This is a genomic window from Pseudomonas petrae (assembly GCF_021728295.1).
GTDB lineage: Bacteria > Pseudomonadota > Gammaproteobacteria > Pseudomonadales > Pseudomonadaceae > Aquipseudomonas > Aquipseudomonas petrae.
In genome coordinates this window covers 230,163-287,833 of the sequence record NZ_JAKJXE010000008.1, presented here as the reverse complement: position 1 = coordinate 287,833, position 57,671 = coordinate 230,163, and the positions used below count along the sequence as shown (strand labels likewise).

General features: G+C 61.8%; 46 protein-coding genes. 22 read left to right on the top strand and 24 right to left on the bottom strand.

Annotated elements, in window-relative coordinates:
* Nucleotides 1-331: 331 nt before the first annotated feature.
* The 4 genes from L4G42_RS16230 to gnd all read right to left on the bottom strand — a co-directional run bounded on the left by L4G42_RS16230 (nucleotide 332) and on the right by gnd (nucleotide 5,547).
* Nucleotides 332-2,134, bottom strand: a complete 1,803-nt coding sequence (locus L4G42_RS16230) for a glycoside hydrolase family 15 protein (RefSeq protein WP_237253204.1) — start codon at nucleotides 2,132-2,134, stop codon at nucleotides 332-334.
* A gap of 97 nt (nucleotides 2,135-2,231) precedes the next feature.
* A complete protein-coding gene (locus L4G42_RS16225) occupies nucleotides 2,232-3,050 on the bottom strand; it encodes an HAD family hydrolase (RefSeq protein WP_237253203.1) in 819 nt (272 codons plus the stop codon).
* Nucleotides 3,047-4,570, bottom strand: a complete 1,524-nt coding sequence (gene zwf / locus L4G42_RS16220) for a glucose-6-phosphate dehydrogenase (RefSeq protein ID WP_237253202.1) — start codon at nucleotides 4,568-4,570, stop codon at nucleotides 3,047-3,049. The genes L4G42_RS16225 and zwf overlap by 4 nt, the downstream gene beginning before the upstream one ends.
* A complete protein-coding gene (gnd, locus tag L4G42_RS16215) occupies nucleotides 4,570-5,547 on the bottom strand; it encodes a phosphogluconate dehydrogenase (NAD(+)-dependent, decarboxylating) (protein ID WP_237253201.1) in 978 nt (325 codons plus the stop codon). The genes zwf and gnd overlap by 1 nt, the downstream gene beginning before the upstream one ends.
* A gap of 322 nt (nucleotides 5,548-5,869) precedes the next feature.
* Here gnd and L4G42_RS16210 point away from each other — a divergent pair, with 322 nt between their 5' ends.
* Both L4G42_RS16210 and L4G42_RS16205 read left to right on the top strand, forming a co-directional pair.
* Nucleotides 5,870-6,043, top strand: coding sequence for a DUF6026 family protein (locus L4G42_RS16210; protein WP_237253200.1), 174 nt, complete (start codon nucleotides 5,870-5,872; stop codon nucleotides 6,041-6,043).
* A gap of 336 nt (nucleotides 6,044-6,379) precedes the next feature.
* Complete coding sequence (locus L4G42_RS16205; RefSeq protein ID WP_237253199.1) at nucleotides 6,380-8,125, top strand: phosphoethanolamine transferase CptA; 1,746 nt, start codon at nucleotides 6,380-6,382, stop codon at nucleotides 8,123-8,125.
* An 86-nt stretch (nucleotides 8,126-8,211) separates the two neighbouring features.
* Here the strand turns inward: L4G42_RS16205 and L4G42_RS16200 are convergent, their stop codons facing one another.
* Together L4G42_RS16200 and L4G42_RS16195 are read right to left on the bottom strand one after the other, a co-directional pair.
* Nucleotides 8,212-9,768, bottom strand: coding sequence for a TerC family protein (locus tag L4G42_RS16200; RefSeq protein WP_237259500.1), 1,557 nt, complete (start codon nucleotides 9,766-9,768; stop codon nucleotides 8,212-8,214).
* Nucleotides 9,769-10,441: 673 nt separating this feature from the next.
* On the bottom strand, nucleotides 10,442-10,933 hold the full coding sequence (locus L4G42_RS16195) for a GNAT family N-acetyltransferase (protein ID WP_237253197.1): 492 nt from the start codon (nucleotides 10,931-10,933) through the stop codon (nucleotides 10,442-10,444).
* 604 nt (nucleotides 10,934-11,537) lie between these two features.
* On the opposite strand from L4G42_RS16195, the gene glgA reads away from it, so the two are divergent.
* From glgA to L4G42_RS16155, 8 genes are all read left to right on the top strand, one after another.
* Entirely contained in the window at nucleotides 11,538-13,124 is a 1,587-nt protein-coding gene (gene glgA / locus L4G42_RS16190) for a glycogen synthase GlgA (protein ID WP_237253196.1), read from the top strand.
* 24 nt (nucleotides 13,125-13,148) lie between these two features.
* Nucleotides 13,149-14,975: a malto-oligosyltrehalose trehalohydrolase gene (treZ, locus tag L4G42_RS16185; RefSeq protein WP_237260943.1), complete on the top strand. Its 1,827-nt coding sequence runs from the start codon at nucleotides 13,149-13,151 to the stop codon at nucleotides 14,973-14,975.
* Nucleotides 14,965-17,046, top strand: a complete 2,082-nt coding sequence (gene malQ / locus L4G42_RS16180) for a 4-alpha-glucanotransferase (RefSeq protein ID WP_237260941.1) — start codon at nucleotides 14,965-14,967, stop codon at nucleotides 17,044-17,046. Before treZ ends, malQ begins: the two co-directional genes overlap by 11 nt.
* Complete coding sequence (locus L4G42_RS16175) at nucleotides 17,043-19,829, top strand: malto-oligosyltrehalose synthase (protein WP_237253193.1); 2,787 nt, start codon at nucleotides 17,043-17,045, stop codon at nucleotides 19,827-19,829. The genes malQ and L4G42_RS16175 overlap by 4 nt, the downstream gene beginning before the upstream one ends.
* Before the next feature lie 16 nt (nucleotides 19,830-19,845).
* Nucleotides 19,846-20,298 carry a DUF2934 domain-containing protein gene (locus L4G42_RS16170; protein WP_237253192.1) on the top strand — a complete coding sequence of 151 codons (453 nt, stop codon included), beginning with the start codon at nucleotides 19,846-19,848 and terminating at the stop codon, nucleotides 20,296-20,298.
* Nucleotides 20,299-20,472: 174 nt separating this feature from the next.
* The gene (gene glgX, locus L4G42_RS16165; protein WP_237253191.1) at nucleotides 20,473-22,659 is read left to right on the top strand and encodes a glycogen debranching protein GlgX; all 2,187 of its coding nucleotides are present in this window, start codon (nucleotides 20,473-20,475) and stop codon (nucleotides 22,657-22,659) included.
* A 663-nt stretch (nucleotides 22,660-23,322) separates the two neighbouring features.
* Nucleotides 23,323-23,652: a hypothetical protein gene (locus L4G42_RS16160; protein WP_074885710.1), complete on the top strand. Its 330-nt coding sequence runs from the start codon at nucleotides 23,323-23,325 to the stop codon at nucleotides 23,650-23,652.
* Between the two features lie 256 nt (nucleotides 23,653-23,908).
* Nucleotides 23,909-24,214: a DUF6482 family protein gene (locus L4G42_RS16155; protein ID WP_237253189.1), complete on the top strand. Its 306-nt coding sequence runs from the start codon at nucleotides 23,909-23,911 to the stop codon at nucleotides 24,212-24,214.
* Nucleotides 24,215-25,909: 1,695 nt separating this feature from the next.
* On the opposite strand, the gene adhP is transcribed toward L4G42_RS16155, so the two are convergent.
* From adhP to L4G42_RS16140, 3 genes are all read right to left on the bottom strand, one after another.
* Nucleotides 25,910-26,941, bottom strand: coding sequence for an alcohol dehydrogenase AdhP (adhP, locus tag L4G42_RS16150; RefSeq protein ID WP_237259498.1), 1,032 nt, complete (start codon nucleotides 26,939-26,941; stop codon nucleotides 25,910-25,912).
* A gap of 165 nt (nucleotides 26,942-27,106) precedes the next feature.
* Complete coding sequence (locus L4G42_RS16145) at nucleotides 27,107-29,608, bottom strand: phosphoketolase family protein (RefSeq protein WP_237259497.1); 2,502 nt, start codon at nucleotides 29,606-29,608, stop codon at nucleotides 27,107-27,109.
* Between the two features lie 58 nt (nucleotides 29,609-29,666).
* Complete coding sequence (locus L4G42_RS16140) at nucleotides 29,667-30,869, bottom strand: acetate/propionate family kinase (protein ID WP_237253186.1); 1,203 nt, start codon at nucleotides 30,867-30,869, stop codon at nucleotides 29,667-29,669.
* A 207-nt stretch (nucleotides 30,870-31,076) separates the two neighbouring features.
* Between L4G42_RS16140 and L4G42_RS16135 the strand changes: the two genes are divergently transcribed.
* Both L4G42_RS16135 and L4G42_RS16130 read left to right on the top strand, forming a co-directional pair.
* Nucleotides 31,077-31,829: a helix-turn-helix domain-containing protein gene (locus L4G42_RS16135; RefSeq protein WP_237253185.1), complete on the top strand. Its 753-nt coding sequence runs from the start codon at nucleotides 31,077-31,079 to the stop codon at nucleotides 31,827-31,829.
* A 13-nt stretch (nucleotides 31,830-31,842) separates the two neighbouring features.
* A complete protein-coding gene (locus tag L4G42_RS16130; RefSeq protein WP_237253184.1) occupies nucleotides 31,843-32,274 on the top strand; it encodes a potassium channel family protein in 432 nt (143 codons plus the stop codon).
* 324 nt (nucleotides 32,275-32,598) lie between these two features.
* On the opposite strand, the gene L4G42_RS16125 is transcribed toward L4G42_RS16130, so the two are convergent.
* The 4 genes from L4G42_RS16125 to L4G42_RS16110 all read right to left on the bottom strand — a co-directional run bounded on the left by L4G42_RS16125 (nucleotide 32,599) and on the right by L4G42_RS16110 (nucleotide 36,062).
* Entirely contained in the window at nucleotides 32,599-33,384 is a 786-nt protein-coding gene (locus L4G42_RS16125; RefSeq protein ID WP_237253183.1) for a sulfite exporter TauE/SafE family protein, read from the bottom strand.
* Between the two features lie 146 nt (nucleotides 33,385-33,530).
* Nucleotides 33,531-34,034, bottom strand: coding sequence for a cupin domain-containing protein (locus L4G42_RS16120; protein ID WP_237253182.1), 504 nt, complete (start codon nucleotides 34,032-34,034; stop codon nucleotides 33,531-33,533).
* An 81-nt stretch (nucleotides 34,035-34,115) separates the two neighbouring features.
* On the bottom strand, nucleotides 34,116-34,880 hold the full coding sequence (gene tam, locus L4G42_RS16115) for a trans-aconitate 2-methyltransferase (RefSeq protein ID WP_237253181.1): 765 nt from the start codon (nucleotides 34,878-34,880) through the stop codon (nucleotides 34,116-34,118).
* Nucleotides 34,881-34,976: 96 nt separating this feature from the next.
* Nucleotides 34,977-36,062, bottom strand: coding sequence for a glycoside hydrolase family 3 N-terminal domain-containing protein (locus L4G42_RS16110; RefSeq protein WP_237253180.1), 1,086 nt, complete (start codon nucleotides 36,060-36,062; stop codon nucleotides 34,977-34,979).
* A gap of 301 nt (nucleotides 36,063-36,363) precedes the next feature.
* Here L4G42_RS16110 and L4G42_RS16105 point away from each other — a divergent pair, with 301 nt between their 5' ends.
* The 4 genes from L4G42_RS16105 to L4G42_RS16090 all read left to right on the top strand — a co-directional run bounded on the left by L4G42_RS16105 (nucleotide 36,364) and on the right by L4G42_RS16090 (nucleotide 39,818).
* Nucleotides 36,364-36,711, top strand: coding sequence for a hypothetical protein (locus L4G42_RS16105; protein WP_237253179.1), 348 nt, complete (start codon nucleotides 36,364-36,366; stop codon nucleotides 36,709-36,711).
* A gap of 218 nt (nucleotides 36,712-36,929) precedes the next feature.
* Complete coding sequence (locus L4G42_RS16100; RefSeq protein ID WP_237253178.1) at nucleotides 36,930-37,493, top strand: type 1 glutamine amidotransferase domain-containing protein; 564 nt, start codon at nucleotides 36,930-36,932, stop codon at nucleotides 37,491-37,493.
* A 198-nt stretch (nucleotides 37,494-37,691) separates the two neighbouring features.
* Entirely contained in the window at nucleotides 37,692-38,357 is a 666-nt protein-coding gene (locus L4G42_RS16095) for a glycosyltransferase family 2 protein (RefSeq protein WP_237253177.1), read from the top strand.
* Nucleotides 38,358-38,543: 186 nt separating this feature from the next.
* A complete protein-coding gene (locus L4G42_RS16090) occupies nucleotides 38,544-39,818 on the top strand; it encodes an Nramp family divalent metal transporter (protein WP_237259526.1) in 1,275 nt (424 codons plus the stop codon).
* Nucleotides 39,819-40,678: 860 nt separating this feature from the next.
* Here L4G42_RS16090 and L4G42_RS16085 read toward each other — a convergent pair.
* Together L4G42_RS16085 and L4G42_RS16080 are read right to left on the bottom strand one after the other, a co-directional pair.
* Nucleotides 40,679-41,179 carry a copper chaperone PCu(A)C gene (locus L4G42_RS16085; protein WP_237253176.1) on the bottom strand — a complete coding sequence of 167 codons (501 nt, stop codon included), beginning with the start codon at nucleotides 41,177-41,179 and terminating at the stop codon, nucleotides 40,679-40,681.
* The gene (locus tag L4G42_RS16080; protein WP_237253175.1) at nucleotides 41,179-41,787 is read right to left on the bottom strand and encodes an SCO family protein; all 609 of its coding nucleotides are present in this window, start codon (nucleotides 41,785-41,787) and stop codon (nucleotides 41,179-41,181) included. Before L4G42_RS16080 ends, L4G42_RS16085 begins: the two co-directional genes overlap by 1 nt.
* A gap of 440 nt (nucleotides 41,788-42,227) precedes the next feature.
* On the opposite strand from L4G42_RS16080, the gene L4G42_RS16075 reads away from it, so the two are divergent.
* The 3 genes from L4G42_RS16075 to L4G42_RS16065 are packed head-to-tail and all read left to right on the top strand — an operon-like array spanning nucleotide 42,228 to nucleotide 44,628.
* Complete coding sequence (locus tag L4G42_RS16075; protein WP_237253174.1) at nucleotides 42,228-43,274, top strand: acyl-CoA dehydrogenase family protein; 1,047 nt, start codon at nucleotides 42,228-42,230, stop codon at nucleotides 43,272-43,274.
* Nucleotides 43,271-44,032, top strand: a complete 762-nt coding sequence (locus L4G42_RS16070; RefSeq protein WP_237253173.1) for a PIG-L deacetylase family protein — start codon at nucleotides 43,271-43,273, stop codon at nucleotides 44,030-44,032. Before L4G42_RS16075 ends, L4G42_RS16070 begins: the two co-directional genes overlap by 4 nt.
* Nucleotides 44,029-44,628 carry a methyltransferase domain-containing protein gene (locus L4G42_RS16065; RefSeq protein WP_237253172.1) on the top strand — a complete coding sequence of 200 codons (600 nt, stop codon included), beginning with the start codon at nucleotides 44,029-44,031 and terminating at the stop codon, nucleotides 44,626-44,628. The genes L4G42_RS16070 and L4G42_RS16065 overlap by 4 nt, the downstream gene beginning before the upstream one ends.
* Before the next feature lie 8 nt (nucleotides 44,629-44,636).
* Here the strand turns inward: L4G42_RS16065 and L4G42_RS16060 are convergent, their stop codons facing one another.
* Together L4G42_RS16060 and L4G42_RS16055 are read right to left on the bottom strand one after the other, a co-directional pair.
* Nucleotides 44,637-45,368 carry a GNAT family N-acetyltransferase gene (locus L4G42_RS16060; protein ID WP_237253171.1) on the bottom strand — a complete coding sequence of 244 codons (732 nt, stop codon included), beginning with the start codon at nucleotides 45,366-45,368 and terminating at the stop codon, nucleotides 44,637-44,639.
* 82 nt (nucleotides 45,369-45,450) lie between these two features.
* Nucleotides 45,451-45,798: a hypothetical protein gene (locus L4G42_RS16055; RefSeq protein WP_237260939.1), complete on the bottom strand. Its 348-nt coding sequence runs from the start codon at nucleotides 45,796-45,798 to the stop codon at nucleotides 45,451-45,453.
* A gap of 476 nt (nucleotides 45,799-46,274) precedes the next feature.
* Between L4G42_RS16055 and L4G42_RS16050 the strand changes: the two genes are divergently transcribed.
* Complete coding sequence (locus tag L4G42_RS16050; protein ID WP_237253169.1) at nucleotides 46,275-48,683, top strand: glucose/quinate/shikimate family membrane-bound PQQ-dependent dehydrogenase; 2,409 nt, start codon at nucleotides 46,275-46,277, stop codon at nucleotides 48,681-48,683.
* Nucleotides 48,684-48,782: 99 nt separating this feature from the next.
* Here L4G42_RS16050 and L4G42_RS16045 read toward each other — a convergent pair whose 3' ends face one another.
* The gene (locus tag L4G42_RS16045) at nucleotides 48,783-50,396 is read right to left on the bottom strand and encodes a methyl-accepting chemotaxis protein (protein ID WP_237259496.1); all 1,614 of its coding nucleotides are present in this window, start codon (nucleotides 50,394-50,396) and stop codon (nucleotides 48,783-48,785) included.
* On the opposite strand from L4G42_RS16045, the gene L4G42_RS16040 reads away from it, so the two are divergent.
* Nucleotides 50,347-50,544: a hypothetical protein gene (locus L4G42_RS16040; protein WP_237253235.1), complete on the top strand. Its 198-nt coding sequence runs from the start codon at nucleotides 50,347-50,349 to the stop codon at nucleotides 50,542-50,544. The genes L4G42_RS16045 and L4G42_RS16040 overlap by 50 nt on opposite strands.
* Before the next feature lie 112 nt (nucleotides 50,545-50,656).
* Here the strand turns inward: L4G42_RS16040 and L4G42_RS16035 are convergent, their stop codons facing one another.
* Nucleotides 50,657-50,905: a hypothetical protein gene (locus tag L4G42_RS16035; protein ID WP_237253167.1), complete on the bottom strand. Its 249-nt coding sequence runs from the start codon at nucleotides 50,903-50,905 to the stop codon at nucleotides 50,657-50,659.
* 320 nt (nucleotides 50,906-51,225) lie between these two features.
* Here L4G42_RS16035 and L4G42_RS16030 point away from each other — a divergent pair, with 320 nt between their 5' ends.
* Nucleotides 51,226-51,771 carry a sterol desaturase family protein gene (locus tag L4G42_RS16030; RefSeq protein ID WP_237253232.1) on the top strand — a complete coding sequence of 182 codons (546 nt, stop codon included), beginning with the start codon at nucleotides 51,226-51,228 and terminating at the stop codon, nucleotides 51,769-51,771.
* Here L4G42_RS16030 and crtB read toward each other — a convergent pair.
* Genes crtB through fni form a run of 5 tightly spaced genes read right to left on the bottom strand, consistent with a single transcriptional unit; the run spans nucleotide 51,653 to nucleotide 57,614 of the window.
* The gene (gene crtB, locus L4G42_RS16025; protein WP_237253166.1) at nucleotides 51,653-52,642 is read right to left on the bottom strand and encodes a 15-cis-phytoene synthase CrtB; all 990 of its coding nucleotides are present in this window, start codon (nucleotides 52,640-52,642) and stop codon (nucleotides 51,653-51,655) included. The genes L4G42_RS16030 and crtB overlap by 119 nt on opposite strands.
* On the bottom strand, nucleotides 52,639-54,129 hold the full coding sequence (locus tag L4G42_RS16020; protein WP_237253165.1) for a phytoene desaturase: 1,491 nt from the start codon (nucleotides 54,127-54,129) through the stop codon (nucleotides 52,639-52,641). Before L4G42_RS16020 ends, crtB begins: the two co-directional genes overlap by 4 nt.
* A 1-nt stretch (nucleotide 54,130) precedes the next feature.
* A complete protein-coding gene (gene crtY, locus L4G42_RS16015) occupies nucleotides 54,131-55,291 on the bottom strand; it encodes a lycopene beta-cyclase CrtY (RefSeq protein ID WP_237253164.1) in 1,161 nt (386 codons plus the stop codon).
* Nucleotides 55,288-56,562 (bottom strand): glycosyltransferase, encoded by a 1,275-nt coding sequence (locus L4G42_RS16010; RefSeq protein ID WP_237253163.1) that lies wholly within the window; start codon nucleotides 56,560-56,562, stop codon nucleotides 55,288-55,290. Before L4G42_RS16010 ends, crtY begins: the two co-directional genes overlap by 4 nt.
* Complete coding sequence (gene fni / locus L4G42_RS16005) at nucleotides 56,559-57,614, bottom strand: type 2 isopentenyl-diphosphate Delta-isomerase (protein ID WP_237253162.1); 1,056 nt, start codon at nucleotides 57,612-57,614, stop codon at nucleotides 56,559-56,561. Before fni ends, L4G42_RS16010 begins: the two co-directional genes overlap by 4 nt.
* Nucleotides 57,615-57,671: the final 57 nt, after the last annotated feature.

Below are 57,671 nucleotides of genomic sequence, written 5' to 3'. Positions count from 1 at the left end.
AAGCCGATCAAAGGCTTCCCGGCTGAAGCCGGTCCTACAGGCTGTTCGCGGTGTTTTTAGTGGGACAGGCTTTAGCCGGGAAGAGGCTGGCGTGAGCACATTCAATCTCGCGGCATAACGCAAACCGACCCCTCATTTGATCGTGCCCACGCTCCGCGTGGGTATGCATCCCCGGACGCTCCGCGTCCATACCGGACTGAACTGACTGCACGCGGTGTTCTAGTGGGACCGGCTTCAGCCGGGAAGAGGCCCGTGTGAGCACCTCCATTCTCGCGCCATAACGCAATACCAATCCCCCATCACCGACATCGGCTAGCGCCCTGCCCCACTATTACCGAGCAGCCGCGCGGCTTTTTACGGGGCAGATGACGCGGTGCAGGTTCAGCGCTGTGTTGATGATGCCAATGTGGCTGAACGCCTGGGGGAAGTTGCCGAGCATGCGGTTTTGCTGAGGGTCGTATTGTTCGGCGAGGAGGCCGACGTCGTTGCACAGACCGCACAGGCGTTCGAAGAGGATTTGGGCTTCTTCGTCGCGGCCTTGCAGCACGTAGACGTCGGCGAGCCAGAACGAACACACCAGGAATGTCCCTTCGCTGCCCGATACGCCATCGGTGCTGCGTTCGCTGTCGTAGCGCAGCAGCAGGCCGTCTTTCATCAGCGACTGTTCAATCCGTGTAACGGTGCCGGTGACGCGCGGGTCGTCGACGGGGAGGAAGCCGGTGAGCGCAATCTGCAAGAGGCTGGCGTCCAGTTCCTGGCCGCCATAGGTCTGCACGAAGCTGCCCAGTGCTGCGTCGTAACCGTTAGCGCAGACGTCGGCGTGAATCTGGTCGGCGACTTCCCGGTAATGCCGTCCCCGCTCGCGGTCTTCCGCGTCACCGCTCTTGGCCAACACCCCCGCATTGCGGTCGAATGACACCCACGCCATGACTTTGGAATGGGTGAAATGCCGTGGCGCCGAACGGATTTCCCAGATGCCGGCGTCCGGCTGATGCCAGACGTTTTCCAGAAACGGCATGATCACTTTCTGGATTTCTGTGCTACGCGGCAGCGCCGGCAAACCGTTTTTAAGCGCCTGGGTCATGGCGTCGGCGACTTCGCCGTACACGTCCAGCTGCACCTGACCGGCCGCACCATTGCCGACCCGCACGGGACGCGAGTGCTCGTAGCCGGCCAGCCATGGCAACTCATACTCCAGCAAGCGCCGCTCGCCCGCCAGGCCGTACATGATCTGCACCTGATCAGGGTTGCCGGCGATGGAACGCAGCAGCCAGTTGCGCCACGCGGTCGCTTCTTCGAAGTAGCCCAGGTTCATGAACGCGAGCAGGGTCATGGTCGCATCGCGCAACCAGCAGAAGCGGTAATCCCAGTTGCGCTCGCCGCCCAACTGCTCGGGCAGCGACGTGGTCACCGCCGCGACGATCCCGCCGGTCGGCGCATAGGTCATGGCCTTGAGGGTAATCAGCGAACGCTTGACCTGATCCGTCCAGGGGCCGACATCCGGACAGCGTCCGGAAAAGTCACGCCAGAACGTTTCCGTCTGCTGCAGCGCCACTTCCACGTCGAACCCTGCACGCACCGGCTCGTGGGAGACCTGCCAGGACAGCGCGAAACCCAGCCGTTGACCGACTTCAACGCTGAACAGGCTCTCGGTGTGATGGTCCATCGGGTGCAGTTCGGCAGGCGTGCGCAGCACCAGCATGTCTGGGCCGGCAACCGCGGTCATGGTGTGCGGATCGCGCTTCTCGACCCACGGCACGGTGCTGCCGTAGTCAAAGCGGATCGCCAGATCCATCGAGAAATCGACGCGCCCTTCCACGCCGACGACGATGCGCACCACGCTGCTGTCGATCTCCATGGGCATGAAGTCGATGACCAGCGCCTGTCCGGTGTCGGTGGTGAAGAGGGTTTCGAGAATCAGTGTGCCGTCGCGATAACGGCGGCGCGATTGAGCACTGCCGTCAACCGGGGCCAGCTTCCAGCGCCCGTTGTTGCTGTCGCCGAGTAGCGCGGCGAAACAGGCCGGCGCATCAAAGCGCGGGAAACACAACCAGTCCAGCGACCCGTCGCGGGCCACCAGCGCTGCGGTCCGGCAGTTGCCGAGCAGCGCGTAATCTTCGATCAATACAGCCATCGGGCGGTTATCCCTCTTGGTTAGCACTTTAATCTTGTTGTGCGCCGCGCCCTTGAGTAGCTGTACCCATGAGTAGCAGCGCAACCGCCGCCCCGAATCAACGGGGCAGGATGTAGCGCTCGATGGCCCTGGCCAGCCCGTCATCGGCATTGCTGTCGGTGACGTAGTTGGCTTGGGTTTTGACGCCCACCTCGGCCTGCCCCATCGCAATCGACAGCCCGGCGCGGAGGAACATCGCCACGTCGTTGCCTGCATCGCCAATCGCTGCGGTGTGAGCCAGCGGCACGCCCAACGCATCGGCCAGCGTCTCGAGGGCAGTGCCCTTGTTGGCGTCCAGCGCGGTAACGTCCAGGTAATAGGATTGTGAACGCGCTGCCAACGCAGACTCGGCGATCAGCGGGTTGAGCTTGGCCTCGAGGCGCTTGAGCAGCTCGAAGTCCTTGCTCGCCGCGACGATCTTGTCGATGCGGTCCAGGTAGTCGTCGAAGCTGTCGACCTGAACGAAGTCGTAGCCCAGGGTGTTGCGCTCATGCTCGACGTAATCCCCTTCGGGATTGAGCAGCAGCCACTGGTCATCGGCAAAGACCCAGACCGCCACCGCCTCGCTGGCGAACAGCTCAAGGCTGGTGCGCGCCGCTGCGGCCTCAATGCGGTGGGCCTTCAACAGGCTGCCGTCAGGGTTGATGATGTTGGCGCCGTTGAACGCCACGGTCGGCAGCTTGATGCCCAGGGCTTCGATCTGCTGACGCATGGCACGCGGCGGACGGCTGCTGGCGACCGAGAAATAAATACCGGCCTCCTGCAGCTTGCGCACGGCGTCGATGTTGGCCTGGCTCAGGCTGTGATCGGGGTGCAGCAGCGTGCCGTCAATGTCGGACAACATGAACTGGATGAGGGACTGCGAAACGTCACTCATCCCAGGCGCTGCCATGTGCGGCCGTCTCGCGCCAGCAACTCATCGGCCGCCGACGGCCCATCTTCGCCTGCGTGGTACAGCTCCACTTGCGGATCCTTGGCCCAGGCATCGATGAACGGCTGCACCGCACGCCAGCCGTTTTCGATGTTGTCGGCACGCTGGAACAGGGTCTGGTCGCCGGTCAGGCAGTCGTAGATCAGGGTTTCGTACCCCGTCGACGGCTGCATCTCGAAGAAGTCCTTGTAGGCGAAACCCATCTCGATGGTCTGCATGTCCAGGGTCGGGCCGGGCTTCTTGGCTTGCAGATCGAACCACATGCCTTCGTCGGGCTGAATCTGGATCTTCAGAAAGTTCGGCGCGGGGCGGTCGACATCGGTGTCACGGAACTGCGCATACGGCGCGGGCTTGAAGCAGATGGCGATCTCGGTGTCGCGCACGCTCATGCGCTTGCCGGTGCGCAGGTAGAACGGCACGCCCATCCAGCGCCAGTTATCGATCATCACTTTGAGGGCGACGTAGGTCTCCGTGTTGCTCTCGGGATCGACGCGGTCTTCCTCGCGGTATCCGGTGACGGGCTTGCCGTCGATGCTGCTTTCGGAATACTGACCGCGCACCGAATTGGCCAGCGCTTCCATTTCCGACCAGGGCCGGATTGCGCCGACCACCTTGGCCTTTTCGCCACGAACGGCATCGGCGCCGAATGCAGCGGGCGGCTCCATCGCCACCATTGCCAGCAGCTGGAACAGGTGATTGGGCACCATGTCCCGCAGCGCGCCGGTGGTTTCATAGAAACTGCCACGGGTTTCGACGCCCACGGTTTCGGCCGCGGTGATCTGCACGTGATCGATGTAGTGGTTGTTCCAGAACGACTCGAACAGACCGTTGGAGAAGCGGCTGACCAGAATGTTCTGCACCGTTTCCTTGCCCAGGTAATGGTCGATCCGGTAGATCTGTTTCTCGCTCATGACCTTCAGCAAGCAGTTGTTCAACGCCACAGCACTGGGCAGGTCGTGGCCGAACGGCTTCTCGATCACCACGCGACGGAAGCTCTCGTCATCTTCGCCCATCAGCCCGGAAGAGCCCAGACGCTGCGTCACTTCGCTGAAGAAACGCGGCGCGGTCGCCAGGTAGAACACAGCGTTGCGGGTGCCCGTGCTCTTGATCTTCGCGTCGATGTCCGCGTACGTGGAATCGTCGAGAAAATCACCGGTGATGTAGGTAATGCGCTTCGACAGGCTGCCCCACAACGCCGGGTCCAGAGGCTCTTCGCCGCCCTGAGCGACCTTGCTGGCCGCCTCCTGACGAATGAAATCCTCGAGCTTTTTGGCGAAATCGGCATCGCTGACGGTGTTGTGGTCAACGCCGACGATGTGCAGGTCCTCGCCCACCAACCCGTCGCGAAACAGGTTGTAGAGGGCCGGCATCAGCAGCCGCTTGACCAGATCACCATGGGCGCCGAAGAGGAACAGCGTGGTCGCCGGAGCGACCGGCGCATTCTGCTTGCTGCGGGATAAGCCCATTATTTTGGTTCCTTATGACCACCGAATCCGAAACGCATGGCGGACAGCATCTTGTCGCCGTACGTGCTTTGTTGACGGGAGCGGAAGCGGGCGAACAGTGAAGTGGACAGTACCGGAACCGGCACCGCCTGCTCCATGGCAGCTTCGATGGTCCAGCGGCCTTCACCGCTGTCGGCCACGGAGCCGGAATAGGCGTTGAGCTGTGGGTCGGTGGCCAGCGCGTCGGCGGTCAGGTCCAGCAGCCAGGAGGACACCACGCTGCCGCGACGCCAGACTTCGGCGATGTCGCCCAGGTTCAGGTCGAAGCGCTGTTCAACCGGGAGGTTTTCCGAATTCTTGGTCTTGAGGATGTCGAAGCCTTCGGCGAAGGCCTGCATCATGCCGTACTCAATGCCGTTGTGGATCATCTTGACGAAATGGCCTGCGCCCGGCGGGCCGGCGTGGATGTAACCGTGCTCGGCACGCGGATCGGCGTCTTTGGAACGGTCCTTGGTGCGCGGAATTTCGCCGATCCCTGGGGCCAGGGTCTTGAAGATCGGGTCGAGGCGAGTGACAACGTCGGTTTCGCCGCCGATCATCATGCAGTAGCCGCGTTCCAGACCCCAGACGCCGCCGGAGGTGCCGACATCGACGTAGTGCAGGTTTTTGTCTTTCAACGCCAGGGAGCGACGTATGTCGTCCTTATAGAAGGTGTTGCCGCCGTCGATGATCACGTCGTCGTCATCGAGCAGCGTGGCCAGCTCGCTGATGGTGTCTTCGGTTGGAGCGCCAGCAGGCAACATCACCCAGACGGCTCGCGGTTTTTCCAGTGCCGAAACCAGTGACGCGAGGTCATGGGCTGGCGTCGAACCTTCGTTGGCGAGCACGGTACGAGACTTCTCATCGCGATCATAGACCACAGTCGTGTGGCCATTGAGCATCAGTCGACGTGCGATGTTGCCGCCCATGCGGCCTAGTCCAACAATCCCGAGTTGCATGTAGAGGTGCTCCTTAATCAAATTCAGAGGTGCCTCAGTTTATAGCCCAGTGCCGCATAGTGGGTTAGTCCGGGGAGGCAAACTATGGTTTCCCGGTGAAAAAAGTTTCATGTGCAGAGGCGCAGAGGTCTGCAAGACTGCCCTATGACGTGTGTTTTCGCGATCAAGAAACGTTCGCGACAATTAAAAATAAAAAAGTTCCTTTTTTTCGCAAAAGAAATCAGAATTCCGGCCGATAGAGGTAGTGAGCAGGACATGCCAAGTAGCAGGCGTCCATGCTTGAACCTTATGAAGTTGAATCCCGCCATTTGCGAGGTGTGCAATGGGCACTGTATTACCAGCCAACGCTCCACAAACGCTGTACGTCACAATCCGTCGTGACGAGCTGCGCCAGCTCAGGGAAGAACGCGCCGTGTTGCAGAAGAAAGTCGCTCAGCTGACTTCGATGATGCAACACGCCCAGCTCATCGGCAGCGGTAACGCCCTGCACGCCTGACCGCGACGTCCCCTCGCTACACCCCGCCAAGGCAAGCCCGATCTGCAGGCTTGCCGGCGCATCGTTTGATCCCTCGCATGAATGTGCATCGCCCGATGCCTGGCACCGGTTTCGACCCTCCGTCGGACCCGACGCTGACTGTTACGTTCCCCGCTCTGCTCTATCGTCCGCGTCCGTAGCTGCTTTCTGCTGTTTCGCAACACTCTCCCGACAAAATTTTCACTCGGTTGAAAACATAATCCCGACCCTCAACACATTGATTGCTGGCCAATTGCTGGCATTTGAATTAATTCGGGCGGTGTTCTGTCGCCTGAACGGTCTATAGCGGAGCGCTTGATGGCAACAATGAAACGGAGCACTGCGACTCCGAAAGGGTTCGACTGGGCGGGCGTGATCTGGCTGTTCGTGTTTTTCTGGTACTTCTCCGGCATCACTCAACTGCTTATCCAGCTGACCGGCATCACCGGTTTTGCCGGCTTCCGTCAGGCGTTCGTCATCAGCGGTATCTGGCTCGCGCCCATGCTGATGTTCCCGCAAAAGACCCGCGTCATGGCGGCCGTGATCGGCGTGATTCTGTGGGCCTGCTCCATGGCGAGCCTGGGTTACTTCTTCATCTATCAGCAAGAGTTTTCCCAGAGCGTCATCTTCATCATGTTCGAATCGAACATCTCTGAAGCCGGCGAATACATGACCCAGTACTTCGCGTGGTGGATCGTGCTGGCGTTCATCGCCCACACCGCTTTCGCGATTTTCCTGTGGACACGCCTGCGTCCGGTGTACATGCCGCGCCCTCGCGCCTACGCCGTTTCGGCAGCACTGTTGATCGGCATCATCGGTTACCCGCTGGCCAAGCAGTTCGCCCGCTATGACGACACCGCCTCGGCCCTCGAAGCGTTCGAGTCCCGCATCGAGCCGGCGGTGCCATGGCAGATGATCGTTGCCTATCACCGCTACACCCAGCAACTGAACGGCATGCAGGACATGCTGACCAGCAGCAACAACATCGCTCCGCTGAAAAACCTCAAGGACCAGCAGGCCAACCTGCCAACCACCCTGGTGCTGGTGATCGGCGAGTCGACCAACCGCGGACGCATGCACCTTTACGGCTACCCGCGCCAGACGACGCCGAACCTGGACGCCATGAAGGACCAGTTGCAGGTGTTCAACAACGTCATCACGCCACGGCCTTACACCATCGAGGCCCTGCAGCAGGTGTTGACCTTCGCGGACGAGGAAAACCCGGACCTTTACCTGAAAACGCCGTCGATCGTCAGCGTGATGAAACAGGCAGGCTACAAGACCTTCTGGATCACCAACCAGCAGACGATGACCAAGCGCAACACGATGCTGACCACCTTCTCCGAGCAGGCTGACGATCAGGTTTACCTGAACAACAACCGCAACCAGAACGCTCGACAGTACGACGGCGACGTGATCGCGCCGTTTACCAAAGCGCTGACGGATGCCGCGCCGCGCAAGTTGATCGTGGTTCACCTGCTCGGTACGCATATGGCTTATCAGTACCGTTTCCCGGAGGAGTTCGCGAAATTCAGCGGACGTGACGGCGTGCCGGCGGACATCGATGACAGCAAGCTGGAGTTTTACAACAGCTATGACAACGCGGTGCTGTACAACGATTTCGTGGTCTCCAGCCTGATCAAGGAATACGGCAAGGCTGACCCGAACGGCTTCCTGCTGTACCTTTCCGACCACGGCGAAGACGTCTATGACTCGCCAGGCCGTAACACTCTGGGCCGCAACGAGAACAAGCCGACCATGCCGATGTACACCGTGCCGTTCATTGCTTACGCCTCGCCAAAATGGCGCCAGACCCATGACTGGAATTTCGAGAGCATCCACGGCCGTCCTTACACCAGTTCGAGCCTGATCCACACCTGGGCACAACTGGCAGGGCTGAGCTTTGATGAACTCGACACCACGAAGAGCCTGGTCAGCCTGGACTTCAAGGCGCGTCCGCGGATGATCGGCGATCCCTATGCGCCAAAAGGCCTGAGTGATTTTGCCCACATGGAGAAAGCCGCCAGCCAGCCCGGCGCCACGCCCGAGGTAGTGCAAAAGTAATAGAGGCGAAGTAACGTTCGTTCCAAATGAAAAGGCCTGCGCAATGCAGGCCTTTTTTTGCCGGGATGGGTGTGCGTCAGAGACGGTTATGTTGAGGGCGTCTGGCGCAACAGCACGCGAGTTACCCGCCGCTCCTGCACTTGCACGACCTTCATGTGCCAACCCTCCCACTGCAGCTCATCGCCGATCACCGGCAATCGATCCAGCAGACTCACCACCAGTCCGGCCAGGGTCTGATAATCACCGGTCGCGCGCGCCTTGAAGCCGATGCGTTCGCGCAGGTGACTCAGGTTCATGGCGGCATTGACCAGCACGCCCTCGCCCTCCTCGATCAAGTCAGGGCCCTCGATTTCGCTGGCGTCCGGCAGCTCGCCGGCGATGGATTCGAGGATGTCGGTCATGGTCAGGATGCCGGCGAAATCGCCGAATTCGTTGATCACGAACGCAATGTGCGTGGACTGCGCGCGCATCTGTTCCAGGGCGTTGAGGATCGAGAAGGTTTCCAGCAGATTGAGCGTCGGTCGGGCCAGGTGCTCAATGTTCGGCTCGGCGCCGGAGAGCCAGGCGTTGAGCATTTCCTTCTTGTGCACAAAGCCCAGGGGCTCGTAGATACGGCCCCCGCGGATCAGCGGCAGCCGCGAGTACGACGAGTTGATCAGTCGCTGGCGAATGCCTTCCGGCGTGTCATCCAGATCGATCACGTCGACATCATTGCGCACCGTCATCACGCCGCGGATGGGCAGCTGGGCCAACTGCAGCACGCCGCTGATCATCACCCGCTCGCGGCGGTCGAACACCACCTCGTCGCTGTCGCCGTCGAGCATGTCGGCGATCTCCTCACCGACCTCCTCCGCGCTCGGCCTGCGGCCACCCAACAGGCGCAGCACGGCATGGGCGGTGCGCTCGCGGCGCGGCAGGTCGCCTTTGACGCTGCGCTTGCGGCGGGCACGGGCGATCTGGTTGAACACCTCGATCAGGATCGAGAAACCGATGGCCGCGTACAGATAGCCCTTGGGAATATGGAAACCCAGGCCGTCGGCGGTCAGGCTGAAGCCGATCATCATCAGAAAGCCCAGGCACAGCATGATGACGGTCGGGTGAGCGTTGACGAAGGCGGTCAGCGGCTTGCTGGCGATGATCATGATGCCGATCGAGAACACCACGGCAATCATCATGATCGACAGCTCATCGACCATGCCCACGGCAGTGATCACGGCGTCCAGGGAGAACACCGCGTCGAGCACCACGATCTGCGCGACGATGGGCCAGAACAGCGCGTAGGTCGTGCTGCCCGCGCGCTGGGTGACGTGGCCTTCGAGGCGCTCGTGCAATTCCATGGTCGCCTTGAACAGCAGGAACACGCCGCCGAACAGCATGATCAGGTCGCGGCCGGAGAAGCTTTTCTCGAAAATCTCGAACAGCGGCTCGGTCAGCGTGACCATCCACGAAATGCTCGCGAGCAGGCCCAGGCGCATGATCAACGCCAGCGACAGGCCCAGGACTCGCGCACGGTCGCGCTGCTCGGGCGGCAGCTTGTCAGCGAGGATGGCGATGAACACCAGGTTGTCGATGCCGAGCACCAGCTCAAGCACGATCAGGGTCAACAGGCCAAGCCAGGCCGTGGGGTCCGCAATCCATTCCATGGGTCAGCGCCCCTTCACAGTCATTGTGGCAGACACGAAAAGGCCCGACGCACGGCGAAGTGGGTCGAGCCAGGCAGCAATCTTGTTTAAGCGGGATAAATCGAGATGAACGCGTGCAATCCGGTGTAAAGGGAATCGGCGACTGGGAGGTTCCAGAGAGAGCGACATGTGAGTCCTGAAAGCAATACGGGAGGCGATCCTATCGCGCTCTCGGAATCGCCTTACAGGACAGAACTGTTACAAATGGTTTGCGCATTCAGTAGGACCGGCTTTAGCCGGGAAGGCGTCAGGCGTCACACCGCAAAACTGCGTGTGCGCATACGGGCCTCTTCCCGGCTAAAGCCGGTCCTACGAGATTGCGTGCTTTCAGCGGGCTGGTGAGTGAACGCAGGGTAGGACCGGCTTTAGCCGGGAAGGCTTATTGCGTCACACCATAAAACTGAAGGTGTTCAAACCGGCCCCTTCCCGGCTGAAGCCGGTCCCACTAACAGCATCGCGTGGAGTCAGCGGGATGGTGAGTGAACGCAGGGTAGGACCGGCTTTAGCCGGGAAGGCTTATTGCGTCACACCATAAAACTGAGGGTGTTCAAACCGGCCCCTTCCCGGCTGAAGCCGGTCCCACTAACAGCATCGCGTGCATCCCGTGGAATCGGCTTTCGCCATGACCACTCAGCTACAGCGATTTCTGCCAGAACAGCGCGCGCCCCATTTGCGGGTCCAGCTGATAGTCGGCGAAACCGAGCTTGCGGTACGCGCCTTTGGCCGCTTCGTTGCCTTCCAGCACTTCCAGGGTGATTTTGCAGCAGCCGCGCTGGCGGGCGATTTCCTCAACCTTGGCCAGCATCTTCTGGCTGATGCCCTGCCCTCTGGCCGAGGCGATCACCACCACATCATGAACGTTGACCAAGGGCCGGCAGGCAAAGGTCGAGAAACCCTCGAAACAGTTAACCAGGCCAACCGGCTCGCCGGCGATGAACGCCAGCACGCTGAACGCATGGGGGCGCTTGGCCAGTTCGATCGCCAGTTGCTGACGGGTGTCCACGGACAGCGACTGCCCGCCACCCATGGCATCTTCGGCGTATTGATTGAGCAGAAATCCGATCGCTTCAGCGTGAACCGAATTGCTGTAGCTGGCTTGCAGTACCAGAACCTCAGGGGCTTGCATTGACTTCCTCTACCGCTGGAGAAACCTCAACAGGCGCTCGACTCAGTGTGCCGACGTGCCGCGTGGCGGCGATTCTAACGCCTTGGCTGAAAAAATATCCTTATACAGAAGTAGGAAATGTCTCTGATCGGTAAGGAATTCTTCCGGCACGCACTGAGAAAAAGCAGCGCAGTCGAATTGTGCGTGCCGCGTCCCATAAAAGCGCAGAGGCTGCACCGGAGTAGACCATCGGCCCGATGATTGTCCAACAATCCGACCGGCGGCACCCCGTTATACAGGACGACACCCCATGCTCCACAGCGGCGCAATCAGCGCGTTGCGCAGTTGTACAGCAGCCAGAATTCTACGATGCCCCGCATCGCAACCCCGCATCCCAGACATGGCCATGAAAAATTGTCGAAACTTCTGCATAGCCGCAGGGGTCATGTGAATAGAGCAACTATGCTGTTGAAAAATCGAAGCAGAGTCCGCTTTCACCTTGTCCCTTAATGTGCAGTCGGTAAATGGGTATCGATCTTGCGTAGGTCTTGTGTGCCTGGCCATAGGAAATGGCCGTTTACAACCAAGTGCTGTACCAACACTGCATATCGAACTGGAGAAAACGATGATTAGTGCCGCTGTCAAAACCCAGAAGGGAGAGAGTTTTAATCAGCCGGCCAGCGAGCTGACCCATCTGCCGGTCTTCGCAACGACGAGCGCACCTGTGCTGCAACTGCCTCCTGTTCAACCAGTGATTTCTTCGGTTACCCGCAAGAAAGTCCTGTTCGTGACTTCAGAGATGGCCGACCTGGTGAAAACCGGTGGCCTGGGCGATGTGTCTGCCGCACTGCCGCGCGCCATGCGCCACCTGCACGATGTACGCGTGCTGATTCCCGGCTATCCACAGGTCATCAACAGTGGCAACCCGATCCACATCATCAGTGAGCTGCCCGGCCACGCCGCGCTGCCTCCCTGCAAGATCGGCCGGATGGACATGAAAGACGGTCTGGTCATTTACGTCTTGATCTGTCCCGAATTGTACGAGCGTGAAGGCACGCCCTACGGTGACAATGACGGCCGCGACTGGTCCGACAACCATATTCGCTTCGCCCGTCTGGGCCTGGCGGCTGCCGACTTCGCTGCCGGTGCGGTCAAGACCCAATGGTGCCCTGAACTGGTTCACGCCCACGACTGGCCAGCAGGCCTGGCGCCGGCGTACATGAAATGGCGCGGTCAGACCACGCCGTCGATCTTCACCATTCACAACCTGGCTTATCAGGGCTTCGTCAGCGTTGCCTCCAGCCGCGAGCTGGGCATTCCGGACGAAGCGTTGAGCCCGGAAGGCATGGAGTTTTACGGTCAACTGTCGTTCATCAAGGCCGGCATGGCGTACTCCAGTCACATCACCACCGTGAGCGCGACCTACGCCAAGGAAATCACCACCCCGGATTTCGGCTGCGGCCTGGAAGGCTTCCTGCAGAGCAAGGCCGATCGCGGTCAGCTCAGCGGCATCCCCAACGGCATCGACGAGAGCTGGGACGCTGCCACCGACGAACACCTGATCTGCCGCTTCGCGCCGAATGAGTGGACGCGCAAGGAAATCAACGCCGACTACGTGCGAGAACTGTTCGAGCTGGAGCCGTCCACCGGCCCGCTGTTTGCAGTGGTCTCCCGTCTGGTTTACCAGAAGGGCCTGGACCTGACCATCGGCGTGGCCGAATACATCGTCAACAATGGCGGCCAGATCGCAATTATTGGTCGTGGCGAGCCCGACGAAGAAGACGCCATGCGCGACCTCGCCGCCCGCTTCCCGGGCCAGGTCAGCGTGCGTGTCGGCTTCAACGAAACGGACGCACGTCGCATGTTCGCCGGCAGTGATTTTCTGCTGATGCCTTCGCGCTACGAGCCTTGCGGCCTGAGCCAGATGTACGCGCAGCGCTTCGGCTCCTTGCCGGTCGCACGTCGCACCGGCGGCCTGGCGGACACCATCGAGGACGGCTGCACCGGCTTTCTGTTCGATGAATCCACCGTCGAAAGCTACACCGAGGCCCTGACCCGCGCCTTCAAGGTCTTCGAGAGCGCTCTGCTGCTCAACGCCATGCGTTGCCGCGCCATGGCCGCTCCGTTCGATTGGCACAAAGCGGTGGAACCCTATGCCGATCTCTATCAGGAGCTGCTGAAGAAGACCGCAGGTGCGGCAGTGCACTACTGATACCTACTGATTAAGGAATTACGGATGCCTTTGCGCACGGATCAAAACTGGCGCCACGGCGCCGTCATGCTGGATTCACAACACACCCGGTTTGCCCTGTGGGCACCGGACGCCCAAAGCGTCAGCGTCGAATTCGAAAACGGGCCTGCCCAGGTCCTTCAGCCAGAGCAGGACGGCTGGTTCGTTCTCGACGCTGAGTGTGGTGCTGGCACACGCTATCGCTACAACGTCGCTCTCGATGCACAAAACAACCTCATCGTGCCTGACCCGGCTTCCCGGGCTCAGGCCGGCGACGTGCACGGCTACAGCATGGTCGTCGACCAGGCGGGGTATCAATGGCAAAACACCGAGTGGCAGGGTCGGCCATGGCATGAGGCAGTCATTTACGAACTGCACGTCGGTGCACTGGGTGGCTACCAAGGCGTTGAACAGCGTCTGCAGCACCTGGTCGACACCGGCATCACCGCCATCGAGCTGATGCCCATCGCGCAATTCCCGGGGGATCGCAACTGGGGCTACGACGGCGTATTGCCTTATGCTGCACAGTCTTCCTATGGCACGCCCGACCAGCTCAAGCACCTGATCGACACGGCCCACGGCTTGGGTCTGGCGGTCATTCTTGATGTGGTTTACAACCACTTCGGTCCGGACGGCAACTACCTCGGCGCCTACGCCAGCCATTTCTTCCGCAGCGACAAGAAGACCCCGTGGGGCGACGCGATCGATTTCCGCCGCCGTGAAGTGCACGACTTCTTCATCGACAACACGATGATGTGGCTGCAGGACTACCGCTTCGACGGCCTGCGCTTCGACGCCGTGCACGCCATCGAAGACCCGACTTTTCTCGAAGACCTTGCGAAGCATGTGCGCGAGGTGATTCCGGCTGATCGTCACGTCTGGCTGACCCTGGAAAACGAATTCAACGAAGCCGGCCGCATGGATCAGGGCTACGACGCCCAATGGAACGATGACGGCCACAACACGCTGCACGTCCTGCTGACCGGCGAGACTGATGCGTACTACACCGACTTCGCTGAAAAACCCACGCAAAAGCTGGCGCGTCTGCTGGGTGAGGGTTTTGTCTATCAAGGCGAATCCACCCGTCATGGTCACGCCCGGGGCGAACCGAGCGGCCATCTGTCGCCGACTTCCTTCGTGCTGTTTTTGCAGAACCACGACCAGATCGGCAACCGTGCCTTCGGCGAGCGCCTGGTCCAGCTGAGCCCACCGCCGGCGTTGCAGGCGGCGACGGCGCTGTTGCTGCTGTCACCGATGATTCCGCTGATGTTCATGGGTGATGAATGGGGCGCGAGCGAACCTTTCCTGTTCTTCACTGACTTCCATGACGAGCTGGCAGACGCCGTGCGTGAAGGCCGTCGTGGCGAGTTCAAGGACTTTGCCGCGTTTAAGGATCCGGCCAAGCGCGAGCAGATCCCCGACCCTAATGCGCTGAAAACCTTCGAGGCATCGCGCCCGGGGTTTGACGCGTTGCTGCTGGACACCGACAAGGGCCAGGACCATCGCAACTGGCTGGCGCTGTACAAGACGCTGCTTGACATCCGCAGGACCGAGCTCTTCCCTCGCCTGCACGGCGCGAGCGCCCTTGGCGTGAAAGTGCTGGGCGACAAAGCCGTCAGCGCACGCTGGAAACTCGGCGACGGCAGCGAACTGCGCATCGATCTGAACCTCGGCACCGAGGCGGTCGACACCGATGACTACGCGGCTTACAGAGTCCTTCATCAATCACACGCCAAGTCCGCAGAACTTTCCCCATCCGCCACCCTCAATCCATACACGGCCATTGTCAGCCTGAAATTGAGTGACGTTGTGGAGGAACAGGATGAGCAATGAGCAACTGGAAACGCTGGCGGCCCAGGCGGGCCTGTCGGTTGACTGGAAGGACGCCAACGCCAAGCCGCAACACGTAAGCCCCGAGGTCCTGCGCAAGGTCCTCGGCGGTCTGGGTTACCCCGCCGAGACAGATGAAGACGTCGACGCCAGCCTCAAACGCCTGAACGAAGAAAGCCAGCCGGCTACCCCGCCGCCGTTGATGACCGTCGACCATGGCAAGGATCTCGACCTGTCGAGCTGGTTCGCACCAGCCACCGCGTTCACGTTAACGCTGGAAGACGGCTCGCTGCTCGAAGCGAAACTGACCGACAAGGGAGCCCTGCCAGGGTTAGCGACAGTGGGCTATCACCAGCTGGAAGTGGACGGCCAACAGTTGACCATCGCCGTTGCGCCGAAGACCTGCTTCAGCCTGACCATGGCCAGCAAGAAGCCCATCGCCCGCGACTGGGGCCTGACCACTCAGCTGTACTACCTGCGTCGCCAGGGCGATGGCGGTATCGGCGACACCCAGGGACTGGAAGCCTTCGTTCGCGCCGCCGGCACACGTGGCGCCTCGGCCGTGGCAATCAGTCCGGTTCACGCGATGTTTTCCAACGACAGCGAGCGCTATAGCCCCTACTCGCCGTCCAGCCGTCTGTTCCTCAACGCGCTGTACGCAGCGCCCGGGACCATTCTGGGTGACCGCGCGGTTGAAGTGGCGATCGAGAAAACCGGCCTGGCTGAAGAATTCAAGCGTCTGGAAGCGTTGCCGCTGATCGACTGGCCGGCCGCCGCAACGGCCAAATGGAAACTGCTTCGCGAACTGTATGCCGGCTTCATCGGCAGCGATCACCCCTTCCACGAGGACTTCAAGAGCTTCCGTCGCGCAGGCGGCGAAGCGCTGGAAAACCACTGCCGTTTCGAAGCGTTGCGTGATGCCGGCAATGAACTGGGCATTGGCGGCAACTGGCATGAATGGCCGGAGCAGTACAAGAATCCGCGAGACCCTGCCCTCGACGCCTTTGCCGCAACGCATGAGATAGAGATCGGCTTTCACGCCTTCGCGCAGTGGCTGATCGCGCGCGGCCTGGAACGCGCGCAGACCGCTGCCCGGTCGAGCGGCATGAGCGTCGGCCTGATCGGCGATCTGGCCGTGGGTGCCGACGGTGCCGGCAGTCAGGCCTGGAGCCGTCAGGACGAACTGCTTTCCGCGCTGACCGTCGGTGCGCCGCCGGACATCCTCAACCGCTCGGGCCAGAGCTGGGGCATCTCGGCATTCTCGCCGACGGGACTCAAGCGCAACGGCTTTCAGGCGTTCATTGAAATGCTTCGGGCCGACTTCGCCCACGCCGGTGGCCTGCGCATCGACCACGTGATGGGGCTGCAGCGCTTGTGGGTGGTCCCGCTGGGATCGCCCGCGAGTGAAGGGGCTTACCTGAATTACCCGCTGGACGACATGCTGCGTTTGTTGAGCCTGGAATCCTGGCGTCACGAAGCGATCGTTTTGGGCGAAGACCTCGGCACGGTGCCTGAAGGCCTCCACGAGAAACTGTCCGAGCGCGAAATTCTCGGCATGCGCGTGCTGTTGTTCGAGCAGGACGACGCAACGTTCAAGCCGATCATGAAGTGGTCCAAAGATGCACTGGCGACCACCAGCACCCACGACCTGCCCACCCTCACCGGCTGGCTGAGCGAGCTGGACATCCAGTGGAACAAGATTCTCGGGTTTGTCGATGACGAAGCCGAGCAGAAGATGCGTGACGGCCGCGAGCGTGAGCGCCAAGGGCTGATTACGGCACTCAAGCAGAACTACAAACTGCCGAGCAGCGGTGAAAACATCAGCGCGAGCGACATCATCGACTACAGCATCGCGTACCTCGGCCACACCCCGGCACCGCTGGTGCTGCTCCCGATCGAGGACGCCCTGGGTATCGAAGAGCAGGCGAACTTCCCCGGCACCATCGACAGTCATCCCAATTGGCGACGTCGGCTCAACGGCGACAGCGGTTCACTGCTGGACAACGCCGATGCAGCGCGACGCCTTGAAATTCTGGCAGCGGCACGGCAACAAGCCGCGGAGCGTGATCAATGACAACCCCGCTTAAATCCCTGCGCGCTACCCAGCGATTGCAGTTCCACAAAGACTTCACCCTCGACGACGCAACCAGGCTGGTGCCGTACTTCGCCAGCCTGGGCATCAGCCACATCTATGCCTCGCCGCTGCTGAAAGCCCGCGCCGGTTCCATGCACGGCTATGATGTGGTCGACCCACGGGTGATCAACCCCGAACTGGGCGGTGAGCCGGCCTTGCGCCGTCTGATCGCGGCGCTGCGTGAGAACGGCATGGGCCTGATTCTCGACATCGTCTCCAACCACATGGCAGTCGGCGGCAATGACAATCCGTGGTGGCTGGACCTGCTCGAATGGGGCCAACGCAGTCCATACGCGAAGTTCTTCGACATCCAGTGGAATTCCCCGGACCCGCTGCTCAAGGGCCAACTGTTGCTGCCCTTCCTGAGCACTGACTACGGCACCGTGCTGCAGAACGGCGAAGTGCCGCTGCGTTTCGATGCAGAAAACGGCAGCTTCCACGCCGAGCACTACCAGCACCACTTCCCGATCAACCCGGCCACCTATGCGCCGTTGCTGAGCGCGGCGAAGCGTCCGGAACTGGACGACGTGACCCAGCGCTTTGCCAAGCTCGACGACTTCCCTCAGGCCTACGAGCGTGCCCGTCAGGCCAAGGCTGAACTGGCGGAACTGGTCAAGGCCAAGCCGGAGCTGGCAAAGGCCATCGAAGAGGGCCTGACGCACTTCGACTCCAGCACCCCGGAAGGCTTTGATCGCCTGCACCGCTTGCTGGAGCAGCAGGACTATCGTCTGGCGAGCTGGCGCACGGCGGGTGACGACATCAACTGGCGTCGGTTCTTCGACATCAATGAGCTGGGCGGCCTGAAGGTCGAGCGCTCGCAGGTGTTCGAGGCGACCCACGGGAAGATTTTCGAACTCATCGCCGAAGGCCTGGTGGACGGTCTGCGCATCGACCACATCGATGGCCTGGCCGACCCGCGCGGTTATTGCCGCAAGCTGCGCCGTCGCGTCGACAGCCTGATGAAACTGCGCCCGGCGGGCACCGAGCTTGAGCGCCTGCCAATCTTCGTCGAGAAGATCCTCGGTCCTGACGAGCAGCTGCGCACTGACTGGAACGTCGACGGCACCACCGGTTATGAATTCATGAACCAAGTGTCGCTGCTGCAGCACGATCCGAAAGGTGAAGCCGTGCTTGGCGAGCTGTGGAGCCGCATCAGCGAACGCACGGCCGACTTCAACAAGGAAGTGCTGGAAGCCCGCGACCTGGTCCTCCACGGCACACTGGCGGGTGATTTCGAGAACCTTGCCCAGGCACTCCTGCAAGTCTCGCGCAGTGACGTGATGACGCGTGACATGACCCTTGGCGCCATCCGCCGGGCGCTGCTGGCGCTGGTCAGCAACTTCCCGGTCTATCGCACCTACCTCACCGCCTGCGGCCGCTCTGCCGAAGACGAGCGCTTCTTCCAGCAGGCCATGGACGGCGCGCGCGACATGCTCGGCGAAGGCGACTGGCCGGTATTGGATTCGCTCAAACTGTGGCTGGGCGGCGAGAAGTTGCGTGACTACCCGACGGGCCCGTTGCGCGAAATGCGCCGCAAGGCCGGCAATCGCTTCCAGCAACTGACCTCGCCGGTGGCGGCCAAGTCGGTGGAAGACACCTCGTTCTATCGCTCCGCCCTGCTGCTGTCGCGCAACGATGTCGGCTTCCACCCGCAACATTTCAGTGCGCCGGTGGAGGCGTTTCATCAGGTCTGCATCGAGCGTCACAAGACTTTTCCGAACAACTTGCTGACCACTGCCACCCACGACCACAAGCGCGGCGAAGACACGCGTACCCGTCTGGCCGTGCTCAGCGAACTGGCGCCCTGGTACGCCGAGCAGGTCGAGCGGTGGCAGCAGCTGTCGGCACCGCTCAAGGCTGGCGAAACCCACATCAGCCCGGGTGACGAACTGATGCTGTATCAAGCGATCATCGGCAGCTGGCCGCTGGATCTCGAAGGCGAACCGGCCTTTGAAGCCTATGCAAAACGCCTGACTCAGTGGCAGGAAAAAGCCCTGCGCGAAGCCAAACTGCACAGCAGCTGGAGCGCGCCCAATGAAGCCTACGAGACCGCTTGCCGCGAGTTCCTGGCGCACTTGCTGCTCAACGCTGACGGCCTGGCACTGCGCCAATCCATCGGTGCCACGGCCAATCGCATCGCGACGGCCGGGGCGCTCAACAGTCTGGCGCAAACTTTGCTGCGAATGACGGCGCCCGGTGTGCCTGATCTGTATCAGGGCACCGAGTTCTGGGACTTCAGCCTGGTGGATCCGGACAACCGTCGTCCGGTGGATTACCCCGCTCGCGAACGTGCGTTACACACGTCCGCACCGGTCACCGAGCTGTTGAACCACTGGCACGACGGCCGGATCAAGCAGGCGGTGATTGCCCAGGTGCTCAATCTGCGCAATGAGTACCCCGCTCTGTTCGGTGAAGGCGAGTATCAACCGCTTGAGGTGGTCGGGGAAAAAGCGGATCACGTCATCGCTTTTGCCCGGGTAACGAAGGAGATGCGGGCTATTGTTGTGGTTCCGCGCTTGCCGGCTGAACTATTGGGCACTGCGCAAACTCCATTCATCAATGCAGCAAATTGGGGCGATACACGAATTAACCTGCCGTTCGCTGATTCACATCCAAATTGGAAGGGACTTTTTTCACAGGCTACAGTCACATCCAGCAAGGAAATGTCGCTCAGCGCAGCGCTCAAGGAAATTTCTGTAAACCTGCTTATACAAACCTTGTGAAACCGGGAGTGTCGAGATGAGTGCCGACGATAAAAGAATCAGCGAACTTGCCCACCAGATCTGGGAAACGGAAGGCAAGCCACATGGGCAAGACGCCCGCCACTGGGAAATGGCTCGCAAGCTGGCCGCCGCCGAGGCGAAGTCGCCTAAAAAACCGGCTGCTGCGAAGACGGCGAAGTCCAAGCTTGACGGCAAAGCGGAGCCCAAGGCTGCCGCCGCCAAACCTGCGCCTAAGGCTGCTGCGAAGTCTGCTGCCAAGCCTGCGGCTAAATCTGCAGAGAGCTCCGCTGACCAGGCTGCAAGCAAACCTGAGGCGAAAGCTGACGCCAAGCCAGCCGCTAAACCGGCAGCCAAAGCGCCTGCGAAGCCAAAAGCCGCTGCAAGCGGTGCTGATGCTGCCGCCAAACCGGCCAAGCCGGCCGCCAAGTCTTCTGCCAAGAAGCCTGCTGCTGCCAAGCCTGCGCCTTGATCGCATGTCTTAACGCGTCACTGCTGCGCAGCTAACACCCCTACCGCAGGGATCGCCTGAAAACGATCGTCACCCTGCGGTAACTTTCAAACCTGTTGCATCGATGGCGCAGTCCTGCACTGAGGCCACGGCTTTGTTCGCCTTCAGGAACTCATTCGAACGTCAGGAATACACATGAGCACGCAAGATAAGAAAGCCGCTACACAGAATGAATCCGGCAACGCTGGCAGCCCCGAAGTCACGGCCTCGCGGATTCGTGAAGGCCTGCCCTTCCCGCTGGGCGCCAGCTGGGACGGCCTCGGCGTCAACTTTGCCATCTTTTCCGCCAACGCCACCAAGGTCGAGCTGTGCCTGTTCGACTCCGCTGGCGAAGTGGAGCTTGAGCGTATCGAGCTCCCGGAATACACCGACGAAATCTTCCACGGTTATCTGCCGGACGCCCACCCGGGTCAGGTGTATGGCTACCGCGTCTACGGTCCGTACGATCCGAAGAACGGCCATCGTTTTAACCACAACAAACTGCTGATCGACCCGTACGCCAAGCAACTGGTCGGCGAACTAAAATGGTCCGAAGCGCTGTTCGGTTACACCATCGGTCACCCGGACGACGACCTGAGCTTCGACGAGCGTGACAGCGCGCCGTTTGTGCCCAAGTGCAAAGTCATCGACCCTGCCTACACCTGGGGCCGCGAACAGCGCGTCGACGTGCCGTGGGACAAGACGATTTTCTACGAGACCCACACTCGCGGTTTCACCATGCGTCACCCTTCAGTGCCTGATGAAGTCAAAGGCACGTTCGCCGGCCTGATGGTCGACGACGTGATCAAGCACATCAAAGGTCTGGGCGTCACTTCGATCGAATTGCTGCCGATCCACGCCTTCGTCAACGACCAGCACCTGCTGGAAAAAGGCATGACCAACTACTGGGGTTACAACACCCTGGCGTTCTTCGCGCCGGATCCGCGCTACCTGGCCCACGGCAAGATTTCCGAGTTCAAGGAAATGGTTGCGCACATGCACCATGCCAACCTGGAAGTGATCCTAGACGTGGTCTACAACCACACCGCCGAAGGCAACGAGCGCGGCCCGACCTTGTCTATGCGCGGTATCGACAACGCCTCCTACTACCGCCTGATGCCGGATGACAAGCGTTATTACATCAACGATTCCGGCACCGGGAACACCCTCGACCTGAGCCACCCGTGCGTGCTGCAGATGGTCACTGACTCGCTGCGTTACTGGGCGACCGAAATGCACGTCGACGGTTTCCGCTTCGACCTGGCCACCATCCTCGGCCGTTACCACGATGGTTTCAGCGAACGCCACAGCTTCCTTGTGGCCTGCCGCCAGGACCCGGTGCTGCGTTCGGTGAAACTGATCGCCGAGCCATGGGACTGCGGTCCAGGCGGTTACCAGGTCGGCAACTTCGCGCCGGGCTGGGCGGAGTGGAACGACAAGTTCCGCGACAACATCCGTGCGTTCTGGAAAGGCGACGAAGGCCAGCTGGCGGACTTCGCCAACCGCATGACGGCGTCGGGCAACCTGTTCAACCAGCGTGGCCGCCGGCCGTACGCTTCGGTGAACTTCATCACCGCCCACGACGGTTTCACGCTGCACGATCTGGTGTCGTACAACGACAAGCACAACGAGGACAACGACGAGAACAACCAGGACGGCAGCAACGACAACCGTTCATGGAACTGCGGCGTCGAAGGCCCGACGGACGATCCGGAAATCAATGCGCTGCGTCTGCGTCAGATGCGCAACTTCTTCTCGACGCTGCTGCTGGCCCAAGGCACGCCGATGGTGGTCGCCGGTGACGAATTCGCCCGCACCCAGCACGGCAACAACAACGCCTATTGCCAGGACAGCGAGATCGGCTGGGTCAACTGGGATCTGGACGAAGACGGCAAGGCCTTGCTGGCGTTCGTCAAGCGTCTGATCAAGCTGCGTCAGTCCTATCCGATCCTGCGTCGTAGCCGCTTCCTGGTAGGCGATTACAACGAGGCGCTGGGCGTCAAGGACGTGACCTGGCTGTCGCCAAGCGGCGAAGAGATGAGCATCGAGCAGTGGGAAGACCCGAACGGCCGCTGCCTGGGCATGCTGATGGATGGCCGCGCGCAAGAAACCGGTATCCGTCGTCGCGGCTCTGAAGCGACGCTGCTGCTGGTGGTCAACTCCCACCATGACGGCGTCAACTTCATGCTGCCGGAGGTGCCGGAAGGCCTCAACTGGACCAGCCTGATCGACACCAACCAGCCGGAGATCGATGGCAAGGATCAGTTCGAGTTCAACACTGAGTACACGGTCACGCCGCGTTCGCTGTTGCTGTTCGAGCTGCAGAAGGCTCCACAGGCGTAAGTATTCGCGTCTGGATTCACAGCGACACGCTTGCCCGCGACAGGGTCGGTCAGCCAGAAACAACGGCTGACTGATTCGGTCGCGGGCAAGCGTCGTTTTACTCGCTCCGTTTTCCTGTCTGCGGCCTGTGCCTGCGCTGCTCCCCCCAGTTTCATTGACTTTGTAGTCACGAATCGACCTTCGTGTTCTGAAACTACAAATCATGTAGTGCTCCAAAAAAATCACTACAAAACCGTTGACGAGGCCTGTTGCCGACTGCATAGTGCAGGCGTCTCCCCGATCGGGAGAGCTGGCAAAAGTATTCCGGGCCCGTTCGACACAGCCGTCGAACCACCTCTGGATGTGTGCTGCCCACAAGGCAGATTGATGAAGCCGAACCGGCAAGATCGACCCACAGGCCGAGCGCTGGCGACACGTCCTCATGACACTTGTGGTCGACCACCCAGTCGCCCGTGTCCCCAAGGCGTCCGCCGTTTCTCTCCCAGGTCCGACCTTCCTCCTCTGCTCTCATCAGTACCCACACACTTGTGGCCCGGCACCGGCTCTGTGTACCGACGGACCCTGCTTGTCAGCGTATGGAAGGACTGCGAATCGACGGACGATTCGCCATTGCGTTTGAACTCACTCGATAGATTAACCAGTGGTCAAAAAGGGGTAACAACCATGAACCTGAACAACCAACCTACCATTGATCAATTGGCTCGACTGTTCGCCGCACGCAAGGATTCCCTGGATAGCCACATCCTCTGGGTGTGCGAGGAAGGTAACGTGCACATGGACGGCCTGGGTGCCTGCACCGAGGAAGAACAATTCGAGAGTCAGCACCCGCACATGCGTGCCCGGCTGAAGATGTACCGCAAGGGCCACGGCTACGTCGGCAAGAAGGCCGCAGCGGACAAGCAGTTCCTCGGCCAGGTGCTGGAAACCCTGAGCAGTGAATGGGGCGCCGTGCAACAAGCGCCTGGCCTGCGCGTCATCGACAAGCTCTGCTGATTGCCGAGGTCCTGACTTCCGGCCGCTGCCTGCTGATGGTTATCTGGCAGGTGGCGGCTTTTTTTCAGGCGCCAGCTTCGTTTTTGATGTGCCGGCACTCTTCTTGAAAATTCCCGCAAACGCCCCCTCGTCCGCCTTGCCCATTTTGCCTTGAACTTGGGACCGTCGCCGTCTTCCAATGGAGGCAGGCCGGTTCAACGGTTTCGCATCAATCCATGGAACAGACAACGCCTGAAGGCGTAACTAAGGTGCCGTAATGGATCTGGACAAGCTCAGCAAACACGTCAAAGCCGGCGAAGTCACCGAGGTCAATCTGGTCTCGGTCGAAGGTGGCTCCTACGTCATACATGCGCTCATGGACGGCAAGTCCAACGCCGTCACCAGCGCCAACGGCGAAGTGCTGCACGTGGCGTCGATCGACGAAGCGCGCAAATGCCTGTCGTCCACTCAGGAAGTGAAACTGTTCATCGTCCACCCGGTGGTTTACGACGAAATGGTCGGCCAGCCGCACACCACACCCGAAGCACCCCGCCAGCCAATCCCGTTTCGTTCGGGTAATTGATCCAGATGCACGCGATGCGTGCCCGTTCTTGCTGGACGCATGCGGTGCAGTAGGACCGGCTTCAGCCGGGAAGAGGCCAGCGTGAACACCCTCGATTCTGCGGCGTGACGCCTGGCGCCTTCCCGGCTAAAGCCGGTCCCACAAGTTCGCGTCGCAGCCGGTCTCGCTGGATGCATGCAAGACATTTGGTAGGACCGGCTTCAGCCGGGAAGAGGCCAGTGTGAACACCCTCGATTCTGCGGCGTGACGACTGGCGCCTTCCCGGCTAAAGCCAGTCCCACAAGTTCGCGTCGCAGCAGGTCTCACTGGATGCATGCGAGACATTTGGTGGGACCGGCTTCAGCCGGGAAAGCGTCGGTCTGGGCACCCTCGATTTTGCGGCGTGACGCATGACGCCTTCCCGGCTAAAGCCAGTCCCACAAGTTCGCGTCGCAGCAGGTCTCACTGGATGCATGCGAGACATTTTGTAGGACCGGCTTCAGCCGGGAAGAGGCCAGCATGAGCACCCTCGATTCTGCGGCGTGACGACTGATGCCTTCCCGGCTAAAGCCAGTCCCACAAGTTCGCGTCGCAGCAGGTCTCACTGGATGCATGCGAGACATTTGGTAGGACCGGCTTCAGCCGGGAAAGCGTCGGTCTGGGCACCCTCGATTTTGCGGCGTGACGCATGACGCCTTCCCGGCTAAAGCCGGTCCCACAAGTCAGCATTACCCGGTCTTAATGGATGCACGCGATGCATTTAGTGGGACCGGCTTCAGCCGGGAACGCGTCGGTCTGGGCACCCTCGATTTTGCGGCGTGACGCATGACGCCTTCCCGGCTAAAGCCAGTCCCACAAGTTCGCGTCGCAGCAGGTCTCACTGGATGCATGCGAGACATTTGGTAGGACCGGCTTCAGCCGGGAAGAGGCCAGCGTGAACACCCTCGATTCTGCGGCGTGACGACTGGCGCCTTCCCGGCTAAAGCCAGTCCCACAAATGGGCGTCACTGCCGGTCTCACTGGATGCATGCGAGACATTTGGTAGGACCGGCTTCAGCCGGGAAGAGGCCAGCATGAGCACCCTCGATTTTGCGGCGTGACGCCTGGCGCCTTCCCGGCTAAAGCCGGTCCCACAAGTCAGCATTACCCGGTCTTAATGGATGCACGCGAGACATTTGGTAGGACCGGCTTCAGCCGGGAAGAGGCCAGCATGAGCACCCTCGATTTTGCGGCGTGACGCATGACGCCTTCCCGGCTAAAGCCAGTCCCACAAGTTCGCGTCGCAGCCGGTCTCGCTGGATGCATGCAAGACATTTTTGTAGGACCGGCTTCAGCCGGGAAAGCGTCGGTCTGGGCACCCTCGATTTTGCGGTGTGACGACTGACGCCTTCCCGGCTAAAGCCAGTCCCACAAGTTCGCGTCGCAGCAGGTCTCGCTGGATGCATGCAAGACATTTTTGTAGGACCGGCTTCAGCCGGGAAGAGGCCAGTATGAGCACCCTCGATTCTGCAGTGTGACGACTGGCGCCTTCCAGGCTGTAGCCGGTCCCACAAGTCAGCGTCGCAGCAGGTCTCACTGGATGCATGCGAGACATTTGGTAGGACCGGCTTCAGCCGGGAAGAGGCCAGCGTGAACACCCTCGATTCTGCGGCGTGACGACTGACGCCTTCCCGGCTAAAGCCGGTCCTGCTGGGTGCATGCGGCAGTTATCGTGAATCACCCGCGAAAGTCGATGACAATCCTCGACTGCACTTCGCCGTCACCCAACTCCCTGAACACCTGATTGATCTCGGCCAACGGCCGCAACTCGATGTCAGCCTTCACCTTGCCTTCGGCGGCGAACGCCAGCGCTTCGGCCATGTCCTGCCGAGTGCCGACGAACGAGCCGCGCACGGTGATGCAGTTGGCGACCACCTCGAACAGCGACAATGGAAACTCGCCCGGTGGCAATACAACCAACACACACGTGCCACGTTTGCGCGTCATGCCCACCCCTTGTTTGAACGCCGCCAGCGAAGGCGCGGTGATCAGTACGCCGTGCGCCCCGCCATCGGTGACGTCCCTGACGGCTTGCACCGGATCACCCGCGCGGGCGTTCACCACCGCGTCTGCGCCCAACCGGGTGGCATGGCCCAGTTTCCCGTCGTCGACATCCACCGCACACACGCGCAGGCCCATGGCTTTGGCGTACTGCACCGCCAAATGCCCTAACCCGCCAATCCCCGAAATCGCGATCCACTGCCCCGGCCTGACATCGGCCTCCTTGATGCCTTTGTAGGTGGTCACACCGGCGCAGATGATCGGCGCGGCTTCGTGGGGGGTGAGCCCGGCAGGAATGTGAGCGACGTATTCAGGGTCAGCGAGGATGTATTCGGCGAACCCGCCGTTGCGGGTATAGCCGCCGAACTCGGCGCTGGCGCACACCGTTTCCCACGCGCTCAGGCAATACTCGCAGTGGCCGCAGGCTGAATACAGCCACGGCACGCCCACGCGATCCCCTTCGACCACATGGGTCACTCCAGCACCCAGGGCCACCACGATGCCAATACCTTCATGGCCCGCAATGAACGGCGGGGTCGGCTTCACCGGCCAGTCTCCCCTCGCCGCGTGCAAGTCGGTATGACAGACCCCGCACGCTTCGGTCTTGATCAGGATTTGTCCGGGGCCCGGAGTGGGAATGTCCCAGTCACGGAGCAGCAGCGGGCTGCCGAATGCTTCGACGACTGCCGCCTTCATTTTGCCTTTCATGGGGTTTTCCTTAGCTGGGAACGGGTTAAGTTCGGCTGGCGGGTACTCGCGGCGCTCACTGCTGGAGCACATGCCCGTAGGCGCGGATGCGACCATCGTCCTCGGTGCGCAGGTATACACCTTGAAGCGATGGCGGCCTTCCGTTGCAGGTGGAAAATCAATTGATCACGCGTCCGTAAAGGTCTGCCCGCGGACATGCCCTTTGGCCAACGGTGGCGGTGCCTCGGACTCGCTGAAATCCGCTGTCCAGCGCCAGTTTCTGATCTCCGGCATGTCCTCGAAGTGCTCACGAATCCAGGCGTGGTGTTTGCGCAACTGGCTTTCAAAGAAGTGGACGGCGTCCAGGCTGTGAGCGCGCAAATGCGGAAGGTGGCTCAACGCGTCAATCGCCAGGTGATAGCGGCTCATGCGGTTGAGCACCACCATGTCAAAAGGTGTGGTGGTGGTGCCTCGGTCGCTGAAGCCGCGCACGTGAAAGCGTGCTTCATTGGCGCGCCCGTGAACCATCGAGTGGATGACCCAGGTCGAGCCGTGAAAAGCGAACATGACCGGCGCGTCCCGGGTGAACAGCGCTTCGAATGAGACGTGATCCATGCCGTGGGGCCGATCTTCGGGGGCACTCAGAATGCCGAGGTCGACCACGTTCACCACCCTCACCCGGATGCCGGGCACATGCTTTTGCAGCAACCAGGCGGCCGCCACTGCCTCGGTGGTGGGCACATCCCCCGCACAGGCGAGCACCACGTCCGGTGCCTCGTCATCGCTGCCGGCAAAGGACCAGATCGACGCGCCTTGGGAGCAGTGCCTGAGCGCCGCATCGAAGTCTAGCCACTGGAAATCCGGCTGCTTGCCACAGGTCACGACGTTCACGTAGTTACGGCTTCGCAGGCAATGGTCGAAGACATTGACCAGGCAGTTCGAGTCCGGCGGGTAGTACACGCGAACCACATCCGAGCGACGTTGCAGCACGTTATCGACAAAGCCCGTGGACTGGTGGCTAAAGCCATTGTGGTCGTTGCGCCAGGCGTGACTGCTGATCAGGATGTTCAGCGAGGCCAGCGGCCGGCGCCACGCAAACTCACGGCTTTGCTGCAACCACTTGGCGTGCTGCGTCACCATGGAATCGACCACTTGCGCGAACGCTTCGTAGGTTGACCACATGCCGTGGCGCCCGGTGAGCAGATACCCTTCGAGCCAGCCCTCGCAGAGGTGCTCGCTCAGCACTTCCATCACACGTCCGTCGGAGGCGAGGTGGTCATCGATGTCCAGACACGGCCCGGCGGCGGTCCGGTTGCTGGCGTCGAACACCGCATTGAGTCGGTTGGAGTTGGTCTCGTCCGGCCCGAATACGCGAAAGTTGCGCGGGTTGTTGCGCATGACGTCGCGCAGGTACTCGCCCAGCTTGCGTGGGGCTTCAGCGATGACCTGGCCGGGGCCAGGCACCTCAAGGCCGTATTCGGCAAAGTTCGGCAGGTCCAGCGCCACCAGCATACGGCCACCGTTCACGTAAGGAACCGCGCCCATGCGCAGCGCAGGCGGTGGCGTCAGCGCTTGAAGCTCCGGCGCCAGACGTCCCTCGTCATCGAACAACGTCTGGGGTTCATAGCTGCGCATCCAGTCTTCCAGTTGCTGGAGGTGCTCGGGGTTGCCGATGACGTTGGCGAGCGGAACCTGATGCGCCCGGAACGTGCCTTCGACCGGCAGACCGTCGACGACCTTGGGGCCGGTCCAGCCTTTGGGGCTGCGCAAAATAATCATGGGCCAGCGCGCGCGCACCGCTCCCGAGCCTTCTCTGGCGGCCGCCTGGATCTCGCAGATGATGTCGTCACAGCGGTTGAGCGCGGCGGCGAAGCGCTGGTGCATGCCCGGCAGGTCATCGCCCGCGACGATGATCGGCTGGTAACCGCGGCCTCGATAGAGTTTGAGCAAATCGTCATCGGCCAGCCGTGCTTCGACCGTTGGCCCGGAGATCTTGTACCCGTTGAGATGGAGAATCGGCAGCACTGCGCCGTCCCGTCGCGGATCGAGAAAGTGCACGCTTTTCCAGCTGCCTTCCAGCGGACAGGTTTCGGCTTCACCGTCGCCGATCACACAAGCCACCAGCAGCGAGGGATTGTCGAACACTGCGCCGAAGGCATGCATGAGCGAATAGCCCAGTTCGCCACCTTCGTGGAGGGAGTTGGGCGTATGCGGGCCGCAGTGGCTGGGGATGCCGCCGGGTGTGGAGAAACTGCGAAATAAACGCAGCATGCCGGCTTCGTCCGGGGTGATGTCCGGGTGGACTTCGCTGTAGGTGCCTTCGAGCCAGGCACAGGCGTTCAGAGTCGGACCGCCATGCCCGGGACCGGAAATAAAGAGTGTTTCTGTGCGACGCTCGCTGATCAGCCGGTTCAGGTGCACATAGATAAAGTTTTGCCCGACCGAGGTCCCCCAGTGCCCCAGTAGCCTGGGCTTGATGTGCTCGGCCAGCAGCGGTTCACGCAGCAAGGGATTGGCCTTGAGATAGATCTGGCCGACGCAGAGGTAATTCGCGGCGTTCCAGTAGTGGTGCAGGCGCGATAAGAGTTCGGGGGCCAGGGGGCCCGGCGAGGTGTCGGGCTCGATCCAGGATGCGCGGCTGACGTGGGTTTCATCAGCGCTGGAGAATGACGGGTTGAAGCTGTACATGGCGACTCCACTGGGTGCAATACCAAGGTATGCGGCGCACGAAGGCGCACCGGTCGATTCACGCGCTGCTGTGCAGCAGCTCGAGGGCGTGGCGGGCGATGACGGCGTTTTCGTCAGTCGCGATGGTCCATGCTGAAACCTTGCTGCCGGGAAGCGACAGGCAGGCACCATGCTGTGTGGGGGAATCGGGCGAGTGCTCCAGGCCGAGCCATGCGCAGCGGTCAAGAATCGCGTTGCGAATGGGCGCGGCGTTTTCCCCGATGCCGCCGGTGAACACCAGTGCATCGAGCCCACCCAGGACCGCCGCCATCGCCCCGATCTCACGCACCACGCTGCGCACAAATAAGGCGACCGCCTCTTCTGCCGCCGGCGCGGTGCTGGCCGTCAGTTCGCGCATGTCGCTGGCGATACCCCCGGATACGCCCAGCAATCCGCACTGGTGGTACAACAGGTCTTCAAGGGCTTGTGCGGTCATGCCGCGCTCTCGCATCAGGAACAGCAGCAGGCCTGGGTCCAGCCGACCGGGACGTGTGCCCATCAGCAAGCCGTCCAGTGTGCTGAACCCCATCGTCGTGCCCCGGCTGACCCGGTTATGCATCGCGCACAGGCTGGCCCCGTTGCCCAGATGCGCGACGATCGTGCGGCCTTGCGCTGCACGCTGATCGTATTCAGGAAGAACGCCGGCAATGTACGCGTACGACAGCCCATGAAAACCGTAACGACGCAGACCCTGTTCGGTCATGGCTCTGGGCAATCCGAAGGAGGTCTCCAGCGGATCGAGGCTGTGGTGAAAGGCGGTGTCGAAGCAGGCAAACTGCGCCAGCCCACCGTGCTCTCGCGCCAGATAGAGAATGGGTGCCAGGCACAACGGCTGATGCAGCGGCGCCATGGGGACGAGCGCCTGAAGCTCGCGCATGAGGGTCGAATTCACGCGGGCACACGTCAGCGTGCGAGCGCCGCCGTGGACCACCCGGTGCGCCGCCGCGCAGAGATGTCCTTCGGCGTGGTGGTCTATCCACTGCATCAGGTTCAGCAAGGTGCCGGTATCCGGCGCCCCGTCTGTGCGTGGCCATGCTGCGCTTTGCTGCGCGCCGTCAGCATGGCGGAAGATCAACAGGTCGGTGTCCGTGTGTGCCTCAAGACTGCCGTGGCCCAGGCACGGATTTCCCGCGCCGCTATCGGTGGCGTCGTAGAGGGAAAACTTGACGCTGGAAGAGCCTGCGTTCAGCACCAGCAGAAGCGGGCGCGAGTGATCAGTCATGGAGCCCCCTCGTGAGCGACCCATGATTGAAATGGGTTTGGGAGTGGCTGACCTGAATCAACCGAAGCCAGTGTGCTCGCCCGGGGTTGGCGGGTATTGATCTGGATCAGAAACGCTTGAATCACCCTTCCCGCTCATCCAGTTCAGCAATGCCTGCTGTCACTGGCCTGGGGACGCGCCTATGCTGGGTCGCTAAAGGAGATGCACATGACTGCCCATCTGGCTGCCGTTCCCGGTTTGTTCCTCAACGCAGAGTGCGCGTTCTTCAATGTCGGCGAGCTCTGCCTGTCCCTTGGCATGAGCGTGCATGACACCGATCGCTTGTCCACCATCATCCCGCAACGGTTGAAAGTCAAAAAAGGCGCGGTGTTGTACCGTGCCGGCGATGCGTTGCGCTCACTCTATGCGGTGCGCTCAGGCTATTTCAAAACGACCCTTTCGTCCCGGGACGGGCGTGAACAACTCACCGGATTTCCCATGTCCGGGGAATTACTGGGCTGCGATGCCATCAGCAATGATCGTCATGAGTGCGACGCCATCGCTCTGGAGGACAGCGAAGTCTGCCCCATCCATTTCAGCCAGCTGGAGCGCCTGGCGCGTGAGTTGCCTTCCCTGCAGCGCAACCTCAACCGGGTGCTCAGCCAGGAGATCGTGAGGGACCACGAGATGCTGCTGATGATGGGCAACCTCAACGCCGAGGAACGCATGGCCGCCTTGCTGCTCGATCTTTCCTGCCGCATGGCTGACCGGGGCTACTCCGGCACTGCCTATGTGCTGCACATGAGCCGGGAGGACATCGGCAGTTATCTGGGCCTGCGCCTGGAGACGATCTGCCGCGCCATCGGCTCGCTGCGCAGTCAGGGAATCGTCAGGATCTCAGGGCGTGCGGTGGAAATCCTCGACCTCGGGCGGCTGCGCACCCTGATCAGCGGCTGTGAACGTGGCCTGACGACGCTTTGATTGGGGACGCGTGATGATTGCCGTCACCCTCATCAATATCGTGATCATCACCACGGCAGTGATGGTGCATTACGAATGCCTGATTCGCCTGAACCAGCTCATGCCCAGGCTTGGTCTCCGGCATCGGTTCACGGTCGTCATCGGCGTGCTCGGTGCACTGGTCGCCCATGCCGTTGAAGTCTGGATCTTCGCCCTGGGCTATTACCTGATGAACCGGTCCGACACACTGGGACGCCTGACGGGCAATTTCGACGGCAGCTTCATGGACTCGGTGTACTTCTCGTTCACGACCTACACCACCATCGGCTTCGGCGACATCACGCCCAGCGGGCACCTGAAATATCTGACGGGGCTGGAGGCGTTGACAGGGCTGGTCCTGATTACCTGGACCGCGTCGTTTCTGTTCATCGAGATGCAGCGTTATTGGGGAGCGGAGAAGGATTGAGCGTGTGCACGCGAGCTGTGTTGGAGCGTGCTAGCTGGAAGGCGTCGTGTCAGGCGATATCTTCATGTCTGACTGACTGGGTTCGCCAGCAAACCGGCTCCCATGAATTGGGGTGTACCCGCTGCAGGTGGTGAAGATGCCAGCGAAGGGGTGTCGGTTGCCTGTTCGCTGGGAGGCGATTTTTCGCGGGCAAGCGCGCTCCTACACGGTTTGTATACGCCGGAAATTCCGGACAGTGCCGAGATCCCCTTGCAGGAGCGCGCTTGCCCACGAATGCGATGGGTCAATCAGCGCGCTTTTACCCGACTCAACGCCCACCCCCTTTCAAAACGCCAGTTTGTAACCGATCGCCAACAGCATCAGCGCCAGACAGGGACGAAGAATGGCGTCGGGTATGCGGCCGGTGAGGTGGCTGCCGATGTAGATGCCCGGCAGCGAGCCCATCAGCAGGTAGCCCAGCATCGACCAGTTCATGTTGCCCATGCTGGCGTGGCCGATGCCGGCGATGAGCGTCAGGGGGACGGCGTGGGCGATTTCGGTGCCGACCAGGCGGCGTGTTTCGAGGAAAGGATAAAGCAGGAACAGCGCCACGGTGCCGAGCGCGCCAGCGCCGATGGACGTCAGCGCCACCATGGTGCCAAGGATGACGCCGGTCAGCACCGTCAGCCCGTTAAGGGTTTTGGTGCTGAGGCGGTAGCGATCTCCGGCGTGCCGCTGGGCAAACGCCAGCAAGCGCTTCTTGAAAAAGATCGCCAGAGCGGTCAGCAGCAGCACCACGCCCAGCGCTTGTTTGATCACCGAGTTCATTGCGTCCGGCGCGGTGTGCAAGCTGCTCAGAAACCACAGTGTCAACCCGGCGGCCGGCACACTGCCCAGGGTCAGCCAGCCGGTAATGCCCCAGTCGATGTTGTCGTTCTTTTTGTGAACCAGCACGCCACCGCTTTTGGTGATGGCGGCGTACAGCAGGTCGGTGCCCACTGCTGTGGCGGGGTTGATGCCGAACCACAGCAGGATCGGGGTCATGAGCGATCCACCCCCCACACCCGTCATCCCGACGATGAAACCCACCACCAGCCCTGCGACGACGAAACCTGCGTTGCCAAAATCCATTGCTCTGCCTGACTGCACATTCAAAAGCGGGCGGGCAGAATAGCGATTTTTGCGCTATGGACCGCTGCTTTTCTTATATCGGGCCTAGATCGAGACGTTCTATGGTTATAACCAAACAGGTCCTTGGCCCCAGCCTGAGTCTTTTATCAAGGCTCGTCTTCCCAATAATCCAGCGTCGCGTCCGGGCGCTGGACGGCGGCAAAGGCCCGTGCGCCGTTGATGGTGACCATCGCCTGATACTTGCCGGAGTCCGGGTATTCACACACTTCCGGCGTCTCCCGGGTGCTGATGGACAAATACTTCAGCGGTCCGTCCGAGGTGTTGATCAGCTGGTGGGGATACTCCGGCCCCGGCGGAATGAAGATGACATCGCCACTGCGGATCGGCAGCATTTCCCCCGCGACGCGCAACGTGCCCTCCCCGTCGAGGATCACGAACATCTCCTCCTGGGCGTAATGAAAGTGATAAGGGCAAGAGCGCTTGCCCGGCGCGACGATGTCCACCGACGCACCCAGCTTCTGCGCGGCGGTGTCGGTGCCCAGGCGGGCGGCGTGGCTTTCGTACAACGGATCACGCCGCTCGTGCTGCAGCGGCACATCGTTGAAGTTGCGAATCAGGCGCGCGGCCAGTTCGCTTGGGTCGTTGTTCATCCTCACTCCATCAGAAAACGGCGATCGCGATCACGGGTCGCAAAGCTCCTGCGCCGTGGCGTTTGAAGCAAACCGCCCCCCTCAACGTGTCGCAACGATGAACAAGCGCGGGAACGGCAGCAGCACCGTACCGTCGTCCAGCGCAGGATAGGCCTGACTGATCGCCTGCAGATATGCATCGAGAAAATCCTGCTGCGCCGACTCATCCAGCTTTTGCAGATACGGCCTCAGCGCCGAGCCTTTGAACCACTCGACCACCGCCGCGTGCCCGCCGGCGAGGGGATGGTGGTACGTGGTGCGCCAGACATCGACCTCGGCGCAATGCGACCGCAGCAGTTCGAAGTAATAGGCGGCGGTGTGTCGATCGGGGTGCTTGACGTCGCCGATCCTGCCGGCCCACTCCGCACTCGCGGCGATGTCACGGGCCAGACGATGGGCAGGCTCCTCAAGATTGTCCGGCGTCTGTACCGCCAGCACACCGGCGGGATTGAGCAGGCTGAGCAGCCGTGGATACAGCGTCGCGTGGTCAGGCACCCATTGCAGCGACGCGTTGGCGAGAATCACGTCGTAGGTCTGCGCCGGATTCCAGCTGCCAATGTCCGCCAGTTCGAAGGCAAGTTTCGGCAGCCGCTGACGGGCGTCGCGCAGCATGTCGTCGGAACTGTCGAGCCCGGTCACCGTGGCGTCCGGAAAGCGCTCGGCCAACACTTCAGTAGAGTTGCCGGGACCACAGCCGAGATCAACGACGGCTCGCGCAGACGCCAAAGGGATGGCGGCGACGAGGTCACGTACCGGTCGGGTGCGTTGCTGTTCGAACAGGGCGTACTGTTTGGCGGACCAGCTCATTTGGCATTCCTTTTGTCATTTGAGGAGTGGCGCAGAGGGTAAAACATGCCACCGGTGAGTACAAACGCGCTGTGCCGTCAGCTGCTGGCACTGTGATCAGAGCATCACTCTGCGCGTCACGTGCCCGGCTGAGACCGGGTAGGAGACGTACAGGCCGGAATCCACCTGGGCTCTCGACGTCCCGGCATGGAAGCGAACGGTGTGGGCCGCTGCGAACAGGCGTTGCGCGTCGAGTTGTCCGCTGGACACTGCATCGACGATGGCTCGCGCGATGTCATCCAGGCCCGCTTCGGCTGACACCAGCAACAGGTGCGCGCCGGCGTTGAGGGCGGCGACGGCGGTGTCGGCAATGCTGTTGCCCCGCAGAATGGAAACGGCATCGAGGTCGTCGGACACGATCAGCCCTTCAAATCCCAACGCGTCACGCAGGAGCCCGATCACCGCCGCCGAGGTGCTGGCCGACCGGTGCGGATCCAGCGCCGGGAACACGGCAGGTCCGGGCATGATTGCCCCGACGCCTGCTGCAATGACTTGCCGGAATACGTCCAGGCCGTTGCTGAGCGCAGCGGCATCATCAGTCACGGTAGCCCGCTCCACCGCCGGGTCCTGCTCGACCTGGTGATGCCCGGGAAAGTGCTTGGCCGTGGCGATCACGCCGGCGCGCTGCACGCCGCGGATGAATGCGCAGGCAATGCGCGCCACTTCGGCGGGATCCGGCCCGAGGTTGCGCTGGTGCAGCCAGGGATTCGCCCCGGTGACCACGTCAACAATCGGCGCCAGGAACAGGTTGACGCCCATGACCCGGGCCGAGCTGGCCATTTCATAACAGCGCGATTCGATGGCTTCGGTGCTCATGTGGGTCAATTCGGCCGAAGCCGGCATACCGGGCACCAGACCGTGCAGGCGCTGGATGCCGCCAAGCTCCTGATCGACGGCGATCAGCACCGGCGCCGCGGCACAGGCCGCGGCCTCCCTGGCGATCGCGGAAAATTGCGCGTCGGTTTCTTCGCGGCGGCGCTCGAAACTCATGCGCCGCGCCACGTATTCGTCCCGGGTCTCGCCCAGCAGTACCGACACGCCGCCGGCTTGCAGATGCCGGCGCACGGGTTCATCCAGCGCCAGGCCGGCAATCGCCGGCATCAAGACTGACCGTGCAGCCCGTTGCAGTTCATCGTGTGGCATATGCTCTCCGTCAATCAGGCAGGGACGAGCAGACATACGCTTAGTCGAGCGCTCGTTTCCGCTCACTTTATTCATTAAACGAGCATTGTCAAACGAATCGAGCACGAAGCAGCGAAGTAGCTGACCGATGTCATTCATCAGAATGAAGCGCTCAGAGACTGGATGAAGGCTGCGCAACCGGGACGTCAACAGGGGGTGAAAAATTTCAGAACGTGCGCTTTTCATTTGCACGGTTGCTGGTCAACATAGGTGCCCACCGACTCGGTCGAATTGTTTTCGTTTTCTTATTCAGGATGAATTGATGCGCCGTTTATTTCCGTACTCGCTACTGGGCTGCGCCATGGCCGTGGTGCTGGCGGGTTGCAGTTCAACGCCGAACAACCCGTCGTTCAATTTCGATACCGCCAAGACGCCGTCTGACTACGCCAAGTGCATCTACCCCAAGTGGCAGCAGATCAAGCCCGGCACGACCATGACCGAGAGCAAGGGCCACTACAAATTACTGATCTCCGGCAAGATCGCCTCCGATGAAATTCTCGAGGTGTACAAAGGCAACCCCAATACCCGGGTTTTCCTTTATCAACGCGCCCCGCTGTCTTCGGCCTTTGGCCGCAATGCGCTGGAAAACGCGGTCCGCGAGTGCCTGTGACAACGGTGTGAATCACGCTGCGCCGTTTCGTCGCACGGCACTGCTGCAAGCGCACGGAATGCGGCTATTCGGCCTGAGTCATGCGCCACGGCCCACTACCCGGCCACGCAATCGGTCTGAACTTTTGCTTTTCCGGCTTCCTCTGAAAGTGACACCGCCCGCTGACAGCGGGCGCAGTTTCAACTTCAGCACTTTTTATTTCAGAGGAAAGCGAAAGCATGAGCAATCAACTGAACGGCAAGAAGGTTTTGATCATCACGTCCAACACCGGCATTGAGCGCGACGAGCTGCTCAAGCCGCTGGAAGCGTTGAAGGGTCAGGGTGCTGCGGTCACCCACGCCTCCATCGAAGGCGGCACTGCGCAACTGTTCCTGAACGACACCGATAAAGACGCGACCGTGACCTCCGACACCAGGCTGGCCGGCCTGTCTGCCGCTGATTTCGATGCACTGGTTATCCCCGGCGGCACAGTCAACGCCGACACCCTGCGCCAGGACAGCGATGCTCAGAAGCTGGTCAAAGCGTTCGCCGACGCCGGCAAGACCGTCGCGTCGATCTGCCATGGCCCATGGCTGCTGATCGATGCGGGCGTGATCAAAGGCAAAACCCTGACCTCCTACCCCAGTGTGCGCACTGACCTTGTCAATGCCGGCGCGGCCAATTGGGTCGACGCCGAGGTCAAGGAATGCCCGGCCAATGGCTGGACGCTGATCACCTCCCGCACGCCGGACGATCTGCCGGCGTTCAACGAGGCCATCGCCAAGGCGCTGCTGGCGGGCTGAAGCCTGATCCGCAGGCCATAAAGCAGAACCCGTCGACGCCGCTGATCAGCGGCGTCGATGGGTTTGAGACATGCCTCAACGCCTGACAAGCGAGGCGATGGTCTTCACAAACGAAAATACTTGAAACCAAATTTCCATCGCTTCGGTCGACATCGAAGGACGCCGCGATCAGCGCAGGTGCCGAGACGAGACACTTCGATGATTGGAATTATTGTCCCCGCACACAACGAAGAAGATTTCCTGGACGACTGCATCAAGTCCCTGGTCGCCGCTTCTGTTCACGAAGACCTCCACGGCGAGCCCGTGGAAATTCTGATCATGCTCGATGACTGCTCCGATGCCTCGGCCCGGGTCGCGGCCGCCCACGGCATTGGCACCCACGTTTGCGCATACCGCAACGTCGGCATGACCCGCGCAGAAGGCGCGCGGCTGATGCTCGAACGTGGCGCCCGCTGGCTGGCGTTCACCGACGCCGACAGCGTCGTGCCCTATGCCTGGCTGGCGCATCAGGTCAGCCTGAAGGTGGACGCGGTGTGCGGCATCGTCGAAGTCGATGACTGGTCCGGGCACCCCGAGCATGTGCGCCAACGCTACGACTCGCTGTACCGCCCGGTCGATGACCATCGGCACATCCACGGCGCGAACCTGGGCGTCAGCGCCGATGCTTATCAGCAGGCCGGCGGTTTCAAGGCGCTGGCCGCCCATGAAGACGTGCATCTGGTCGCCGATCTGCAACGCGTCGGCGCGTCCATCGCGTGGATTTCTGCGAACAGCGTCACCACCAGCGCACGAAAAGACTACCGGTGCAAAGAAGGCTTTGGGGATTATCTAAACTCACTGGCAGCGACGTCGCTGTCCCGCTAAGGCGCTCCGATTGGACGCGCCACGCCAAGCGTGCTGGTATGCGATACACAGGCGCTAAAACCGAACAGCGGGGCCAAAGTGCCCAGCCAGTCGCCAATTCCGATCATTCAATATTCAACGCCGGAATCCCCAATGCCGCCCATCGATCACCCTGCCAGCCCCGGCGACGACACACTCGGCGGGGGCATGCCCAGCGCCAGTGTCGCCATGCCCAAGACCGGCAACTGGTTCAAGCGGCTGCTCGCGTTCACCGGCCCCGGCTATATGGTCGCCGTGGGTTACATGGACCCGGGCAACTGGGCCACCGACATTGCCGGTGGTTCGAAATTTGGCTACCTGCTGCTGTCGGTGATTCTGCTGTCGAACCTGATGGCCATTGTGCTGCAGGCGCTCTCGGCGCGTCTGGGCATCGTCACCGGTTGTGACCTGGCGCGCGCCTGCCGCGAACGCTGCAGCCGGCCGGTGTGCATTGGCCTGTGGATTGCCTGCGAGATCGCGATCATTGCCTGCGACCTGGCCGAGGTCATCGGCACTGCCATTGCGCTGAACCTGTTGTTCGGTATTCCGCTGATCTGGGGCGCGGTGATTTCGGCAGTCGACGTGTTTCTCATTTTTCTGCTCATGGGCCGCGGGTTCCGGGCGCTTGAAGCGTTTGTGATTGCGCTGCTACTGGTCATCTTCGCCTGCTTCGCCATCCAGATGGTGCTCGCCCAGCCTGATCTGGCTGAGCTGTTTGCCGGCTTCATCCCCAAGGCCGAGGTGGTTACCAATCCCGAGGCGCTGTACCTGGCGATCGGCATCATTGGCGCAACAGTGATGCCGCACAATCTGTACCTGCACTCGTCCATCGTGCAGACACGCGCCTATCCGCGCACGGATGAAGGTCGACGCATCGGCCTGCGCTGGGCGGTGACCGACAGCACGATCGCGCTGACGTTGGCGCTGTTCGTCAATGCGGCGATTCTGATCACGGCGGCGACGGTGTTTCACAAGGCCGGCAAGACCGACGTGGTGGAAATCGAGCAGGCCTACCATTTGCTTTCGCCGATGCTGGGCGTGGGCATGGCGTCGATGCTGTTCGGCGTGGCGCTGCTGGCCTCGGGGATCAATTCCACGGTCACGGCGACCCTTGCCGGGCAGATCGTCATGGAAGGTTTTCTGCGCCTGCGCCTGCCGGGCTGGATCCGCCGCCTGCTGACACGGGGCCTCGCGATCATTCCGGTGATTGTGGTGACCAGTATTTATGGCGCGCAGGGCACCGCCAAGTTGCTGGTGCTGAGTCAGGTCATCCTGTCGATGCAACTGCCCTTCGCCATCGTCCCGCTGGTGCGCTTCGTGTCGGACCGCAAGCTGATGGGCGATTTCGTCACCGGGCCCGTGCTGACGACCCTGGCCTGGGGCATCGCACTGTTGATCATCGTGCTGAACGTGGTGTTACTGCTGGGGGCTTTTGGGGATTGAAGCTTGTCCCACAGGAGAACGGACTCAATCTGTGGGACCGGCTTTAGCCGGGAAAACGTCGGTTCGAACACTATCAATTATGCGGCGTGGCACCTGACCTGTTCCCGGCTGAAGCCGGTCCCACAGTGGATACGCGGTGTTTTTGTGGGACTGGCTTTAGCCGGGAAGACGTCGGTTTCAACACCATCAATTCTGCGGTGTAGCGCTTGACCCTTTCCCGCCTGAAGCCGGTCCCACAGTGGATACGCGGTGTTTTTGTGGGACCGGCTTTGGCCGGGAAGGCGTCGGTTCGAACACCATCAGTTTTGCGGTGTGGCGCCTGGCGCTTTCTTGACTGAAGCGGGTCCCACAGTGGATACGCGGTGTTTTTGTGGGACCGGCTTTAGCCGGTCCTACTGGGGTGCGCGGTGTCTCTGTGGGACTGGCTTTAGCCGGGAAGGCGTCGGTTTGAACACCATCAATTCTGCGGTGTGGCGCCTGACCCTTTCCCGGCTGAAGCCGGTCCTACTGGGTACACGGTGTTTTTGTGGGACTGGCTTTAGCCGGGAAGGCGTCGGTTCGAACACCATCAATTCTGCGGCGTGGCACCTGACCTATTCCCGGCTGAAGCCGGTCCTATTGGGGTACGCGGTGTTTTTGTGGGACTGGCTTTAGCCGGGAAGGCGTCGGTTTGAACACCATCAATTCTGCGGTGTGGCACCTGGTCTATTCCCGGCTGAAGCCGGTCCTACTGGGTACACGGTGTTTTTGTAGGACTGGCTTTAGCCGGGAAGGCGTCGGTTTGAACACCATCAATTCTGCGGTGTGGCACCTGGTCTATTCCCGGCTGAAACCGGTCCTACCGGAATACAAGATCCTGCCTAGTGCGTCATCCCGGGGTCATGAGCCATGTCCATCGGCGCCATCGCGGCGCGGGCCGGGGCGCTGACATTCACGACTTCGGTCTCGCCCTTGGCGTTCTTGACGGTCAGGGTCAGCGGCACCTGATCGCCCTCTTCGATCTGACCGTTCAGGCCCATGAGCATCACGTGGTAACCCTCAGGATCCAGCGCAACTGTCTTGCCCGCTGGCAGCGGCACAGCGTCGACCGGGCCCATGCGCATGACGTCGTTGGTCATGCTCATTTCGTGGATTTGTACATCTTTAGCCACCGGCGAGCTAACGCTGAGCAGCGTGCTGTCGGTGTCGGCGGTAATGCGCATGAAAGCACCCGATGAAGGCTGCCCGGCCACCGTCGCACGCACCCACGGATCCTCAACCCGCGTCTCGGCAACCGCACTCAGGCTAACGCCGGCCAACAGGGCGACAACCAACGTCCGGGAGACGAACGAGCGTGGGCGAACATTCAACAAAGCATTCATCAGCAGACTTCCATGACAGTGAGCAGGTCTTCCGCGCATTGCTTGGCGGAAAGCGAGGGCGACAGCCCCAGGCGCAGGTTGCCCCGGGAGTCGAACACGAAACTGGTGGCGGTGTGGGACATGGTGTAAGTGTTGCCCGCCGGGACCTTTTCGTAGAACACACCGAATTCTTTGGCGACGTGGGCGGTGTCTTCCAGCGAACCGCGCAGGGCCACGAACGTCGGATCGAACTGTTTGACGTAGGCGTCGAGGATCTGCGGCGTGTCGCGCTCGGGGTCGACGGTGATGAAGATCACCTGCAGCGTCTTGCCGTCCTCGCCCATCATCTTTCTGATCTGGGCAGCGCGGGCCAGCGCCGTCGGGCACACCGCCGGGCATTGGGTGAAACCGAAAAACACCATCGGCATCAGCCCGCGATAGCTCGACAGGGTTTTGACCTCACCGTCGGTGTCGGTCAGCTTGAAGGTGCGGCCCATGATCTTGTTGCTCAGATCTTTGCCGTACTTGAAATCCAGCGCAGTGGTCGAACCGTCACAGCCGGCCAGCAGGCCCAGCCCCAACAGGCCCATGCCGGTGACCACCTGACGGCGGGTCAGAAACTCATTCATCTGGCGAACTCTCGAGAGCAGCGGCTGGCGCCAACGCCAACCCTTTTGTTGTCCACCTCGCGGCACCGCAGGCGTTATTGGCAGCCACACTGCAGCAGCGAGGGACGAAGCGAAAAAAACAGGTGCCCGACAGTGTCGCGCAAAACCGGGCTGAATGCGTTACGAGCGGATTCGACCGACACCATTCGACGACGCTGTACGCCTTGACGCCCATGGGTTGAGAAACGCCCACTGCGACAAAACCGCGCACCTGGCCGCGTCGCGCTGATCACTGGCCTCGCGGACTCTCCTTGCCGGAATCCATCAACCGGTCCGGGAGAAGAAATGTTTGAACCCCGCCCCGCTTATGCTGCCGAATTTGATCAGCAGGCCGCGCAAGCGGGCCAGGCAAAAAGCCCGCGCACCTCGCGTCGGCGTCAACGGGACGGAGGCAGTCAGCCATGCGGGACGATGCACAAGGACTTGAATCACTGCTGGCGGATTTCGCCCGCCGTGACAATCCCCACGTGCCGGACGCGCCCCTGCGTCACGCCATGCAACGCTGCCTCGACAGCGGGCTCGATCAACTGCCGTTACCCGGCAGCGGTCGCACCCTCGAGCGCTGGCGACAATTGGCAACGGTGGCGGGCATCGATCTGGCGCTGCTCAAACTCTACGAAGGCCACACCGACGCCCTCGCCATTCTTCAGGAACTGAGAGCTCAGGAACTTGACGCCGCGCCTTTCGATATCCCCGGCATCTGGGGCGTGTGGGCCGCTGAACCGCCCGACGCCAAGGTGGGCGTCAGTCAACGCCACGGCGACAAGGTTCGCCTCAACGGCCGCAAGGCCTGGTGCTCCGGCGCACTACAGCTGGATTACGCCCTGCTCACCGCTTGGGCGAGCGATGAGGCGCCGCAACTGGTGGCGGTCGATTTGAAGCAGCCAGGCGTGCGCTTCAGCAGCGACACCTGGCAGGCGGTGGGCATGGCCGGCACCGCCAGCGGCGACGTGCACTTCGACGGCGCTGTCGGCATTTGCGTAGGCAACAACGGCGACTACCTTTCCCGGCCAGGATTCTGGCAAGGCGGCGCCGGGATCGCTGCCGCCTGGTACGGCGCGGCAGTGGCGCTGGCGAAAAGCTTGCGCGCGCACCGACACCACGGCCGGCCTGAACCCCACGCCGACGCTCATCTGGGCAGCGTTGATGCAGCGCTGTGCGGCGCGGCGGCGGCCTTGCGCGAGTGCGCCTCATGGATCGACGCGCATCCGCAGGACGACGCGAGCCTGCCGGTCCAGCGCCTGCGTGCGCAGGTCGAAATGGCGGTCGAACAGGTGTGCCGGCATGTGGGCCGGGCGCTGGGCGCAACACCGTTCTGCCGCGATCCGCACTTTGCTCGGCTGGCCGCCGACCTGCAGGTGTTTATCCGACAAAGCCACGCTGAACGCGACCTGGCGCATCTGGGCCAGCGAATCGCCACGGGCGAAACCGAGGATTGGTCACTATGAACGAAGCACACCCTTTCGGCGTAACCGGCACCCCGTTGAGCGCCTGGCAAAACAGCGTGGCGTTGCGCGGCGTGCGCCCGATCACCCTGGAAGAACTGGTCCCACCTGGCGCGCGCCTGATCGTGCTCGCGCCGCACCCCGACGACGAAGTGCTGACCTGCGGTGGCCTGCTCGCGGCGATGGCACCGCGGCAGAACGATGTGCAACTGGTCGCTGTGACCGACGGCGAAGGCAGTCATCCGCAATCACCGCTGTGGCCCGAACAACGCCTGCGCACCGAGCGGCGCCGGGAAAGCGAGCAAGCCGTCGCCCACCTGGGCCTGGACGTATCGAGGTTGTCCTGGCAGCGGCTCGGCATGGGCGACGGACAGGTGGCCGAGCATGCCGAGTCATTGATTGCGCTGCTCAGCGAGGACCTGCGTCCCTCGGATGTGTTGCTGACCACCTGGCGCCACGACGGCCATACCGACCACGAAGCCGTCGGCCATTGCGCGGCCCAGGCGGTGGCCAACACCGGCGCGACACTGGTGGAGATTCCGGTGTGGGCCTGGCATTGGGCTGAACCGAACGACCCGCGAATCCCTTGGGAACAGGCACGCAAATTCTGGCTCAGCGATGAACAACTGCGGCGCAAGCGCGAGGCTATCGGGGCGCACTTGAGTCAGCTGGAAAACGACCCGAGCACCGGCGCGCCGGCGGTGTTGAACCCGCAGACGCTGGAGCGTTTGCTGCAACCCTTCGAACTGGTGTTTCTGTGAGCATTACAGGTGAATATTTCGACGAACTGTTCGCCAGCAGCGACGACCCGTGGGCCTTCCGCACGCGCTGGTACGAACACCGCAAACGCGACCTGACCCTCGCCGCCCTGCCGCGCCAGCGCTATGCGCGCATCTTCGAGCCAGGCTGCGCCAATGGCGAGCTGAGCCTGCGCCTTGCCGAACGCTGCGACACGCTGCTGTGCATGGACCTCAGCCCCCGGGCCGTCACCCTGGCCCGCGACCGCTTGAGCGGGCAGCCCCATGTTCAGGTGCTGGAAGGTTGTCTGCCCCAGGACTGGCCGGCGGGGGAATTCGATCTGGTGGTGATCAGCGAATGGGCCTATTACCTGACGCCGGATGCCTTTGGCGAGATCATCGAGCGCATTCGCGAAAGCCTGACGCCGGACGGCGCGGTGCTGGCATGCCACTGGCTGCACCCCATCGAAGGCTGCCCGATGGAAGGCCGCGAGGTGCATCAGGTCCTTGCGCGGCACTTGGCGATGGAGCGCACGCTGCATCACGCCGATCGGGATTTCGTGCTGGAAATGTGGAGCAAGGACCCGCGCGGGATCGACCTCAACGAGGCGGTACGCTGATCTTTGTATCAGACGAGTTGCGGGCCGATGAAGGCCTGCGCGCCTGACTCGCCCAGCAGCCCGTTCACGTACAGCCGCGCCTGCCGGGTCAACTGGTCGATGTGCCGATCCCGCTGCTTTTCCGCATCGGTCATCGCGCGTTTGCCGTGCTGCTTCAACAGGTAGCTGTGGATCTGGCGCACTTCCAGGGAGTTGTAGATCGGCGCGATGTCCAGCACGGCCAATAAGCCGTCGGTCTGCTGCTCGCGGGTGTTCATCAGCACCTGCGGCCCGCGCGCACCCAACACCCGAAAGCCCAGCGCCTCGAACACCGGAACCTTCGCGACGAAGCACGCCAGCTCGGCATGGGGATAGCGTTCGGTCATCCTCATCAGCATGGCCCGCGCCACGCCCTGACGACGGCGCGGCATTTGCACCGCCATGTACGCCACTGCGCACGCCTGCGGGTCCTGTTGAACCGGCAGACAGAGCAAAAAGCCGATGACGACCGAAGGATCCTCGGCGTCCAGCGCCACGATCAATTCCACCGCAATCCCCCGCGAGCCGTCCATCGCTTGCACGTACTGATGCACTTCATGGCCGACGCCGTACTGGTACAGCGGGTACAACGGATTGCTCGGGGCGATGGCGACCATGCTGAGCTCGGTGACGTAATCAATCACCATCTGCATGATCTGGCTCTTGATCGATTCCGGTGGCGTGGCGTCGAGGCGCATGACGGTAAAGGTGGGGCTAGACATTGTGATCCTGAATCCGGGGTCGGGCGGTGGGTTCGAGCCGTGCATGATACCCGCGCACTGACTCAATTATCGAACCCTGCCGCTAATGCGCAGCCCAGTGGGAAAGTTTGCGCCGGACCTCGGCATCACCTGCCTGGCACTCGCTGGCGGAGTGACCTGGCGCGCTGCGTTCCAGCGTAGTGACCGGCCTGCCGGGAGGCGAATAGAGGGTCATCCGCTGCGGACCCACCGGCTGGAACTCGATGCGGGTGCCGTCTTCCAGATACAACGCCTCGTCGGCGTATTTTCCATCCATCGCGCGGTAATAAGGCGGAGCGCTCAAGCACGTGCGCAGGTCGCCGTCCTTGAGGATTTCAACGTAGAACGTGCCGCCGGCATGAGGGCCGGCCCACAGTCCGGTGAGTTTTTCCGGCGCAGACGTCGCGCTCACTGAGGTGTAATCCACTAACGACAGTCCAACTGTTTTGGCGTTGCTGCCGGTGCCAGTACAGCCAGACGCGCACACCACAAATGCCGCCCCTAACAGCGTCAGTGTGGCTCGCGTCCTGCAAAACCGTTTATGCATAGTGAACTTGCACTTCCAGCGCGTTATTGACTCGCAGGCTTGATGGAGTCCAGTGACTCCTCCGTGCATACGCCTGCTGTAAGTCCGAATGGGCTGTAGATGACTCTAGTACGCACCAACAGCCCTCGCAACGTGAGCAATGGAATGAAGCCGCTGCGCGCAACGCCGCGCCGTTCGCCATCTGAATGCTTTTCCTCCGGGATCAGATCGCAAACACGGCCTATGCTTGGAAAGAGCGGGTGGTCAGTGACGCCGAAAAATTTCATCTAAACCGCAGGCCCGGGAGTTGAACCCCATATACGGCGCACAGTCCATGCACTACATCCCAAGGGGGAACATCGATGAATGACTTATCAAAAGCTTCAGGACTGAGGCGTTTTACTTCCATCATTGCAGGCATATTTGCCCTGTTTCTGGTGGTAGGCGGTATCTGGCTGCTCACATTGGGCGGCTCTTTTTATTATCTGTTCCTGGGCGTCGCGCTGCTGGTGTTTGCCGTCCTGCTGTGGCGACGTTCCGCTGCATCGCTCTGGCTGTATGGCGCGCTGATGCTGATCACCGTGGTCTGGGGCCTGTGGGAAGCAGGCACGGACTTCTGGGCCCTGGTGCCGCGTTTCGACATCCTCGGGGTGTTGGGCCTGTGGCTGCTGATTCCGGGGGTCACCCGTGATATTCCGGAGCGCCTGAAGCCGGGCAAAACCTTTTTATCCGCGACATTGGCGCTGGCGATCGTGGTGATGGTCTATGCCATCTTCAACGACCCGCAGGAAATCAACGGCAGCATGGCCACCGCGCAACCCGCGCAGCATCAGCCTGTCGAGGGCATCGCCAACGGCGACTGGCCTGCTTATGGCCGCACCCAGTCGGGCACGCGTTATTCCCCGCTGACCCAGATCAACGAAGGCAACGTCAAAGACCTTCAGGTGGCCTGGACCTTCAACAGCGGTGAATCGAAAACCGCCAACGACTCCGGCGAAACCACCAACGAACTGACGCCGATCAAGGTTGGCGACAACATGTACATCTGCACCACCCACCAGATCCTGGTGGCGCTGGACCCGGCCACCGGTAAAGAGAAGTGGAGATTCGATCCCAAGCTCAAATCCGATCCGTCCTTCCAGCACTTGACCTGCCGTGGCGTCGCGTACTTCGATCAGGCAGACACCACCCAGTTCGCGAAAAGCCTCGAAGGCACCCAGCCGGTCGCCACCAGTTGCCCGCGCAAGGTGTTCCTGCCGGTCAACGACGGTCGTCTGTTCGCCATCAACGCTGACACCGGCGCACCGTGCGCCGACTTCGCCAAAAACGGCGAACTGGACCTGCTGCACCTGCAGCCCTACCCGTATCCGGGCGGCCTCGAACCCACCTCCCCGCCTGTCGTGACCGGGACCACCGTGATCATCGGCGGTTCGGTGACAGACAACCTGTCGGTGCACGAGCCTTCCGGCGCAATCCGTGGCTACGACGTCAACACCGGCGCGCTGAAGTGGATCTTCGACACCGGTGCCGAAGACCCGAACGCGATTCCTGGCGACGGCAAGACCCTGGTCAACAACTCGCCAAACGCTTGGGCACCACTGGCGTACGACGCGAAAACCGACGTGGTCTACGTGCCAACCGGCAATCCGACGCCAGACATCTGGGGCGGCAATCGCACACCCGTGATGGAGCGTTACGCCAGCTCGATCGTCGCGATGAACGGTTCCACCGGCAAGCTGGTGTGGAGTTTCCAGACCACCCACCACGACTTGTGGGACATGGACGTACCGGCTCAGCCAACGCTGGCTGATGTCAAAACGGGCAGCGGCGAAGCCGTCCCTGCGGTGTACGTGCCGACCAAGGCCGGCAACCTGTTCGTGCTGGACCGTCGGGATGGCAAGCCAATCGTGCCGGTCCATGAAATGCAGGTGCCCGCCGGTCAAGCCGCGCCAGGCGACCGGGTCAGCCCGACCCAGCCGCGCTCGGACCTCAATCTGACCTCGATTCAGACGCTGTCCGACAAGGAGATGTGGGGCGCGACCATGTTCGACCAACTGGTCTGCCGGGTGATCTTCAAACAGTTGTCCTACAACGGCCAGTACACGCCGCCGTCGGAGCAAGGGACACTGGTGTTCCCGGGCAACCTGGGTGTCTTCGAATGGGGTGGCATCTCGGTCAACGCCGACCGTCAGGTCGCGCTGATGAACCCGATGGCGCTGCCGTTCGTGTCCAAGCTGATTCCCCGTGGCCCAAACAACCCGCTGTGGCCTAAAGAAGGCCTCACCGGCACAGGCACCGGCACCGAAATGGGTATTCAGCCGCAGTACGGTGTGCCTTATGGCGTCGAGATTAACGCCTTCCTGTCGCCACTCGGCCTGCCGTGCAAAGAGCCGGCGTGGGGCTACGTTGCCGGCGTCGACATGAAGACTCACGATGTTGTGTGGCGCAAACGTATCGGTACCATCCGCGACAGCCTGAAAGGGATTCAACTGCCGCCGCTGAAAATCGGTGTGCCGATGCTGGGTGGTCCGATCTCCACGGCCGGCAACCTGATGTTCATCGCCGGCACCCAGGACAACTACCTGCGCGCCTACAACGTCACCAACGGCGACCTAGTCTGGGAGGCACGCCTGCCAGCAGGCGGTCAGGCCACACCGATGACCTATGAAAGCAATGGCAAGCAATACATTGTCATCATGGCCGGCGGGCATGGCTCGTTTGGGACCAAGATGGGCGACTCGTTGATCGCCTACGCCCTGCCGTCGAAGTAATCAGCGGCTGAGCGGCAAAAAAAGAGCCCGAGTGATCGGGCTTTTTTTTGTCTGCGGTTTGAGCGGTGCGCTGGTCAATGCATCAGACACGTCGCCCATTCAAAGCCGGAAACGATCCACTGATTGGGAGAGCTGGCCTGCAAGCGCCGACAGTTGATCGGTGGTACTGGCCGTCTCGCCAATGACATGGCTATTGCCTGCCGACATGCTGGCGATCATCTCTACTTGATGGGCAATTTCGTTGCTCGCCAGACTTTGTTCACCAATGGTCCGGGTGATGTCATTCACCAACTGAGTGGTGCTCAACGTTGCCTCAAGGATCTCGCCAATGGCCTGCTCCACCTCGGCAGTGACTGCCATCCCTTTATCGACCTGGGCCACACCCGCCTCCATGCTGGTCACGGCTTCGCGCGTGCTTTGCTGGATGCGCGCCACCATGCTGGCAATTTCCTGGGTGGACGCGCTGGTGCGTCCCGCCAGGCTGCGCACTTCATCGGCAACCACCGCAAAACCTCGCCCCTGCTCACCGGCACGGGCCGCTTCAATGGCGGCGTTGAGCGCCAACAGGTTGGTCTGGTCGGCGATGCCCTTGATCACCTGGATGATGTTGAAGATCCCTTCGGACTCTTTGTCCAGCAGACGGATCACTTGTGCCGACTGCTGAGAGGATCGTGCGATGCCATCCATGTCGCTGACCACCTGATGAATCACGCGGCCGCCATTTTTGGCCAGCGTTTCAGCCTGATTGGCCATCGCCAGGGCCTGCGCGGCATGTCGCGTGATCTCCTCGATGCTCGCCGTCATTTCGCTGGTCGCCGCAGACATGGTGCCGGCTGCGGTGCTCTGTTGCAGACTGCTCCCGGCGACTTCATGACAGCTGCCCGCCAGCTGCTGGCTGATCGTGCCGACGCCTTGAGCATTGTTGCGCACCGCCTCAATCATCCCGCGCAAGTCCCGCTGCATGGCGGCCAGGCTAAGGATCAGCAGGCCGGCTTCATCACGATTACCGGGTTCAGCGATAGGTTCGCTCAAGTTGCCGTGGGCAATGCTGTCGGCAATGCGTCGAGCCATCTGCAAGGGGGTCATGATGCTTCGCATCACCCAGAAGCCCTGGACGATCAGCAGCATCAGACTGATCACCAGCACGACACCGAGGGCGATGTTGGCACTGCGGATCGCGTCACGAGTGCCTTCGCCACTGACCTTGGAATTCCGCTCGATCAGTTCACTCAAACTGGCCATTTGATCCTCCAGTCGGGTGAACGCGCTGCTGAATTGCGCCAGTTCCTGCTGTGCCCGTTCCGGACTATTGATGGCCAGCTCGACAATCCGCTCACCCGCAACGATATAGGCCTCCAGGCCGGGCTTGATGTTTTCCATCGCTGACTTGAGGCCTGGCTTGAGGGGCAGTGTGAGGTTATCGGCCAGGACCTTGCGAAAATGCGCAGCGTGCTCGTTCAGGCCAGCCACTACGTCCTCCCGACGGGTATCACTTTTGCCCACGCCGACCAGCATAGCCAACAGCACGTCGGCGCGGAGGGCATCGTGCATCATGTCGGCTTCCAGATGATTGCTCAGCGCCGTCATGCTGACCTCACTGTCGATCATCGCGGCTTCCGTCCGCGCATTACTTAGATAATTCACCATACTGATGATCACAACCGTGAGCACGCTGGTGCCGATCAATAGCAATAGACGCAGTTTTATCGACATCATCAAGCCCCGGGTCATCGATGGGAAAATTGCCGCTGTGCATACCTTATCGGCGCTTGCCAGCCGTTATTTAAGGCTATTTCCTGGATGCGCGTTGGGCATTGCTCAGGGATACAGGGCGTTGGTGGCCCGGGGGCTGTCCGATTGAAAAAGCCAAGACACGGTGCCCACCTACAGCTAAGTGAACACCACGACCTGGCTTCAGGGGACTTGGAAGATGGCGTGGCCCGCCGGTGACACTGTTGGCGGACGCCTGGGGATTACTCGGTCTTGATCACACCCGTCATCGCCGTAAAACGACTCTGCGGGTTCTTGAGCTTGTCGAGCACTTCATCCGGCGTGGACTCGCGGAACACCACCATATGCCCCACCTCCTCGCCACCCTCGGTAACCCGCTCGATGTCGTTGATCATCCAGGTTTTAAGCTCTTCCACGCTGATGCCCAGCTGCTCGGCGACCTGATCGTGGAAGCGCTCTGCATCGTATTGATTGAATTCGTCGTTGTTCATGGCCTTGGCCTCCTTTAGCGGTTGTAAGTCTGAGGCCGCACGTGGCGCGCACAGTTCAGTCTACGTGGACGCGCGGTGCCAAGGACCACCATCAACAGAAGACCGACGGCGTTTGAACTGGCCTCTTCCCGGCTAAAGCCGGTCCCACTGAAGCAATGCGATCAACCTGCAGGACCGGCTTTAGCCGAAAAGGAGTCGGTGTTCACACCGCAAATCAGCAAACGACAAACCGACCTCCGCCTAAAGCCAACGGCATGCGACAATCACGCACCGAACACCGTCGGCCCTTTTACGGTCTGACGATGAGACTCTCCCCGCGGATGAACCCGATGATCAATGCCCTCGTATTTTTCGCAACCGTGATCGGCATGGAGGGCTTTGCCGTGTTTGCGCACAAGTACGTGATGCACGGCTGGGGCTGGAGCTGGCATAAGTCGCACCACGAGCCGAGAACCGGCTGGTTCGAGAAGAACGATCTGTATGCCGTGGTGTTCGCCGGGTTCGCCATCGTCCTGATCGCGCTGGGCACCGCAGGCGCACACCCGCTGGAGTGGATTGGTGCGGGCATGACCGCTTACGGTTTCCTGTATTTCATTGCCCACGACGGCTTGGTGCACAAGCGCTGGCCGTTCAAATACGTGCCGCGCAATGGCTACCTCAAGCGCCTTTATCAGGCGCATCTGATGCACCACGCGGTGTCGGGCAAGGAGCGCTGCGTGTCGTTCGGCTTTCTCTACGCGCCGAGCGTCACTCGATTGCGCGCTCAGCTTCGACGGTTGCATGATGGTCCGTTGCAGAAAGCTGACCCGGACGCTGCCAAAGGTTCGTCGGTCGCGCCGGCCAGTGCCGACCTCGAGACGCGCTAGCCTTCCACGCCCCCAGCAACACCAGACGCAACTTGTCCAGCTTGCTGGTCGAGACCCGCGTATCCCATGCCCGCGCGCCGCGCTGCCTGACCTTGACGCCAATCTCGCGATAGACACACCCCGCCGTCGCCACCGCCCAGGCTGAGCGCCACGGCAGCGCGGTCAGGCCGGCGTCGGCACTCTCGTAATACGGCTCGGCCATGTCCACCAAGCGCTTCGCCAGCACGGCCACCGCCGGGCGGTATTCCGGCGCTGCAAGGCGATCATGGGGAATGCCCAACTCATCCAGCCAGTCACCCGGCAGGTAGCAGCGGCCCACCGAGGCGTCTTCAACGATGTCCCGCGCGATGTTAGTCAGTTGAAACGCCAGACCCAGATCACAGGCGCGGTCGAGGGTTGCCTCCTCACTCACGCCCATGATTTGCGCCATCATCAAGCCGACCACGCCGGCCACGTGATAGCAGTACTCCAGCGTGTCGTCGATGCGCCGGTAGTCGCGCTGGCTGACATCCATCGCGAAGCCGTCCAGATGCTGCAGGGCGTAACGCTGCTCGATGCCATGGCGCAGGACAACCTCCCTGAACGCCTCGAATGCCGGACTGTGGGTCGGCGTGCCGGCATACACGGCGTGGGTCTGGGCAATCAGCCGTTGCAGCCGCTCGGTGACTTCCTGCTGACTGACCACCGATGCCGAGTGCCCCGCTTCCTGACCGTCGATCACGTCGTCGCAATGCCGGCACCACGCATAGAGCATCACCGCGCTGCGACGGGTGACCGGATCAAACAGGCGTGACGCGGCAGCGAAGCTTTTCGAGCCGACTTCGATGCTCTGGGTGGCGTGGTCGAGCAGCGCCTGATCGGCGACGCTCATGCGTGCAGGTCCTCCAGCATCAGCCCGGCCGTGGCTTTGGCTGAACCGATGACACCCGGTACGCCGGCGCCCGGGTGGGTGCCCGCGCCAACCAGATACAGATTGCTCAGGCTCGCGTCGCGGTTGTGGGGGCGGAACCACGCGCTCTGGCGCAGGATCGGCTCCAGGGAAAACGCCGAACCCAAGTGCGCGTTGAGCTCGCCTTTGAAATCCTGCGGCGTGAAGATGCGGCTGGTCACCAGGTCCTCGCGCAGGCCCGGCATGTAGTGCTTCTCCAGGTACTCGAAAATGCGATCGCGGTAGCGCGGCCCTTCCACTTCCCAGTCGATATCGGCGTTGCCCAGGTGCGGCACCGGCGACAGCACGTAATGGCTGGAACACCCCGGCGGCGCCAGGCTCGGGTCAGTGATGCACGGCGCGTGCAGGTACAGCGAAAAATCTTCGGCCAGCGCCGCGCCCTTGAAAATCTCCTGAATCAGCGCCTTGTAGCGCGGGCCGAAGCACACGGTGTGGTGCTGCAACTGGGGCTGCGGGCGCTTGAGCCCGAAGTGGATGACGAACAGCGAGTTGCTGAAGCGCTTGCCCTTCAATCGCGCCCCTTCCTTGACCCCGCGCGGATGGCCGCCGAGCAGTTCGGCGTAGGTGTGCATGACATCGGCATTGGAGGCCACGCAATCGGCATTGATCTGCCGGCCATCCTTGAGCCGCACGCCGGTCACCCGCGCAGCATGGGTGTCAATGCTGGCGACATCGGCGTTCAGCTCGAAGCGCCCGCCGATGTCTTCGAACAGCTTGACCATGCCCTGCACCAGCGCGCCGGTCCCACCCTTGGGGAACCACACCCCCCACTGGCGTTCGAGGGCGTGAATCAACGTGTAAATGGAGGACGTCGCAAACGGATTGCCGCCCACCAGCAGCGAGTGAAAGGAAAACGCCTGGCGCAGTTTGTCGTCTTCGATGAACTGCGACACCATCGAATACACGCTGCGCCATGCCTGCAACTTCGCCAGCTGCGGCCCGGCCTGAACCATGTCGCGGAAGGACAGAAACGGCACTGCGCCGAGCTTCAGATAGCCTTCTTCAAACACCGCTCTGGAGTACGCCAGAAAGCGCTGATAGCCGGCGACGTCCTTGGGGTTCAGTGCCGCGATCTGGGTGTCCAGAGACTGCTGATCGTTGGCGTAATCGAATTTCGTCCCGTCTTCCCAGCACAGGCGATAGAACGGCGACACCGGCAGCAACTCGACATAATCCTTGATGGATTTACCGGCCGCGGTGAACAGCTCTTCGATGGCCGTCGGGTCGGTGATCACCGTCGGACCCGCGTCGAAGGTGAAACCCTGGTCTTCATAGACGTAGGCGCGGCCGCCGGGCTTGTCGCGTTTTTCCAGCAGCGTCGTCTGCACGCCCGCCGCCTGAAGCCGGATGGCCAGGGCGAGGCCGCCGAAACCGGCACCAATCACAATTGCGCTTTTTGCTTGAGTCATTTCAATTCTCGTAATGCTTGGGCAGGTAACGGGCAGCGGCTTTGACCGCCTCATTGATCGGTACGGGAGGTTTGCCGGTGAGCACGCGCAACTTGTCGGCCACGGTACTGCGCCCCGCATAGAAACGGCTGATCAGGCCTTCGGACAGGCCATAAAACCGCTGCATCACCTGCCAGCGATTGGACGGACGTCCGGCCAGAAACAGCATGCGATTGAGCAGCCGGTAGAAGCGTTGGGATTGCCAGGCTTGCTGCGCGATGGCGCGGATGCCTGCGTCCAGTGATTCGGAATCGAGCTTTGGCTGAGCGGCAATCCATTCCGCCAGCCGCACGGCATGGGGCAGCGAATAGCCGGTGGTGCAATGAAACAGCCCGGCACGCAGACCGGAACGTGGCTGCCCTGCGGCCTCGCGCCAGAACCCTGCAAAATCCCCCGCCAGGGTGATCGGCAACACACCCTGCTCTTCGCGCAGGCACTCGGCGATCTGCCAACCCTGGGCGGTGGCGTAATCGACAATGTGCTGGCGAAGCTGCTCGGCGGAAAACGAATGCTGGTCGACGTAATGGGTGTCCTCGATCAGCAGGGTGTCCGCTGAAAAGGGCAGCACGTAGACGAAGCGGTAGCCCTCACTCTGCGCGACACGGGCATCCATGATGATCGGTGCGCTCAGGCCATGGGGCGCCTTCAAGCGCAGCAACTGACCCAGAAACGCCTGCTGTCCGAGCACCATGTGCGCCGTGGCCTGCACCCCGCGGCCATCGATCACCGCGCTGGCCTGAAGCCGCTCGCCGCCGTCCAGCACGACCGCGTTCGGGGTGAGTTCGGTGATGCGCCGGCCGGTCAGCAGCGCATCGCCCAAGGCAGGCTCGATGACTTCGGCAAAGCGTTCCGATGTGATGCTGGCGTAGCCACTGTTCAGCCGCCGCGAGCGTTGCGGGAAGTGCACGTCATAGGTCGACCAGCGTTGCACCACCAACGGCTGAAGCCATTGATGCTGCTCGGCGCTGAGGTCGCCCGCGTGGTAGGACCACGTGTGGTTGCCGCCCAGGTGCGTGTGCTCTTCGATGCACAGCACGCGCAGCTCTGGCCGCAGCTGTTTGAGGCGCCAGGCGATCAGCCCGTTGGCCAGCCCGCCGCCGGCGAGAATCAGGTCATACGTCATGGCACCAACCCCGCCAGCACCGGCTCACCCGTGCGCACCACCGCTTCGACAATGTCGGCGGCGCGGGACGTGCCGCCAGCGTTTGCCAGCTCGGTCGCCAGGCGCTCAAAAGGCTCGGCGGACAGCCCGCGCAGTTGCGTAAGTCGCTCGCGAATCAGCCCTGCCCCGGCGCCTTGCCGCAGTTGCAGGCCAATCCCGGCGTAGGTAACGCGCGACGCCACGCCTGGCTGATCGAAGGCGATGGGCATGACCAGCATCGGCGTGCGGGCCACGATGGCGTCCATCACGGTGTTCAAGCCGCCATGGGTCATCACCGCATCGGCCTGTTGCAGTGCCCACTGTTGCGGCGCGAAATCGGTCACCCAGGTCGCGCTGGCCTTGATCAGCCGCTGCTCTTGCCGGGCATCGAGCCCGCCGCAATGGGCGATCAGCAACTGTGCATCCAGCTGCCGGCTGGCCGTGGCGATGCGCTTGAACAGGTCAAAACGACTGCCCTGCAAGGTGCCGAGGCTTGCGAAGATGAACGGCCGGGTGGGGTCAATCGGCCATTCACCCTGTTGTTCGGTTTGAGGCGCCCGCAGCGGCCCGACCGCGTGAAAATTCGCAGGTGGATGCTGACGGGGGAAATCGAAACCGGGGAGGGTCTGGCTGATCTGCGCGTACGGCGAGAGGCATTCATGCAACCCGTCGCGGGGCTCGATGGCCAGGCGTCGCGAAGCATCACGCAGCACCTTGCTCAACGGCCCCATCAGCCAGTCGTACACCTTGCGGCTGCCTTCGAAAATATGCTGACTGCGTTCATCGGTGGCGTAGGCAAAGGGCATCACCGGCAGCGGCAGGTGCGGCTCGCGGTTGACCGGCAAGGCGCAGGCCACCGACACATACGGCAAGGCCAACCCCTCGGCGACCATCCCGCCCGCCGCTTCCATCTGATCACACAGCAAGGCCTCGATCTGCCGCACCGCCAGCGCAGACGGAAGCTCGGCACAGAGCATGCGCGTGGTGTCGCACATGTCGCGGATTACCCGGCGCAGGCGCAACGGATTGTTCGAACAGGCGGCACGCCGCAGCGCCGCTTCAAGACTGCCAGGCGGATGACTGAGGGCGCCAAGGGCATGAAAGCCGATGCGCGGATCGGTCAGCCAGCGACGGGCATCGGCCTGCTGGAAAAAGGTCACCTGATGACCCCGGTCGATCAGCGTCCCGGCCAGGGCCTGAAACGCCTGAAAGTGGCTGTAGAACGCCGGCGCCACGACGGCAAAATGGGTCATGACAGTAACGACTGCAGGGTGTTGGGCGCCAGTAAGCGGGCCCTGCGCAACGCGCGAAGATCCTCTGAACCGGTGCAGAAACAGGCGATGCGCAGCTGGCGGATGACGATGTCGAAGTGTTCGATGACGGCAGCGGTGGACAGGGTTGCGTTGCGCAGCACGCCAGCCGCCTGACCGACGACATCCGCACCCAGGCGGATTGCCTTGGCCACGTCGATGCCATCTTGAATGCCGCCGGAGGCAATCAGCGGCGTGTCCGGCAAAGCCTGGCGAACCATGGCCAGGCTCACGGCGGTGGGGATGCCCCATTGCGCAAACGCCATGGCGACTTCGCGATCGGCCGGGTTTTGGGCGCGTTCGGCTTCGACCGCCGCCCAACTGGTGCCGCCCAGTCCGGCGATGTCCAGCACCTGCACCCCGGCCTCCACCAGCGCCAGCGCAACATCGGCAGACAGGCCTGCGCCCACTTCCTTCACCACCACCGGCACGCCGACACCGAGCACCACGCGGTGGATGGCGTCGAGAATGCCCTGCCAGCGCCGGTCGCCGCCAACCTGAACCGCTTCCTGCAAGGGGTTTAAGTGGATGATCAACGCATTGGCCTGAAGCATGTCGACCGCACGGCGGGCCATGTCCAGCCCGTCAGGCTCGATCAACTGCGCGGCGCCGATATTGCCCAGCAGCGCGATGTCCGGCGCCAGACGCCGCAGTTCGCGGGTCAGGCCCTGATCACCGCCGCTTTGCAAGGCCACCCGCTGCGAGCCGACGCCCATGGCGATGCCCAGCTCCTGGGCGGCTTCGGCCAGATGACGGTTGATCGCGGTGGCCCGGTCGGCGCCGCCGGTCATGGAACTGATGAGCAGCGGCGCGCGCAATGCAATGCCCAGCAGCGAGCTGCTCACGTCGACGTCGTCCAGATTCAACTCCGGCAGCGCACAGTGTTCGAAGCGGATGTCGTCCAGTCCTGAAAAGGAGGAACGCACGCTGGCGCGCCTGTCCAGCACGATATCAAGGTGATCGTCTTTGCGACGACCCATATCGCTGTGAGTCATACTCGCTCCATGCAGCTGAATTATTGAACGGGCTATACGGTCTTCTGCATACGCAAT

Coding starts and splice junctions, on each gene's coding strand:
- L4G42_RS16230 (WP_237253204.1), bottom strand. CDS start 2,134: ATGGCTGTATTGATCGAAGATTACGCGCTGCTCGGCAACTGCCGGACC.
- L4G42_RS16225 (WP_237253203.1), bottom strand. CDS start 3,050: ATGAGTGACGTTTCGCAGTCCCTCATCCAGTTCATGTTGTCCGACATT.
- zwf (WP_237253202.1), bottom strand. CDS start 4,570: ATGGGCTTATCCCGCAGCAAGCAGAATGCGCCGGTCGCTCCGGCGACC.
- gnd (WP_237253201.1), bottom strand. CDS start 5,547: ATGCAACTCGGGATTGTTGGACTAGGCCGCATGGGCGGCAACATCGCA.
- L4G42_RS16210 (WP_237253200.1), top strand. CDS start 5,870: ATGGGCACTGTATTACCAGCCAACGCTCCACAAACGCTGTACGTCACA.
- L4G42_RS16205 (WP_237253199.1), top strand. CDS start 6,380: ATGGCAACAATGAAACGGAGCACTGCGACTCCGAAAGGGTTCGACTGG.
- L4G42_RS16200 (WP_237259500.1), bottom strand. CDS start 9,768: ATGGAATGGATTGCGGACCCCACGGCCTGGCTTGGCCTGTTGACCCTG.
- L4G42_RS16195 (WP_237253197.1), bottom strand. CDS start 10,933: ATGCAAGCCCCTGAGGTTCTGGTACTGCAAGCCAGCTACAGCAATTCG.
- glgA (WP_237253196.1), top strand. CDS start 11,538: ATGATTAGTGCCGCTGTCAAAACCCAGAAGGGAGAGAGTTTTAATCAG.
- treZ (WP_237260943.1), top strand. CDS start 13,149: ATGCCTTTGCGCACGGATCAAAACTGGCGCCACGGCGCCGTCATGCTG.
- malQ (WP_237260941.1), top strand. CDS start 14,965: ATGAGCAATGAGCAACTGGAAACGCTGGCGGCCCAGGCGGGCCTGTCG.
- L4G42_RS16175 (WP_237253193.1), top strand. CDS start 17,043: ATGACAACCCCGCTTAAATCCCTGCGCGCTACCCAGCGATTGCAGTTC.
- L4G42_RS16170 (WP_237253192.1), top strand. CDS start 19,846: ATGAGTGCCGACGATAAAAGAATCAGCGAACTTGCCCACCAGATCTGG.
- glgX (WP_237253191.1), top strand. CDS start 20,473: ATGAGCACGCAAGATAAGAAAGCCGCTACACAGAATGAATCCGGCAAC.
- L4G42_RS16160 (WP_074885710.1), top strand. CDS start 23,323: ATGAACCTGAACAACCAACCTACCATTGATCAATTGGCTCGACTGTTC.
- L4G42_RS16155 (WP_237253189.1), top strand. CDS start 23,909: ATGGATCTGGACAAGCTCAGCAAACACGTCAAAGCCGGCGAAGTCACC.
- adhP (WP_237259498.1), bottom strand. CDS start 26,941: ATGAAAGGCAAAATGAAGGCGGCAGTCGTCGAAGCATTCGGCAGCCCG.
- L4G42_RS16145 (WP_237259497.1), bottom strand. CDS start 29,608: ATGTACAGCTTCAACCCGTCATTCTCCAGCGCTGATGAAACCCACGTC.
- L4G42_RS16140 (WP_237253186.1), bottom strand. CDS start 30,869: ATGACTGATCACTCGCGCCCGCTTCTGCTGGTGCTGAACGCAGGCTCT.
- L4G42_RS16135 (WP_237253185.1), top strand. CDS start 31,077: ATGACTGCCCATCTGGCTGCCGTTCCCGGTTTGTTCCTCAACGCAGAG.
- L4G42_RS16130 (WP_237253184.1), top strand. CDS start 31,843: ATGATTGCCGTCACCCTCATCAATATCGTGATCATCACCACGGCAGTG.
- L4G42_RS16125 (WP_237253183.1), bottom strand. CDS start 33,384: ATGGATTTTGGCAACGCAGGTTTCGTCGTCGCAGGGCTGGTGGTGGGT.
- L4G42_RS16120 (WP_237253182.1), bottom strand. CDS start 34,034: ATGAACAACGACCCAAGCGAACTGGCCGCGCGCCTGATTCGCAACTTC.
- tam (WP_237253181.1), bottom strand. CDS start 34,880: ATGAGCTGGTCCGCCAAACAGTACGCCCTGTTCGAACAGCAACGCACC.
- L4G42_RS16110 (WP_237253180.1), bottom strand. CDS start 36,062: ATGCCACACGATGAACTGCAACGGGCTGCACGGTCAGTCTTGATGCCG.
- L4G42_RS16105 (WP_237253179.1), top strand. CDS start 36,364: ATGCGCCGTTTATTTCCGTACTCGCTACTGGGCTGCGCCATGGCCGTG.
- L4G42_RS16100 (WP_237253178.1), top strand. CDS start 36,930: ATGAGCAATCAACTGAACGGCAAGAAGGTTTTGATCATCACGTCCAAC.
- L4G42_RS16095 (WP_237253177.1), top strand. CDS start 37,692: ATGATTGGAATTATTGTCCCCGCACACAACGAAGAAGATTTCCTGGAC.
- L4G42_RS16090 (WP_237259526.1), top strand. CDS start 38,544: ATGCCCAGCGCCAGTGTCGCCATGCCCAAGACCGGCAACTGGTTCAAG.
- L4G42_RS16085 (WP_237253176.1), bottom strand. CDS start 41,179: ATGAATGCTTTGTTGAATGTTCGCCCACGCTCGTTCGTCTCCCGGACG.
- L4G42_RS16080 (WP_237253175.1), bottom strand. CDS start 41,787: ATGAATGAGTTTCTGACCCGCCGTCAGGTGGTCACCGGCATGGGCCTG.
- L4G42_RS16075 (WP_237253174.1), top strand. CDS start 42,228: ATGCGGGACGATGCACAAGGACTTGAATCACTGCTGGCGGATTTCGCC.
- L4G42_RS16070 (WP_237253173.1), top strand. CDS start 43,271: ATGAACGAAGCACACCCTTTCGGCGTAACCGGCACCCCGTTGAGCGCC.
- L4G42_RS16060 (WP_237253171.1), bottom strand. CDS start 45,368: ATGTCTAGCCCCACCTTTACCGTCATGCGCCTCGACGCCACGCCACCG.
- L4G42_RS16050 (WP_237253169.1), top strand. CDS start 46,275: ATGAATGACTTATCAAAAGCTTCAGGACTGAGGCGTTTTACTTCCATC.
- L4G42_RS16045 (WP_237259496.1), bottom strand. CDS start 50,396: ATGTCGATAAAACTGCGTCTATTGCTATTGATCGGCACCAGCGTGCTC.
- L4G42_RS16035 (WP_237253167.1), bottom strand. CDS start 50,905: ATGAACAACGACGAATTCAATCAATACGATGCAGAGCGCTTCCACGAT.
- L4G42_RS16030 (WP_237253232.1), top strand. CDS start 51,226: ATGAACCCGATGATCAATGCCCTCGTATTTTTCGCAACCGTGATCGGC.
- crtB (WP_237253166.1), bottom strand. CDS start 52,642: ATGAGCGTCGCCGATCAGGCGCTGCTCGACCACGCCACCCAGAGCATC.
- L4G42_RS16020 (WP_237253165.1), bottom strand. CDS start 54,129: ATGACTCAAGCAAAAAGCGCAATTGTGATTGGTGCCGGTTTCGGCGGC.
- crtY (WP_237253164.1), bottom strand. CDS start 55,291: ATGACGTATGACCTGATTCTCGCCGGCGGCGGGCTGGCCAACGGGCTG.
- L4G42_RS16010 (WP_237253163.1), bottom strand. CDS start 56,562: ATGACCCATTTTGCCGTCGTGGCGCCGGCGTTCTACAGCCACTTTCAG.
- fni (WP_237253162.1), bottom strand. CDS start 57,614: ATGACTCACAGCGATATGGGTCGTCGCAAAGACGATCACCTTGATATC.